Here is a 52,815-nt window from a genome sequence, read left to right as displayed (position 1 = left end):
TACTGGTTGCCGCGTTGGCGCAGCACGTCTGCGTAGAGCACGCCTCGCTGCCAGGCGTCCACGGCATATTCGTAGGCGGCCGTCCAGGGGTTGAAGGACGGGGTGGGGACGCGATCGTTGCCGGTTCCGGCCATAGCGATCTCCTGTAAGTTGCTCCCGACGGCGGAAGGCCGCCGGGCCGATCCCGAGTGGAACCGGCCGAGTTGACCTCCCCATTACACCGCATCGAATGCTGCGCCGCAACATGGAAGGGCTTGATGTCGGTCAAATTCGGGACTCGACCGTCCCTTCTTTCGGCTTTATTGCGAATATTGCAGGAAACGTTGCGTGCCGGGCGGCATGCCTGTCATGGCGCGCTGGCCATCGGGCTGGTCATGCACCTTGCATCGCGGCTGAGGATGGCTGTCAGGCCCGCGCGGCGGCGTTGTGCTCCAGCCATTTCTGGATGGAAGGCCGTTGCCATTGGAAATCGGCATAGGCGCGCAACGGATCGGGCAGGTCGTCCAGGGCCAGCCGCTTAAGCATGACCGCCAGATCCAGGTCGGCGATGCTCCATTCGTCGAACAGGGTCGGCTGGTCGACGCCGATGAGGTGGCTGGCTACCTGGATCAGCTTGGCCGAAGCGGCGTGCGCGGCGTCGGACAAGGGTTGGCCGGCGGCGTCGTAGAACACCGTTTCGGTGGGGCGTTCCTGGCGCAACGCACCCAGATCGCTGCGCAGCCAGGCCTGCAATTGTCGGGCGCGGGCCCGTTCGCGCAGTGCTTGCGGATACAGCGCGGCGTGTGCGGGCGCGGGGAACACGTCTTCAAGGTATTCGGCGATGACGCTGGATTCGGTCAGGTTGAAACCGTCGTGCGTCAGCGCGGGCACCCGCCCCGTCAGTGCACGGCACTGGTACGGCTGCATGCGTTGCTCGCCCGCTTCCAGGTCAATCGGGCGAACCTCGAAAGGCAATTTTTTTTCGGTCAGCGCCACATAGGCCGACATGGCGTAGGGGCTGAGAAACAGGGAATCGACGTATAGCGTAATCGGGGCGCCCAAAGCTAGTCTCCGGTCAGGCGGGGTCATGGTTGTCGGTGCGGAACCGGCGGATGGCGGCGCCACATGAATTGCAAAGCGTAACGCAATTGCAATTTCGCGTGTCGCGCCGGCGCGTCAGTCGACGATGAAGAGCTTGGCGCCCGTGGCCGTGGACGAGCGGTGGGGCTCGGCCTGATCGGCTACCTGATAGCTCATGCCCGGGGTCAGGACGAACTGCCGACCGTCTTCCAGCTCGGTGTGCAGTTCGCCTTCGAGACAGAACAGGATGTGGCCCTTGCTGCACCAGTGGTCGGCCAGGTAGCCGGCGGTGTATTCCACCATGCGGACCCGCAGGTCGCCGAACTGGCGGGTGCGCCAATAGGCCATGCCGGTGTCGCCGGCGTGTTCGGTGCGTTCCACCTCGGACCAGTCGGTGGTGCCGAAGGGGATGTTGCTCATTTTCATCGTGAATCCTGCTGTGAAGGCCGGGTGGCGGGTTCAGGGCGGGCCATCCGGCAAAAAACAGATACTACGCCAGTCAGACTACCAGTTTCTTTTGCCAGAACATCGCGCGGCCGGTGGTGTCGTCCAGCGCATAGCCTTCAAAGCCCAATTTGCGGTACAGCCCCTGGGCCACGGCGTTGCCTTCCAGCACTTCCAGCGTGATCTTGCAGCAGCCCATCTGGCGGGCCCGTTCTTCCAACGCGTTCAGCAGCTGCTTTCCGACTCCCTGGCCCTGGAAACGGGGCGACACCCCCAGGTCATGCAAGTTGATCAGCGGCCGGCACGCAAAGGTGGAAAAGCCTTCCAGGTAGATCGCCACGCCCGCGGGCTGCCCGTCGACGCGGGCCAGCAGGGCATGGGCGGTCGGGCGGCGGGCCAGTTCGGCGATCAGGTTCTGCTGCGCGTAGGCGGGCAGGGGCGAATTGCCGCCCATGGGACCGCTGGCGTATTCGTTCAGCATGGCCAGCGCCTGGCGGCCGTGTTCCGGGTTGGAGAAGTCGACGTCAATGATTTCCAGCACGATCGTTTTCCTGTGGATGGATCCGGGCCAGCGCGGTTGCCGGCGATGCCCCAGACAGGGGGCAACCGATCATTATGCCCGTTCGCAGGCCGCTGACATTGCGCATTGAAAAATCGGTCCGCAACCCCTATCTTCTTGATATTCAAGGCCGGATGCGGCACCGCCCGACGCGGCCGAAACCTTTAAAGTGAGCTGGAACATGGAGTTCAAGGACTACTACAGCACGCTTGGCGTGGCGCACGGCGCCTCTGAAGACGAGATCCGGCGCGCTTACCGCAAACTTGCCCGCAAATACCATCCCGACGTCAGCAAGGAAAGTGACGCCGAGGCCCGCATGCGGGACGTCAACGAGGCCTATGACGTGCTGCGCGACAAAGAAAAGCGCCAGGCCTATGACAACCTTGCAGCCGGCGTGTCGTCCGACGGCGGGTTCCAGCCACCACCGGGGTGGGACGAAGGCTTCGAATTCCACCGCGGCGCGGCCCCCGGCGACGAAGCGCAGTTCAGCGAGTTCTTTTCGTCGCTGTTCGGCGGCCGCGGCCAGCGTACCGGCGCGCGCCAGCAGGAGTTCCGCGCGCGCGGCGACGACCACCACGCCGCCATCGAAGTGGATCTGGAAGACGCGCTCAAGGGCGCGACGCGCGACATCAGCCTGAGGTCCATGGAGATGGACGGCCAGGGCCATCCCCACATGAAGACCCGCACGCTCAGCGTGCGCATTCCTCCGGGTGTGCGCGAAGGCCAATTCATCCGTCTGGCGGGGCAGGGCATGCCGGGCTACGGCGGCGGCGAAAACGGCGATTTGTACCTGGAGGTGCGCTTCAAGCCGCATCCGCGCTACCGGGCGGAAGGCCGCGACCTTTACACGACTCTGCCCATCGCCCCGTGGGAGGCCGCGCTGGGCGCGCAGGTGGATGCGCCCACGCCCGGCGGTACGGTCGAGGTGTCGATCCCGGCCGGCTCCGGCAATGGGCGCAAGCTGCGGCTGCGCGGGCGGGGCATCCCGGGCGATCCCCCGGGGGATCTTTACCTGGTGCTGGACCTGGTGCTGCCGCCGGCCGATAGCGAGGCCGCGCGCGCGGCCTACCGCAAGTTGCAGCAGGATGTGCCTTTCAACCCGCGGCGCCACTTGGGGGTCTGACCATGAAGAAGCTTGTCATCACCAGCGCCACCGTCGTGGGCAAAGCGCAGCCGCTCAGCGCGGACGACCTGGCCCGCGCGTGCGGCGCGGAAGTGGAATGGGTCGCTCAGCTGGTCGAAGTCGGCATTGTCTCGGCCAGCGGCGGTCGGCCCGACGATTGGTGCTTCTACAGCGCCGACTTGCAGCGCGCCTTGCACGCGCGTCGGCTGGAGCACGATTTTGGCGCCAGCCTGGACGCCGCGGCGCTGATCCTGGACTTGAGCCAAGAGGTGCGGCGCCTGAAAGCGCAGCTGCGGGCGCTGGGCGTGCCGGAGCCTTGAAAGCGAAAAACACCTTGGAGACGTCTTCCACCTCCGCGCACGCCCCGGCGGGCAGCGCGCGCATCGATGGCCTGAAATCCTGCCTGCCGGTCATGATCGGCTACTTCCCGGTGGCCGTGACGTTCGGGATCGCGGGCATCGCGGCAGGCTTGACGCCGCTGCAAGTGATCCTGATCTCCGTGTTCGTCTACGCGGGCGCCAGCCAGTTCCTGCTGCTGGCATCGATCAAGGCCGGCACGCCGTGGCTGTGGGTGGTGGCGCTGTGTTCGCTGTTGAACGCCCGCCACCTGCTGTACGGCCCCTTGCTGTCCCGGTTTTTACCGACGGCCCTGCATGACCGCCTGAAGGTCGCTTTTCTGTTGACGGATGAAGTCTTCGCCACTGCTTTCAACCGTCTCCAAACGGTGCCGCCGGCACGCCGCCAGGGATGGATGGTCGCGCTGGGGCTGGGCGCGTGGCTGACCTGGATTGCCGGGACCGCCGTGGGCGTCTATGCCGGCGATGGGCTGGAACGCCATTACCCGATGCTGTCGCAGGTGATGCGGTTTGCGTTGCCGGCGCTGTTCATGGCGCTGGTGTGCCAGAGCGCCAAGCGCGGGATGGGCCTGCCGGTCGCGGCCGCCGTGGCGGGGGCGGGCGTGGCCGCCGCGATGGGGCATGGCACCCTGGCCATCCTGATCGGCGCCGTCATCGGCTGCGCCGCGTATCGCTTGAAGAGGTCCGCATGAACGCCGAAGGCCTGGGTTTCTGGGGGGCGGTGATCGCGATGGCCGTGATCACCTATCTGACGCGCGCGCTGCCCTTCATGCTGTCCGAACGCAGCCGTCTGCTGCGGCGGCTGTCGCGCGAGGGCTCGGCGCTGTCGGCGCTGGGCCCTAGCCTGCTGGCGGGTATCGCGGCCGCGGTCATCGTTCCGGACGTGTTGGACGCGGGAGCCCAGGCTGCCCGCATCGCCCCCTACGTGGGCGGGCTGGTCGTCACGGGCGTCGCCGCGCGGATGGTCAGCAATACCGGCGCCGCCGTGCTGCTGGGAATGGCGGGATACGGCATGTTGCTGGCCTTGGCGGGCTGAGCCGCCGCAGGCAAAATAATCGGACTCCAAGGAGGCCGACCATGCTTACGCTCTATCATGCGCCGCGTTCGCGGTCGTTCAGGATCCTGTGGCTGCTTGAGGAACTGGGCGTGCCATACGACACCGAAATGGTGTCCATCCGCGGCAACGACAGCACGGGCCACATGCCCGCCGACTACATCGATATCCATCCGCACCGCAAAGTGCCGGCGCTGGTGCACGACGGGGTGCCGGTGTTTGAAACGCCGGCCATCGCGCTGTATCTCACGGACCTGTTCCCCGAAAAGGAGCTGGGCCCGCGGGTGGGCGACGCCGACCGCGGCCCCTACCTGACCTGGCTGTCTTACTCCACGGGCGTGTTCGAACCCGCCATGGTCGAACGCGCATTCAAGCGCCCGCACCAGGACGGCGCCCCCGGTTGGGGATCGGCCGACGAGGTCGAACAGGTACTGACCCGGGTGCTGCAGGCTCGCCCCTTCTTTTTGGGCAGCCGTTTTTCGGCGGTGGACATCGTGCTGGGCGGCACGCTGCAGTACATGATGCAGGTGAAGCTGGTTGCAGAGTCGCCGGTATTCAGCGCCTATGTCGAACGGCTGGGCAATCGTCCGGCAATGCACCGGGCGTTGCAGCGCGACGGAGACATCGAAGAGGGCTGATGCGACCGCGTGGCGTTGCGGCGGACTAGGCCTGGATGCGTTCGCTCAGGCTCGCCTGCCATTGGGCCGGGCGGCCCAGATAGCGGCTGGGCTCCAGCAGCGTATGCACGCCATTGTGCTCCAGTGCCAGCGTCGGAAAACCCGTGCCGCCGACCCGAGCCAGCAGGCGGCGGCTGGCGGCGATGTGCGCGGCCGTATCGGCGCCCGAGGCCGCCGCGTAGGCCGCGTCGAAGCCGTCGCCGTCCAGGCCGATATCTCGGGCTAGCGCCTTCAGTACGTCCGAATCGGCGATGCGCAGGCCCTGCACATAGTGCGCGCGCTGCAGGCGTTTAAGCAGGTCCAGCCCTCGGCCACCCAGGGCGTCGGCCGCCATGATGGCGGTGGTGGGCGGTTCGGAATCGAACACCGCGCCCGCGTCGCGGAGCAGGCCATCGAAATAGTCCTTGCCGAAGACCTGGCCGGTCATGCCGGCGATGCGTTCGTCATGCGGCATGACGTAGCGGCGCAGCGCGTCGGTGACGGGCTGGCGGTTGCTGCCTGTCATCATGCCGCCGCCATGCCCGACCACGGTCAGGCCGGCGACGGCGCGGGCGGCGTCCACCAGCGGCGCGGCGCCATAGCACCAGCCGCAAAGCGGGTCGAAAATGTAATGCAAGGTGGGAGTTTGCGTAGCCATGGCGTCATCGTAGACGCGGGCTGCGGCGGAAAACAGCCTGGCGCGGTAGCCAGAGTGTTGCGCGGGCCGGGCAGGTTGCCTGCACGGCCCGCGACGCAGATTCGGATTAGCCCGTGATCTGCACGCCGATCCAGAAGAGGCCGGCCGCCAGCGCCATCGAAGCGGGCAGGGTCAGTACCCAGGCCAGCAAAATGTTGCGCACCGTGTTGCCCTGCAACCCGGTCTTGTTGGCGATCATCGTGCCGGCCACGCCGGAGGACAACACGTGGGTGGTGGATACCGGCAGGCTGAACACGTTGGCCAGGCCGATGGCGGCCACCGCCGTCACCTGCGCCGACATGCCCTGGGCATACGTCATGCCCTGTTTGCCGATCTTTTCGCCCACGGTCAGCACCACGCGGCGCCAGCCCACCATGGTGCCCGCGCCCAGCGCCAGCGCTACGGCCACAATGACCCAGAACGGCGCATATTCGGTGGTGGCGGTCAGGTCCGCGCGCAGGCGTTGCAAGTCGGCGCGTTCGCGCGCGGGCAGCCCTTCGATACGCGAGACCTTCTTGGCCGTATCGTCCAGGCACAACAGGTAGCGGCGCACGTTGATGCGCTTGTCGGCGGACAGATCGGCGTAGTTGTTGACGCCGGCCAGGTCGGCTTGCAGCGCCGCGATGGTTGGCATCGTCAGTTCCGGATCGCAGCGGAAATTGCGCGGCAGTTCGGTGGTCGCGTCCGTGTGCTTGAGGGCCAGGAAATCGCCCAGCATGGCTTCGTTGCGCTGGTAGAACACGCTCAGGTGGTTCGCCGCGTCGCGGGTACGTTCGATCTGGTAGGTGGTGCTGGTTGTGTCCAGCACGAAATTGGCGGGCACGATGCCGATCAGCACCAGCATGATCAGGCCGATGCCTTTTTGCCCGTCATTGGACCCGTGCACGAAGCTCACGCCCATGGCCGACAGCACCAGCACCAGGCGGTTCCAGAACGGCGGATGCTTCTTGTTGTCGATCGCGCGGCGCTGGTCCGGCGTCTTGTGCATCTTGGACAGCGGCAGCCAGCGTTTAAGCAGCAGTAGCAAGCCGCCCGCCACCAGGAATCCCGCCACGGGCGAGGCCACGAGCGACAGGCCGATATCGATGGCCTTGCCCCAGTTGACGCCATCTGCCAGGGGCAGGTCGGTGATCAGCGCATTGGCCAGCCCAACGCCCAGGATCGAGCCGATCAGGGTGTGCGAGCTGGACGCGGGGATGCCGAAGTACCAGGTACCCAGGTTCCAGGCGATGGCGGCCGCCAGCATGGCGAACACCATGGCCAGCCCGCGGCCGGTGTCCACGTTGATCAGCAGTTCCACCGGCAGCAGGTGGACGATCGCGTAGGCCACGCCCACGCCGCCCAGCAACACGCCAAGGAAGTTGAAAACGCCCGACAGCACCACCGCCAGATGCGGCGGCATGGCTTTGGTGTAGATGACTGTCGCCACGGCGTTTGCCGTGTCGTGGAAGCCGTTGATGAATTCGAAGGCCAGGACGAATGTCAGGGCCAGCACAAGACTGAGGCCAACCCAGAGATCTAGGCCGTGGAATAGGTCGAACATGGAGGCGGGGGCGAGGTTCCGGCGAGAGGAGCCGATTATTGCAGATTTGTGACCTGACCCTGGTTGCGTCGGAAAACCACTGCCCCGTTTCCCCCCAGGCCCGGGGCGTCAGAATTTCGAGTACTGGAACTCGATTTCCATCGGTTTGCCCAGATTGGCCGCGGTATCGGCCTGGATCAGCATCACGGCCACGACGCCCAGGTATAGCAGGCAGAGCCAAAGGGTTCTTTTCATTTCGGGATGCCTTTCAGGGTCTGAAGACTTCGGCGATTTTCTGGTTGACGCGCAGCCACCCCAGTTCGCCCAGGTGCTGCACGTCGCGCAGCATGCCAACTTCGAAGGGCGCGCCGTACATGTCCATGCAGGTCATGGCGTAGCGTTGGCACAGGCGGGCAACGTCCTGCTGGATGGGCTCGAAGCGGGCCAAGTCCTTGAAGACCATCGGATGCAGCGGCTGCATCACGAACAGTGCGTTTACCCCGCGTTGGTGCAGCAAGGCCATCAGGGCGGTCAGTTCGCGCAGCTCATCGCGGCCGGTCAGCGGCTGTGGCTGGTAGGCGGTTTTTCCGCCTTCGGGGATCGCGCGCAGGTATTTATTGAAGAATTCGTCCCGCACCGCATAGCGGTTGCCGCCCATCTGGCTCTGCTCGGCGTCCTGCGCCTGACTGGCCAGCGCATCCCAGTCCACCACGCGCGCGGCGGCGGCCGGACCTTCGCGTTCCCGTTCGGGAGCCGGCGCGGCATAGGCCGGGGCCCACAGGTCGACCAGGCGCTGGCGGAACACGTAGGCCTGTTCGGCCGCCATGGACCAGAACACGCCGGCGTCGCCCTTGTCGCGCAGCCAGCGCGCCAGCTCCGCCCGGCCCTCGGGTTGCTTCAGCAGGCGGGGCAGCAGCGGGTTGGCGTGTTCCTTGAATTCATCCACGCCCAATCCGCCGTCACCGTCGAACCATCCGGGCGACAGCATCACCACCACCCGCGAGGCGGGCGACAGATCGTCTGCCAGCGCCGCCAGCACCAATTGCATTCCCAACGACTGGAACCCGGAATGGCCGTAGGCCAGCACCGGCATCTGCAACTCGTCGGCCAGATAGCGGTAGGGCACGAAGCGCAGGTCGTTGCTGGTGAGCTCGGAAGATCCCAGGATCACCAGGCGGTCGCCCGTGCGCAGCGCCTGGCTCATGGTCGACAGGTTGCGCGTTTGTTCCTGCAGGGTGTTGCCCAGGTTCGGGATGTAGAGGCCGGGGGCCGCCGTGGGCGCGGGCCCGGTTTTCAGCGCCAGCGAGTGCCAGGCCCACGCGCCGCAAGCGGCGGCGGCGGACAAGGCCAGCGCCGCAGCCAGCGCGTGCTGCCGTAGAGTGCGTGTGAACATGGATGGGGCGGACGGCGTCGCGGCGGAATACCGAAATTGATTTTGTTAGCGGATGTTATCCAGCGCGTATGACGGGAACAAGCGCGGGAAACGGGGGCCAGGGCCGATTCGCTTTTTTGCCACAGCGCGGGGCGATGCCGGCACGGCGGCTGGCGCGCTTCCTCCCGGGAAAGAATGCGATAGCATCGACATCGCGCGGATCTTCTGGATTTCCATGATTGACCGCGCCGGGCGACGCTTTTCCGCGCCGCTTCCGCTTTTTTTCCACTCTCCACGACGCTGCCGCCCATGACCGCCATGACCCGAATCGCCCGCCGCCATCCCGACGAACTGATCATCGGCCTGGTGTCCGTTTCCGACCGTGCCTCTTCCGGCACCTACCAGGACCAGGGCTTGCCCGCGCTGCGGGAATGGCTGGGGTCCGCGCTGGCCTCCCCCTGGCAGGCGGTGGACCGCCTGATTCCGGACGAGGCTGCCCGCATTTCCGAAACGCTGATCGAACTGGTGGACATCTGTGGATGCGATCTGGTGCTGACCACCGGCGGCACTGGCCCCGCCCGCCGCGATGTCACGCCCGAGGCCACGCTGGCCGTCGCCACCAAGGAAATGCCCGGCTTTGGCGAACAGATGCGCCAGATCAGCCTGCGCTTCGTTCCCACCGCGATCCTGTCGCGCCAGGTTGCCGTCATCCGCGAAACGCCGTCCCACGCGGCTTTGATCGTGAACCTTCCCGGCCAGCCGAAGTCCATACGCGAGACGCTGGAAGGTTTGAGGGGCGAAGATGGCGCCGTGCAGGTGCCGGGCATCTTCGCCGCCATTCCTTATTGCATCGACCTGATCGGCGGCCCATACGCGGAAACGCGGACGGACGTCATCGACGCATTTCGCCCTAAATCGGCGCGCCGCGCGGTGCCGTCCTGAGCCGTGGTTGCGCAAGAGCGGCCCGATGGCTGCGTTATAGTTTCTGCCGCCCCTTTCCCCCTCCTGCTTGAGAGTCTTACCGTCATGAAGGTTCGTTTCGCCCTGTCCCTTACCGTCCTGGCCGCGTTGACGGCCTGCGCCAATGTCAAAGACGTGCGCCAGCGCGATCCGGTCTTTTATGGCGCCACCCAGCGCACGGCCGAGGACTACACCCGGTGCGTGGCCGATGCCTGGAAGAACCAGGGCGTCAACTTCAAGCAGAACACCGTGCGCAATGGTTTTGAACTGGTTCAGGAAGACAGCCTGGGCGTTGAAGCCGTGCTGACGACCACGACCTGGAAGGGCAAGACCGAAACCCGCCTATCGACGCGCATCGCTCGCCGCGACCAAAGCATCATCGAACCCGCGAACCTGTGCCTGTAAGCGCCATGTTCAATCGCCGCGAAGTACTACGCGCGGGGCTGGCCGCCGCCGCCATCGGTTTCGGGCTGCCGGCGCGCGCGCAGGCGCAGCAAGGGTTCATTTCGCGCAAACTGAACGCACCCGTGCCCGGCGGCGTGGCCGTGCTGGCGCTGGGCGATGCCGATCGCGCGCCGGAAGTCAGCTTCCTGGACCGGCGCGTGCTGGTCGTGCGCGAAGAAGGTAAGCAGTGGATCGCCGTGGTCGGCATTCCGCTCAGTGTGAAGCCCGGCGAACAGCAGGTGGTGGTCAGCGACGCCCGTGGCTCGCGCAAGCTGCCGTTCAAGGTGGTCGCCAAGGAATACGTGGCGCAGCACATTACCCTGAAGAATCCGCGGCAGGTCGATCCCAATCCGGACGACATGAAACGCATCGAACGCGAGATGGCCGAGCAAAGCGCGGCCAACCGGACGTATCGGGCGGGCGTCACGCCCAGCAACCTGCTGCTTGACCGCCCGGTGAACGGCGGCCGCCTGTCCAGCCCGTTTGGCCTGCGGCGCTTTTTCAACGGAAAGGAACGCAACCCGCATTCGGGGCTGGACTTCGCCGTGCCGGCCGGAACGCCGATCAAAGCGCCCGCAGCGGGCGTGGTCGTGCTGGTGGGGGATTATTTCTTCAACGGCAAGACGGTCTTCGTCGACCATGGGCAGGGCTTTGTCAGCATGTTCTGCCACATGTCGGCCATCGATGTGAAGGTGGGCGACGAGGTGCCGCGCGGCGGCGTGGTGGGGAAGGTAGGCGCGACGGGCCGGGCAACGGGGCCGCATCTGCACTGGAACGTCAGCCTGAACGATGCGCGGGTCGATCCCGCGATCTTCATCGGGGCATTCAAGCCCTGATTGTTCAGGCCGTGGCGGTCTGCTGCGCGATCTTGTTCAGGACGAACTGGTGCATGCGCTCGGCATATTCCATCTGCTGGCGCACATGGCGTTGCTGGGCTTCCTGCTCGTCCAGGCAGTTGTCGTACTTGATCTTGGCTTCGGCGTAGGTCAGGCCGGTGTTGCGCAGGCTGTTGATGAATGCCTCGCGTGACTGGTTAAGCAGGCGCAGGCCTTCCTCCCCTTTCGCGAATTTTCTTCGCGCCCGGGAAAGCTGGTCGGCGGCGGCTTGCAACTCTTCTTTAAGTTCCATCTTGCTTCATGCGTATCCCGCCAGACATTGCGCCTGGCAAGCGCGCCATTCTTTCACGAACGGACGTCCCACGCATTACGGCATCTCGCGGTTCGGGCTTAAGCCCGCGCGAGCAGGGGCAGGGAGCCGGCCTGCGGCCGGCCCTGGCGCCCTGGCTTAACGGCGGTACTGCTGGGGACGATGCGGAGCGGGAGCGCGCTCGTCCTTGTGACGGAAGTTGATGCGGCCCTTGGTCAGGTCGTAGGGCGACATTTCCAGGGTGACGCGATCGCCTGCCAGGATGCGGATACGGTGCTTGCGGATGCGGCCGGAGGCATAGGCGCCAACTTCGATGCCGTTGTCCAGTTTGACGCGGTAGCGGCTATCGGGCAGCACTTCGTCAACGATGCCATCCAATTCGATGAGTTCTTCTTTAGCCATTCTCTACTCCTTGATCAATACGCGCAGCCAGGCCGGCGGCATGACGCGCCGCGCGAGGCGGCAAGCGCGTTGGACTCAAATAACCAGGTCCAGCGGTTTGAACGTGAAACGTTCGGGCAAGCGCGGGTAAGAGCCATGGCATCCCTAGCGGATGTCTGAAATGACGAATACTCGCGCAGCGTGGGCAATATGCGCGCAGTGCGCGGCTTGGTCGCGACACCGTGCAAGCGCACAGCGCCGGAAGAAGCGGGGTGGGACGGTTGTTGCAACGCCGGGCGGCAAAACAATGTTGCGGCGTCGTTCGCGTTATTGGCGCGCGTGTGTTTCGTGTCTTGCGTGCGTTTCGGGTGTTTCGTGTCTTTCGCAACTATCCGTTCGAGATAAATCTCAACCAAACCGGGGGCAGCCTGGGTATCTTGGGGGTCGCCCGAAGGGATACAGGTTGGCACGCAGAGTGACCGAAGCCCGGTTTTTTGCGGAAAAATCACGGACTTATGTTACTGCAAAGCGCAGCGATTAGCCAGTATTTATCTGCCGCTGCGCCGTGATAGTTGCTACAGAACGACTCTAGGCCCCGGGGATGCGCGTCTTGTAGTCGGCTTCCCAGCGGTGATGTGCGGACCAGAATGGGCCGGGCTCCCGCCCTTCCAGCCTGGCCGACAGCACGCCCAGGTGGGTGTGCCAGCCGCCCGCCACATCGACCATGTCGCCGCGGGAGTTCAGCTTGCGGTGCGTCAGCACCAGCAGCGTGCCTTCGCCTTCGGGGGACAGTTCGAACATCACTTCGGAAGGTTCGCCCTTGGAACCGCCCCAGGTAAAGGCCAGCAGCCGGGGCGGCTCGCAGCGGGTGATGACGCCGTGGGTGGTGACGCCGTTTTCGTAGGCCTGATAGGGCGCTGGCGTGGGCTCGGCCACGGAGGACAGATCGGCGTGTACGAAACGCAGGGTCACGCCACCGCCCTCGCGCAATTCCATGTCGCCGGCGGCCAGCCAGCGGCCACGTTTTTCGGATTCGGTCAGGAACGCCCATACGGTTTCCACGCTGGCGGGAAGCTGGCGGGTAAAGCGCAAGGTCGTGGGATCCAGGACGACGCCGTGATCACTCATGTTGCTCTCCTAGGGACGGGGGCGGGGGGGAATGAGCGGTCAGCGCCGAAGTCAGCGCATCCAGCTTGCCCGCCCAGAATTGTTCATAGAAACGCAGCCATTCCATGGCCTCGGCCATGGGTTCCGGATTCAGGCTGCACACATGGGTGCGGCCGTTGACGGTGCGCCGGATCAGGCCGGCGCGTTCCAGGGCCTGCACATGCTTGGAGGCGCCGGCGAAACTCATGCGCAGGGGCGCGGCCAGCTCTCCGATGGTTCTATCCCCTTGCGTCAGGCTGCGCAGCATGTCGCGGCGCGTGGGATCGGCCAGCGCGCGAAAGACGGCATCCAGGGCGGGGGCGGGAATAAGTTCAACCATAAGGTTGAATATAGATCGATGCGCGTCAACATTCAACCAACAGGTTGAGTTTTTATGTAACGACCTGGGCCCGCGATTCGTCCACGCCGTGGAATTCGCCCGGGTATTGCGGCAGGCCATCCGTGATGTCGAACCAAGGCGCCTTGGCTGCTACGTGGCAATGCGCGGTGGGCCGCACGCCGGGATCGTCGTCCAAGGCGCCTAACGGCAGGCCATAGGTATCCGGCGTTTGATCGAAGCGGCTAAGCAGCGGCGTGCCGCAGGCTTCGCAGAAGCCCCGGTAGTTGCCCGGCGACGAGGCATACCAGGTCACGTGATTCTCGCCCTTCGTCCACTGAAAGTCGGTGGCCTGGACCGATGCGCGGCTGCGAAAGGCCGCGCCGTGCGATTTGCGGCACATGACGCAATGGCAGTTCAGGGCGTTGGTGAGGGGGCCGTTGATTTCGTAAGCCACGCGGCCGCACAGGCAGGAACCTTTGATCATGATGAGCGCCAGGCAAGTGAGGGGACCCTTCAAATATACCCGCGCCGCAAGGCGGCGCAACCTGCGCGCTGGACCGTTTATGACGAAGGTCTTTCAGCCGGTTGCTGACCCCTTATTTTCCGCGAAATGAATCGATCCCCGGGTCATCGCGCTGTCATGCAGCGAAAACAGAATGCCGCAATGACCACACAAAAGGGGATCAGACGATGACTTACGCCATCGAAGTGCACAACTTGAGCAAGACCTTCCATGCCGGCGCCAAGGCGTTGGACGACGTCAGCCTTCAAGTGGCCGACGGCGAAATGGTGGCGTTGCTGGGCGCGTCGGGGTCGGGCAAGTCCACGCTGCTGCGCCATCTTGCGGGCTTTGTCGCCGGTGATGCAGGGCAAGGCAGCGTCAGGGTCAACGGCCAGCAGATCCAGCAGAATGGCCGCCTGAGCCGCAATGTGCGTGCCGCGCGCGCCGGCATCGGCTTTGTGTTCCAGCAATTCAATCTGGTCGGCCGCCTGCCGGTCATCACCAATGTCCTGACTGGCCTGCTGCCGCGTGTGCCGCTGTGGCGCAGCCTGACCCGTTGTTTCCTGCGCGGCGAAGTGCGCCAGGGGCTGGAAGCGCTTGCCCAGGTTGGTATAGACGACTATGCATTTCAACGCGCCTCCACGCTGTCCGGCGGCCAGCAGCAACGCGCCGCGATCGCACGCACGCTGGTGCAGAACGCGCGTGTGATCCTGGCCGACGAACCCATTGCGTCGCTGGACCCCGAGTCGTCGCGCCGGGTGATGGACACGCTGGCCCAGATCAACCGCAGCCGCAAAGTGGCCGTGGTGGTGTCGCTGCACCAGGTCGACGTGGCGCTGCGCTATTGCCCCCGCGTGGTCGCGCTGCGTCACGGCAAGGTGGTCTACGACGGCCGCGCGGCTGACCTGACGCCGGAAATGCTGCGTGACCTGTACGGCTCCGAGCTGAGCGAACTGCTTCCTGAATATTCCTCGCGCGCGCCGGCCCTGTCCGGTCTGGCGCCGTTGTCCCAACTGGCGCAAGCGGCCTGAAGCCCGCGTCGTCGCGCTTTTGCCCTCTTTGCCCTTACATACCCCGGAGTCCCCATGCTACGCAGAACCTTCGTCACCCTGATCGCCGCCGCCGCGCTGTCCACGCAGGCCTACGCGCAAGACGCCAAGACGTTGAACTTCGGCATTATTTCGACCGAGTCGTCGACCAACCTGAAGTCCGTGTGGCAACCCGTCATTGATGACCTCAGCCGTGCCGTCGGCGTGCCGGTCAAACCCTTCTTTGCGTCGGACTATGCCGGCATTATCGAGGGCATGCGCTTTAATAAGGTGCAATTGGGCTGGTTCGGCAACAAGTCGGCCATCGAAGCCGTGGACCGCGCCAAGGGCGAAGTGTTCGCCTCGGTCATCGACAAGGACGGCAACCCCGGCTATTGGTCGCTGCTGATCGTCAACAAGGACAGCAACCTGAAGACGCTGGACGACGTGTTGAAGAACGGCGCCAAGCTGAGCTACGGCGCGGGCGACCCCAACTCCACGTCCGGCACCGCCGTGCCCGGGTACTACCTGTGGGCGGCCAATAAGATCGAGCCCAAGACCTTTTTCAAAACGGTACGCGCCAGCAACCATGAAACCAATCTGCTGTCGGTCATCAACAAGCAGGTTGACGTGGCGGTCAACAACACCGAAGCGCTGGAGCGCTATCGCCTGAGCACCGGCAAGGACGCCAACGACAGCGTGCGCGTGTTGTGGAAGTCGCCGTTGATTCCGGCCGACCCGCTCGTCATGCGCTCGGACCTGCCTGCGGATATCAAAGCCCGCGTTCGCGACTTCTTCGTCAACTACGGCAAGGGCAAGGACGCCGAGCGTGAATTGGCGAATCTGAAGGCGCTGACCTACCAGGGCTTCCGCGCGTCGGACAACCAGCAGTTGGTGCCGATCCGCCAGATCGAACTGGCCCGCGAAAAGGCCAAGATCGAAGCCGACACCACGCTGGGCCAAGCCGAAAAACAAAAGCAGCTGAGCGAGTTGGACGGCAAGCTGGCCAGCCTGGGGCAGCCCGCCACCGCCAAGCAATAAGCCTTGCCGCAAGACGCCGGCGCGCAATCAAGTGCGCCGGCGCCTATTCCTCAAATGCTTCCAAGCGGACCGTCTTTCTCCATGAACCTAGCCACCCACCCCTCCCGCTTGCCTGCCGCGCCGCGCTCGTCGCTGCCGGTCCTTATTGTCTGGGCCGTCGTGCTGGCGCTGCTTGTCATGTCGTGGCGCGGCGCGGACATGCGGCCGCTGGACCTGCTGCGCGACTCGGGCAATATGGCCCAGTTCGCCGCCGATTTCTTCCCGCCCAATTTCCGCGATTGGCGCATGTACCTGGACGAGATGATCGTGACGGTGCAGATTGCCGTGTGGGGCACCTTTCTTGCCATCGTCGTGGCGGTGCCGCTGGGGTTGTTGTGTTCGTCGAACATGGTGCCGGCGTGGGTCTACCAGCCGATGCGCCGCTTGATGGACGCCTGCCGCGCCATCAATGAAATGGTGTTCGCAATGCTGTTCATCGTGGCGGTGGGCCTGGGTCCCTTCGCGGGGGTGCTGGCCCTGTGGGTGCACACGACCGGCGTGCTGGCCAAACTGTTCTCGGAAGCCGTCGAAGCCATCGACCCGCGCCCGGTCGAAGGCGTGCGGGCCACCGGCGCGAATGCGTTGGAAGAAATCGTCTACGGCGTGATCCCGCAGGTGCTGCCGCTGTGGATCTCTTATTCGCTGTACCGCTTTGAGTCGAACGTGCGTTCGGCGTCGGTGGTCGGCATCGTGGGCGCGGGCGGCATCGGCACGGTGTTGTGGGAAATCATCCGTAGTTTCCGTTACGCCGAAACCTGCGCGGTGATGATCATTATCGTGGCCTTCGTGATCGTGATCGACATGTTGTCGTCGAGAATCCGGCGGGCGTTGATCTAAGCGGAAAGTGGCCCGCCAGGCGCGGGCCACTTTCCCAGGCGTTGTCAGCCCGCGGCGCGTAGCGCCAGGAACGCCGGCAACGCCAGCAAACCGGCCAGCCGGGCGTGGTCGACATCCGCTTCCGACACCTTCGCGCGCGGCATCAGGAAGTTCACGGTGCCCAGGCATGCGCCGGCGTAGATCACCGGAATGTTGATCACCGATTGCAGGCCCAGGTCGCGGATCGCGTCGTGGTCGTTGAAGAACTCGCGGATCGCGGCTTCGCCTTCGCCTACGAATACCCGCTGCTCAAGCAGGACATGACGGCCCCAGGACGTGCCGCGCTTGTCCTTGCTGCCGCCTGGGGGATAGGCCTGCGGATTGGAACTGTACAGGCGCACGACGCGCATGGCGTCCGCGTCGTAGCGGTTGACGGTGCACAGGGCGTGTCCCAGCGCGGCGCGGGCGTAGGCATCGACGGCTTGCAGCGCGGCGGCCGCGTCCGAGGAGGCGTAAGCCAGGGCAACGGCCTGCACGCTGCCCGGCACGGGATGATGCGCGATAGCGTGTCCGGTCATTCCGCGGTGATCCCCAATTCCTTGATCAGCTTGCCGTACTTGTCGGCGTCGCGCACCAGGATCTGGCCGAATTGCTCTGGCGTCGTCTCGGTCAGCAGCACGCCCATGTCGCCCATTTTCTTGATGACGTCGGGGCGTTTCAGGATCAGGTTGATCTCGCGGTTCAGGCGTTCGGTTAGTTCGGGCGGCATGCCCGCCGGGCCGAACGCGCCATACCAGACCGACAGCTCGTAGCCGGGCAGCGTTTCGGCGACGGTGGGCACCTCGGGCAGCAGCGGCGAACGCTTTTCTTCGGTGACGGCCAGCAGTTTCAGCTTGCCGGTCTGCACGTGCGGCAGCGTCTGCGTGCCCGCGCTGAACAGCATCTGGGTGCGGCCGGCCACCGTGTCCAGCACGGCGGGGGCGCCGCCGCGGTAGGGGATGTGCATCATCTTCACGCCGGCGGCTTTTTCGAACAGCGCCGCGCTCAGGTGGTTGGTCGAGCCTTGGCCGGCCGACGCGTAGGCGACGGTGTCCGGGTGCGCTTTCACGTAGGCGATGAACTCCTTCAGGTTCGTCGCGGGCACCGACGGATGAACCACCATCGTGTTCGTTACCAGCGCCAGCTCGGCGATGGGCGTGAAGTCCTTCACGCCGTCGAACGGCATGTTGGAATACAGCGCCTGGTTCATGGTGTGCGTGCTCATCGAACCGACCAGCAGCGTGTAGCCGTCGGGCTTGGCGCGGGCCACGAAGGTGGTGCCGATATTGCCGGACGCGCCGGAGCGGTTCTCGACGATGACGGACTGGCCCAGTGATTTCGTCAACCCTTCCGACAGCACGCGCGCCAGGATGTCGGTGGAGCCGCCCGCCGCCCAGGGCACGATCAGCGTGATGGGTTTTTCCGGCCAGGCGGCCTGGGACAGCGCGGGCGCGGTCAGCGCCAGTCCGAACGCGCAGGCGCGTAACAATCGTTTGAATCGCAACGTCATGGTGATTACCCCTTGTGCAAGTGCCGGTCTGGACGCCGGCTGGAATGGAAATGGTTGATCAGGATCATCGGCCGACCGCATAGCCCTGCATGCCGCGCGGGTTGGCGCCGGCGCGCAGCAGCAAGCCGCCGCCCGCCGCGGGTTCGCGCGTGCAGGCGCTGATCCGGCCTTCGGACCAGGCGGGTCCCACCTTGACCTCGTGGCCGGCATCGCGCAGCGCCTGGACGGTGGCCTCGGGCAGGCGCGACTCCACCGTCAGGCGGTTCAGCGTCTGGGTGCGTGGCCAGAACGAGCCCGGGAAATGGTCGATGTGCCAGGACGGCGCGTCGATGGCTTCCTGCAGGTTCAGGCCCATCGCGTGGCGCAGGAAGAACGCCACGGTCCATTGGTCCTGTTGGTCGCCGCCCGGCGTGCCGAACGCCATATAGGGTTGCCCGTCGCGCAGCACCAGGCCGGGCGACAAGGTGGTGCAAGGGCGCTTGCCCGGCTGCAACTGGCCCGCCACGCCCTCGTCCAGCCACGTCATCTGCAGCCGGGTCGTCAACGGGAAACCCAGGCCCGGCACCACCGGGCTGGACGACAGCCAGCCGCCCGAAGGCGTGGCGGCCACCATGTTGCCGTGGCGGTCGATCACGTCGATCTGGCAGGTGTCGCCCACGAAGATCTCGCGCGCGGCCCATTCGGCCACGGGCGGCAGCGCCGCGAACGTGGGCTCGCCCACGCCGAACCGGATGTCGGAGGCGGCCAGCGTGCGGCCTGCGGCAGCCAGATCGGGCAGGCGGGGGGCCATGCCGTCGGGGCTGCCGGGTTGCAAAACGGTGGACGCTTGCGCGCCGATGCCCGCGGCTCGCTGCCGCGCATACGCGTCGCTCAGCAGCGCGGCCAGAGGCACTTGCACGAAGTCGGGGTCGCCATACCAGGCGGCACGGTCGGCGAACGCCAGTTTGGCGGCTTCGGCGATGCGATGCACGAATTGCGGCGAGGTCGGGTCCAGGCCATCCAGCCCCAAGTGCCGCAGCATCGCCAACTGCTGCAAATGCACGGGGCCTTGCGACCAGACGCCGCATTTGGCCACGGTGTAGCGGCCGTATTGCGCGGTGGCCGGTTCATCGTAGGTGGCGCGCCAGTCGGCCATGTCCGCTTTGCGCAGCAGCCCGCGGTTGCGTTGCCCGGTGGTGTCGCGCACGGCCTCATGGGTGTAGTAGGCGTCGATCGCATCGGCAACGAAACCGCGGTACCAGCTCTCCAGCGCGGCGTCGATCCGGCCGCACCGGTCGCCGCTGGCGGCATGCGCGTCGTTCAGGATGCGCGTGTAGGTCGCGGCGATGGCGGGCGTGCGGAACAGGGCGTCGGGCGCCGGTACGCGGCCATCCGGCATCCAGACATCGCGCGAAGTCGTCCATTCATCGCGGAACAGCGCTTGCACGGCCAGGATGGCCTGCGACACGCGCGGCACCAGCGGAAAGCCGTTGCGCGCATAGTCGATGGCCGGTTGCAGCACGTCGGCCAGCTCCCAGGTTCCGTAGTCGCGCAGCAAGGTCAGCCAGGCGCCGAATGCGCCGGGCACGGTGGCAGGCAGCAGGCCGATGCCGGGCACCAGTTCCACCCCCAGTTCCCGGAAATACGCAGGCGTGGCCAAGGCGGGCGCGGGCCCCTGGCCGCAGAGCGCGCGCATGCGCTGTTCGCTTTCGCTCCAGAGCAGGATGGGCACTTCGCCGCCCGGCCCGTTCAGGTGGGGTTCGACGATCTGCAACGTGAAGCCGCCTGCGACGGCGGCGTCATAGGCGTTGCCGCCTCGCTCCAGCACGCCCATCGCCACCTGCGTGGCCAGCCAGTGCGTGGAGGACACAACGCCGAAGGTGCCGCGTATTTCGGGACGGGTGGTGAAGGAATCGCGCATGGTGACGGAAAGGGCAGCGGGGAAAGTGAATGGAAGTATAGGATCGTGAAATAACTCGATTCTGCTTTGTTGGCATAATTGAATAACCATTTGGTTATAGAGAAATCCATGAGCTGGGATGCCGCCCGTCTGGCCAACCGCCTGAAACACCGCCACCTGGCGCTGCTGACCAACATCGCCAAGCATGGCTCCTTGACCCGGGTGGCCGTGGCCACCGGCATCAGCCAACCCGCGGTCACCAAGGCGCTGGCCGAGCTAGAGGACATCTTCGGCGCGCCGCTGTTCCTGCGCAGCGGTCGCGGTCTACAGGCCACGCCGCTGGGCGAACTGGCCTTGCTGCGCGCGCGCCACATGCAGAGCGATCTGGATCTGTGGGCGCGCGAGGTCGAGGCCCTGCATGCCGGCCGTTCCGCGCACTTGAACGTGGGCGTGGTGCCGTATGTGTCCAGCGCCTTGCTGACGGCGGCCATCAGCCGGCTGCATCAGCGTCACGGGGTGACGCTGACCCTGCACCGCGCCACCACGGACCATCTGGTGCCGATGTTGCGCCGGCATGAGCTGGACTGCATCGTCAGCCGCGCAACATCGACCGTGGCGCTGGACGACCTGATGCACCGGGTGCTGTACCGCCAGCGTCCACGCCTGATCGCGCACAGCCGGCTGGCGCAGCGCCTGGCCCGGCGCGCGCCGGACTGGCCAGCCGTGGCGGCCATGGATTGGGTCTTGCCGGCGGCCAACACGCCTACGCGGCAACTGATCATGGAACACTTCATCCGCGCCGGGCTGCGTCCGCCGTCGCCGGTGCTGGAAGCCTATTCCACCGACGTGATCGAAGGCATGCTGACGACGAATGAGGCGCTGATCTCGGTCGTGCCCGAGGACATCGCGCGGGAACTCTGCCAGCGGGGCAAGCTGGGCATGGTGCCTTGGGATTTCGGTTGGGAGCTGCCGCCCATCAATCTGATCCGCCGCAGGCGCGAGCAGCCGCTGGCGGCGGAAGCGCGTTTTTCAGACATCTTGCTGGACCTGTGCGCCGACCCGCCCGCCGCCTGATATCCATCAACGAGCGAGTTGTTCCCGGGCGATCGTCAGCAAGGCCGCGGCCGCGGATTCGGGCGCGCCGTCATTATTGACCTGCGCAAGGCGGCACGCGGGCGGCACGGCAAAGGCCTGCGTGGCGCGCAAGAGCCGTTGCGCGATCTGTTCGGCGCTTTCGCGCCCGCGGTCTGCCAGGCGGTGCGCGAGAAGGGCGGGGTCGACAGTGACTTCCACCGCCGTCAACGCGGGATAGCGGGCGTGCGCCGCCGGCAGATGCGCGCGCGACCCGTTGACGATGACGGCCGCGCCACAGGCCAGCCAGGTGTCGATTTCAATACCGATGCCGTAGTGCAGCCCGTGGCTGGCCCAACGCAGCGCGAAGCAACCCAGCGCGGCGCGGCGCACGAATTCTTCCGTCGACAGACGTAGCGCGTCTTCGGTGCCGCCGCTGTCGCGGGTGATGTAGCGGTGCGCGACCAAAACGGGCTCATCGTCTTGCAGATGGGCGCGCAGCAGCCGCAGCAGCGTGTCTTTGCCGCTGCCTGACGCCCCCATCAGATAGATCAGCCGGGTGCCGTCGGCGGGCAGCGCGGCCGTGCCGGGTCGGGTCATGGCGCGGGCGGCCCTTGCAGGTAGCGGGCGCCGACGGCGTCGGTATGCGTGCCATCGAATCCGTAATGCCGCGCGGCGATAAAGTCGGCGCCGGGCTCGGGCTGTACGAAGAGGCTGATGGCGGGCACTGCCATGGCCTGCCCGCGCAAGGGATCAGCGAAGGCCGCGATGCCACGCTGCGCCTGCTCTAGCGCGTCGCCCGCCAGTTTTCCGGTCAACGTGATGTGGAACGTATAGGTGTCGAAGACATAGGGGTAGCCCCAGCGCGCCAGCATGGCCTGCTGTTCGGGCGACAGCGATTGCGGCTGGCGGCGCGCGATTTCCTCGGGGGTGGGGGGGGCGCGCAAGTCGTCCAGACCGCGCACGGCGGCGTTGGCCAGGGCCTGGATGCGGGCCCGGCCCTGCGTATCGGATTCGGCGATACGCCACGCCAGAAAACCGCGCAACATTTCACATTCCAGTTCTATTCCGAAAGGAACGATGCCGCGGGCCAACAGCCGGGCGGCCGCGTCCACGGCCTGCGGCGTGACGCCGGCGCGCAGCCGGAAAGGGGGCTTCAACGTAGCATGCAGGCCGTAATGGCGCGGCGCTTCTACCCAGGCGCGAGGGGGTTCGGGCATGCCGGGCGGCGGCGCCAGCGCCGCGTCGGTGTCGGCGCAGCGGCCCAGCCAGCGGCTGCCGTAGTCACGCCACGGGCCGGTAGGCGCCAGGTATAGGGCATAGCGATAGGCAAGCGGCATGGTCAGGCGGCCATGCGCAGGCTGTTGTCGTGACCGAACACCCGTGTCGCGTAGCGCAGCTCGCCACCCACGATCGCGGCGACCACGCGCGGCAGTCCGGCCACGTGGTCGTCCACCACGATGGCGTCCGCGATCAGCCCCGGCGCCAGCATTCCCCGGTCTTTCAAGCCGGCGGCGCGCGCCGGGTTCAGCGACACCAGGTTCCAGCCCTGCTCAAGGGGCAGCACGCCGTCTTGCGCCAACCGCATGACGGCGGCCAGCGGGGCCGGGTAGTAGTAGTCGGACGTCAGAATGTCGCACAACCCCTCGCGCACCATCTCGGTGGCGCTGGGCGCGCCGGTGTGGCTGCCGCCGCGCACGACGTTGGGCGCGCCGAACACGACCGAGTTGCCCAGGTCGCGGGCGACGCCGGCGGCCTCCCGGGTCAGGGGAAATTCCGCCACGCCGCAACCCAGCTGGTGGTAGTAGCGGCGCGTGGCCGCGTCGGGATCGTCGTGTGAAGCGACCTTCAAGCCGGCCGCCTGCGCGCACGCCGTAAGTTCGCGCATGGCGTCGGCCACCGAGTCGGCGGCGGACATCGCGGCGCGGATGCGCGCCTGGAACGTGTCCAGGTCGCACTCGGCGCGGTTGGCGTATTGCATCAGCTTGCGGTCGTCGCCCAGGCGGCGCGCCATGCTGGGCAAGTGGTCGTTCAGGGCCAGGAAGCGCACGCGCCCATCGCGGATCCACTGCTGGGCCAGATCCACGCCGCTCACGTGATGGGTCTCGAAGCGCAGATGCACGTAATGCCGCGCACCCATCATGTGCCGCATGCGCGCAAGCGCGTCGAACATGCGTTCGGCATAGGCCTCGCCGCGCAACCCGCCTTCCCAGGACAAGGTCACGCCGTGAAATTCGGTGGTGATGCCGTTGGCCAGCAATTGGCGGTCGACGTCGAACAATGCGCTGTCATAGGGGAAAGTGACACTGGGGCGGGGCATGATGGCGCGTTCGAATGCGTCGCCATGCAGGTCGACGATGCCAGGCAGCACCAGCAGATCGCCGGCGTCGAACCACGGGGCGCCGCGGGCAGGCGTGACGCCGCTGTCATCGATCAAGCCTCCGTGAAAGCGCAGGCTGACGGGTTCGACGCCGCGCGGCGTCAGGATGCGTTGGCCTGTGACACCGGCCAGGGGCGAGGGGGCGTGTGAGTTCATGGCATGACGTTATCGGTATTGCATGACAACCAGATGTCTAGATGTGTGTTGTTGCTTTCCAGGCCGTTCGCGCGCGGTCGCCGCCGACGCTCCGGGCGGCGACCGCGTTGCGTCCTAGCTGTCGTCCGACACCATCAACTGCACCAGGTCGCCCACGAATCGGGTGACGCTGTATTGCAACGGCGCGCCGTCCTGGTCCACGTTCAGGGCTTCCACCTGCAGGATCGGCCGCGTCTTGGGCTGGCCCAGCATGCGCGCGACTTCGGGCGTGGGCAGGGCGGCGGTGATGCGCGACCATTTGCGCGTGTAGTCGTCGATGCCGTAATGCGCATAGACCTTGGACACCGACCGCAAGGCGGTCAGCCGGTCAGCGAATTCTGGAAAGCGTTTTTCGTCGAAGAAGTGCTCGGACGCGCTGATGGGCCGGTTTTCGGCCTTGCCGACGATCTGTACGCGAAGCAGCGGCGCGGTTCGCGGCAGCCCCAGGTGCTTGGCGATATCGGCCGCGCGCAAGGTCTGGCTGCCCACGGCTTCCACGTGGCCCAGCACGCCTTGGCTGCGCAGGTTCTCGGAGAAACGCGTGCGCTTGCCGATGGCGTAATCGATGGCGTGCTCCTGCACGAAGGTGCCGCGCCCTTGTTCGATCCGGACCAGCCCGCTTTGCTCCAATTCGCCCATGGCGCGCCGGATGGTGTGGCGGTTGACCGAGAACTTGGCGGCCAGCTCCGGCTCGGATGGCAGTTGTTCGCCTGCCATATAGAGCTTGTTGCGGATGTCGTCCGCCAGGGACTCGCCGATTTGCCGCCAGACGGCGATGCCAGAACCTCTTTCGACCATAGGGTGCGCTCGTGCTGTCACATCAGCTTCATGAAGAATGGCTGTGATTGTGCCTGATGCGGCGGCGGCCGGATAGGCAGTGCACACCTTGCGCAACTGTCATCAAAAATTCACGCCAGGCTGTTGAACTTGGAATTCGGAGCGATCATACTTCATCCAGTCGTCTAGACGTGTAGAGGAAACAATGGATCACTCATTAGCAGGACAGGACGCCGTGAATGCCCCGCGCGCCGCCTGGATGCGCGTGCTGTCGTTGGCCAGCCCGGCCGCGCTGGAAGGGGCGTTTGGCGGGTTGGCCAACTTGCCCGCCTACCAGATGCTGCGGCCGGCCCAAACGGGCATGGCCATGGTGCGGGCGCGCAGCGGCGGCACCGGGGCGCGCTTCAACCTGGGCGAAATGACCGTGACACGTTGCGCGGTCACGCTGGGCGATGGCGTGGTCGGCGTGGCTTACGTGCAGGGCCGCTCGTTGCGGCACGCCGAACAAGCGGCCGTGGCCGACGCGCTGCTGCAATTGCCGGATTGGCACGACACCGTGCAGACGCAACTGATTCAGCCGCTGGCGCGCGAGCATGCCGACCGGGCCCAGCGCCAGGCACAGGTGGCGGCAGAGACCAAGGTGGAGTTCTTCACGATGGTGCGAGGCGAAGACTGACATGCAACAACAGATACTGAATGCCCCCGTGGCCAGCCGTGGCCTGTTGCCGGGTTTTGCCGATCCCGTCAACGATGCGCAAACGACCTTCCGCGCGGCCTTGCAGGCCCTGGCGCATCCGGGGCGTATCCACGAGATCGTTGCGGAAAGCGGCGTGCCGGCAGGACTGTCGCCGGCGATGACGGCGCTGCTGCTGACTCTGGTGGACGTGGATACGCCGCTGTGGCTGCCCAACGAGGTCGGCGCCGATGTGCTGACATTCCTGCGTTTCCATTGCGCCTGCCCCATCGTGCCGTCGCCCGCGCTGGCGCGCTTTGCCGCCGTGCCGGCCGGCTTCGCGGCGCCAGCGTTGTCCAGCTGCCATCAGGGCGACCCCGCCTATCCCGATTTGTCCACCACGCTGCTGATGGACGTCGCCTCGCTGACGGGGGGCGCCACCGTCCACTTGTCCGGCCCCGGCATCCAGACGCGCCAGGCCTTGTCGGCAGAAGGCCTGGCCGACGGCTTCTGGCGCGAATGGCGGCTGAATCATCAACGGTTTCCGCTGGGCGTCGACGTATTCCTGACGCATGGCCGGCGGATGTGTGGATTGCCGCGCACGACGCGCGTGGAGAACTGACATGTATGTCGCCGTGAAAGGGGGCGAACGCGCCATCCTGAATTCCTACCGCATGCTGGATGGCTACCGGCGGGGCGACCGCGAGGTGCCCGAGCTGAGCCTGGACCAGATCCGCGAACAGATGCCGCTGGCCGTGTCGCGCGTGATGGCCGAAGGGTCGCTCTACGATCCGCAACTGGCCTCGCTGGCGCTCAAGCAGGCCGCGGGCGATGTGATCGAGGCGGTGTTCTTGTTGCGGGCCTATCGCACCACGCTCTCGCGCTACGGCTATACGCAGCCGATCGACACGGGCGCCATGCGCTTGCAGCGCCGCATATCGTCCACGTTCAAGGACGTGCCGGGCGGCCAGATCCTGGGCCCTACCTACGACTACACGCAGCGCCTGCTGGACTTTTCGCTGGAGGCGCAGCGCGAAGCCGACACGCTGCCGCCGGGTGACCAGGCGCTGGACAGCGCCATGCCTCGCGTGACGGACCTGCTGGCGCACGACGATCTGATCGATGCCGAGGCGGTGCCGGAAGGCGATCCCGAGCCCTTCGACCTGACGCGCCAGCCGCTGGATTTCCCGGCGTCGCGCGCTGCCCGGTTGCAAAACCTGGCACGCGCCGACGAAGGCTTCCTGCTGTCCATGGGCTATTCCACGCAACGCGGTTACGGCAACACCCATCCGTTCGCCGCCGAGATCCGCTACGGCACGCTGGAAGTAGAGATGCACATCGAAGAACTGGGCTTTGCCGTGACGGTCGGCGAAATCGAGATCACCGAATGCCAGATGGTCAGCCAGTTCGCTGGCAATGCGGAAGAAGGGCCGAAGTTCACGCGGGGCTACGGGCTCACGTTCGGCTACGGCGAACGCAAGGCCATGTCGATGGCGCTGGTGGACCGCGCGCTGAAAGCGAAGGACTTGGGCGAACGCGCCGATTCCCCGGCCAACGACCACGAGTTTGTGCTGTACCACAGCGACAACGTCGAGGCATCGGGCTTCGTGCAGCACTTGAAGCTGCCGCATTACGTGGACTTTCAGGCCAACCTGGAGCTGTTGCGCCGCATGCGCGCCGACCGCGCCGCGCCCCAGCCGGCTACCCATGATCTGATGGATGAGGCGATATCCCAATGAGCGCGCAACACGCAACGGTCGAACGCGACGACCACTACAACTTCGCTTACCTGGACGAATCCACCAAACGCATGCTGCGCCGCGCCTTGCTCAAGGCCGTGGCTATACCCGGCTACCAGGTGCCGTTCGGCAGCCGCGAAATGCCGCTGCCCTATGGTTGGGGCACGGGCGGCATCCAGGTCACGGCGTCGATCATCGGCAAAGACGATGTGTTGAAGGTCATCGACCAGGGGTCGGACGACACGACCAACGCTATCAATATCCGCCGCTTTTTCGGCCGGGTCACGGGCGTGGCGACGACGGAATCCACGCCGGCCGCCACTATCGTGCAGACGCGCCACCGCATCCCCGAAACGCCATTGGCCGAAGGGCAGGTGATGGTGTTCCAGGTGCCAATCCCGGAACCGCTGCGCTGGCTGGAGCCCAGCGAAACCGAGACGCGCACGATGCACGCGCTGGCCGAATACGGCGGCATGCACGTCAAGCTGTACGAAGACATCGCGCAGCACGGCCACATCGCCACCACCTACGACTATCCGGTCATCGTGAACGACCGCTACATGATGCGGCCGTCGCCGATTCCCAAATTCGACAACCCCAAGCTGGACGGCAGCCCCGCGCTGATGCTGTTTGGCGCGGGTCGTGAAAAGCGCGTGTACGCGGTGCCGCCCTACACCCGGGTAAAGAGCCTGGACTTTGAAGACCACCCGTTCACGGTAGAAAAGTGGAGCGAGTGCTGCGACCTGTGCGGTTCACGCGACAGCTTTCTGGACGAGATCATCCTTGACGATGCGGGCACGCGCCGCTTCGTCTGCTCGGACACCGAATACTGCAACCAGCGCCAGACACAGCAACGCGACAACGAGGCCGCCGCATGACACCCCAACCTTTGCTTTCCGTGCGCAACATGACGCGCACCTGGGACGGCGTACATGGCTGCCGCGACGTCAGCTTCGACCTGTATCCCGGCGAAGTGCTGTGCGTGGTGGGCGAGTCCGGCTCGGGCAAGAGCACGCTGTTGTCGGCCGTGTCGTACCAGACCCCGCCGGATGCCGGCAGCGTCTGGTACGACACGCGCGACCAGGGCTTCATCGATCTGGCGGCGCTGCAAGGCGCGCGGCTGCGGCTGTTGTCGCGCACCGATTGGGGGTTCGTGCGGCAAAACGCGCGCGACGGCCTGCGCATGCAAGTGAGCGCGGGCGCCAATATCGCTGAACGGCTGATGGCGGTGGGCGACCGCCACTACGGCGACCTGCGCGATGTCGCGGGCAACTGGCTGCAGAAGATGGAGATCGACGCGGGCCGGCTGGACGACACGCCAGTGTCTTTTTCCGGCGGCATGCAGCAGCGCCTGCAGATCGCGCGCAACCTGGTGACGCATCCGCGCCTGGTGTTCATGGACGAGCCCACCGCGTCGCTGGACGTGTCGGTGCAGGCGCGGCTGCTGGATCTATTGCGCCAGCTGGTGGCGGACCTGGGGCTGGCGGCCATCGTCGTCACGCATGACCTGGCGGTGGCGCGCCTGCTGGCGCACCGCACGCTGGTGATGCGCGGCGGCGTCGTCGTCGAAAGCGGGCTGACCGACCAGATTCTTGACGATCCCCAACACCCGTACACCCAGTTGCTGGTGTCTTCCATTCTGCAGAGCTGAACATGCGTGAAACCACTCCCATGATCATGGTGCGGGGCCTTGGAAAAAGGTTCACCCTGCACAACCAGGGCGGCATTCGCCTGCCGGTGCTGGACGCCGTGGATTTCGACGCGGCCACCGGCGACTGCCTGGTGTTGGCCGGCCCCTCGGGCACCGGAAAAAGCACGTTGCTGCGCTGCCTGTACGGCAACTACCTGGCCACCGAGGGCAGCATCCGCGTGCGGGCCCATGGCGAATGGGTGGAATTGGCCGGGGCGCCCGAGCAGCGCATCCTGGCGCTGCGCCGCGACGTGATCGGCTACGTCAGCCAATTCCTGCGGGTGATCCCGCGTGTCTCGGCGCTGGATGTCGTGGCGGAACCGCTGCGCGTGGCGGGCGTCGAGACGGAAGACGCCCGCAGCCAGGCGGGCGCGTTGCTACAGCGCTTGAACGTGCCGCCGCGGTTGTGGGGCCTGGCGCCGGCCACGTTTTCGGGCGGCGAACAGCAGCGGGTGAACATCGCGCGTGGTTTCATCGCGCGCCACCCCATCCTGCTGCTGGACGAGCCCACCGCGTCGCTGGATGCCGATAATCGCCGCGTCGTCATCGAACTGATCCACGAAGCCCTGGCTGCCGGCCGCTGCCTGCTGGGCATCTTCCACGACGAGGAAGTGCGCGACGCCGTCGCCACGAAAATCCTGGCCTTGCGCCCCGCTCAACCCATCACGGCGGATCTGGAGTAATCATGCAGAGCATCTATTTGACCCATGCCCGTGTCGTGATGCCCGACCGTGTCCTGGAAAACAGCGCCGTGCTGATCGACGATGGCCGCATCGTGGCCATCGAACCCGATGGCGCGCGGGCCGACCGCCACATCGACCTGCAAGGCCAGACCTTGATGCCTGGCCTGATCGACCTGCATTGCGACGCCATTGAAAAGGAAGCCGAGCCGCGCTCGCGGGTGCTGTTCCCGTTGGATTTCGCGGTGGCGCAGGTCGACCGCCGCAACGCCGCGGCGGGCATCACCACGCCCTATCACGCCTTGTCGTTCGCGAACAATGAATGGGGCGTGCGCAACAATAAGACGGCGGCGGAAGTGGTGCGCACCGTGCGCGCCTTCCGCCAGCACAGCCTGGTGGACAACCGCGTGCACTGCCGCTACGAAGTCACCGACGACACCTCGGTGGACGTGCTGCGCGCGTTGATGGACGAGGGCGCGGTGGACCTGCTGTCGGTGATGGACCATTCGCCCGGCCAAGGGCAGTTCAAGACGCTGGAATCCTATCTGCAGTACATGATGGGCAACCACGCGATGAGCCGCGAACAGGCGGAAGCCGCCGCCCACGCCAAGACGCACGCCAAGGATGGCGCGGTGACCCGGGTCGAGACGTTGTTGTCCCACGCGCAATCGCTGGGCATCCCCACGGCCAGCCACGATGACGATTCCATCCAGCGCATCGCCACCATGCGCAACCTGGGCGTGGCGATGAGCGAATTCCCGATCACGCTGGATACGGCGCGGGCGGCGGTGTCTTGCGGGCTGCCGACGATCCTGGGCGCGCCCAATGTGCTGCGCGGCCAGAGCCAGAGCGGATCGATGCGCGCCATCGACGCCATCCGGGCGGGCGTGGCCAGCTGCCTGTGTTCCGACTACCAGCCGTCCACGCTGATCGCCGCGGCGTTTGCGGTGGCCGCGCAGACCGACCTGACATGGCCGCAGGCCATCGCGCTGGTCACGGCCAACCCCGCGGACGCCTGCGGCTTGTCCGATCGGGGCCGTATCGCCGTGGGGCAGCGCGCCGATCTGGTGGCGGTGGCGCTGGTAGGCGGCATGCCCTTGATCAGTCATACCTGGTCGGCCGGCCGGCTGGTATTCTCAACCCACTACCTGCCGGCGCGCGCGCCGGCGGCGGCGATGCGCGACGCGCAGCGCGTGGCGGCCTGACGGCCCTTGCGGAGCTTCCCGATGAATCCGATGGTGACTGCGGTGGCGCTGAGCGCCGTGCACGCGTTCAGCAAGCCGGTCGTTCCCCGGATCGTGCTGTTGAAGGGGTTGGGCGTCGAAGGCGACGCCCATCTGGGGGTCACCGTCAAGCACCGGTCGCGGGTCAAGGCTGATCCCACGCAGCCCAACCTGCGGCAGGTCCACCTGATCCAGGGTGAGCTGCACGATGAGCTTCAATTGGCGGGTTTCAATGTGGCCGAGGGCACGATGGGCGAAAACATCACCACCCGCGGCATCGACCTGCTGGCCCTGCCGCGCGGGACCCGCCTGCACATCGGCGCCGACGCGGTCGTCGAGATTACCGGTCTGCGCAACCCCTGCTTGCAACTGGATAATTACCAGAAAGGCCTGACCGCCGCCGTGTTGGGGCGCAACCCGGACGGCAGCCTGCTGCGCCGGGCCGGCGTGATGGGGGTCGTGCTTGAGGGCGGGGCCGTCGGCGCGGGCGACCTCATCCGGATGGAATTGCCCCCGTTGCCGCATTCAGCGCTGGAACGCGTATAGGCGCAAAAACATCGCACCCGGCCACAGACGGGTCGCCCCGCATCTGGTTAAATGGCGAAAGGGCGTAACGGCCTAAGGCGGAGCCGCGTTCTTGCGGCTGGCCAAGGCGAAGCCGTTTTCCACGGTTCGTCATCCAATTTTCCGGAGCGCGCGATGGCACGATTCAATTTCACCCAAGACCCCGAAGAACCCGATCTGTGGGCGGCCGAGAACGTGCCCGCCGGTAACGGCCGTCCGCCCATCCACGTCATGATCCAGACGGACGGCGAAGAGCCCGACGGCGGCGCGTCCAAGGTGGTCAAGGCCATCATCGACAACCTGGATGACCACATCCTGGCAGCGTCCGAGTTCCTGCTGGACAACTATTCGTATGAACATTGCAAGAAACTGGGCATCGAAGACGACCAGCTGCTGAAAGAAGAAACGCCGGAAGCCATGGCCGAAAAGGCCGTGCTGCGCGCGCTGTGGCTATTCGACGAAGACGGCGACGGCTACGAACTGTGGTTCACGCTGCCCTGGGATCCCGTCCACACCTACGACGTTGAATTCGAAGACGGGACGCCGGTGTCCTGCTCGGTCAACGACTAAGCCTGAATGCCCCTCTGGCGGATGCGCGGGGGGCTAGCGGACCCGTTCGAATGTCGTCGCCAGGCTCTGGCCCAGGGATTCGTCGTAGCGGTAGCGCAATGTGATCGGCTGGCCCTTGCGGATCTGACCCGGGGGCGTGTTCTCAAGCGTGACGTCGATGTCGCGGTCAACGAATTCCGTGCAATCCGTATCTGCGCGCGCCCCATCCGGGATGTTGGCCGATTTGACCTTCAGCCGGAATGTGGTCTGCGCCAACTCCGTGCCATCGGTACGGTACTGGCGCATCTGCACGGCGGGGGTAGAGGCGATGCCGGACAAGTCGCACGAAATGCGGGTCCAGGCGTGTGCGGCGGGCGCGGCGGCCGTCAAGACGATGGCCGCCAGTATGCCGCGCAGGGGTAGGGGCGTCATGGCATGCAGGGTGCGCGTGGCGCTGGGGCGCCGCGCCAAGTGTCAGGCAGGGAGCCTTATCTTGCTCCCGCCCGCACCGACAGGTCAAGCTGACAGGTGTTAAGAAAAAAAGCCCCCTTGGGGGGCGGCGGGCACACGTTAGTGTGCGCGGCGTGGGGGCCTACCTTTTTTTAGGCTTCTTGGTTGGCGGGAACGGCCTTGCCGGCGCTGTCCTCGGCTGCCGGCGCGGCCTCGGGTTCGTCGCCCCGGTCGTCTTCCAGCTTGGCGATCACCGCGGTGGCCAGGCTGTTGCCCACCACGTTGGTCGCGGTGCGGCCCATGTCGAAGAACTGGTCGATGCCCATGATCAGCAGCAGGCCGGCCTCGGGCAGGTGGAACATCGGCAGCGTGGCGGCCACGACGACGAGCGACGCGCGGGCCACGCCCGCCATGCCCTTGCTGGTCACCATCAGCACCAGCAGCAGCGTCAGTTGCTGGGCGAAGCTCATTTCGATGTTGTAGGCCTGAGCGATGAACAGCACCGCGAAGGACTGGTACATCATCGACCCGTCCAGATTGAACGAATAGCCCAGCGGCAGCACAAAGCCCGAAATGCGCTTGGACACGCCGAAACGTTCCAGCGCCTCGATGGTCTTGGGATAGGCCGATTCACTGCTGGCGGTGGAGAAGGCCAGCAGCGTGGGCTCTTTGATCAGACCGCCCAGGCGGCGCGTGGATTTGCCCAGGAACAGATAGCCGACGCCGAACAGGATGGCCCACAACAGCGCCAGGCCCAAGTAGAACTCGCCGATCAGTTTGCCGTAGCTGACCAGCACGCCCAGGCCCTCGGTGGTGATGGCGGCGGCCATGGCGGCGAACACGCCCAGCGGCGCGAAGCGCATCACGTAGTCAGTCACGCGGAACATGATCTTGGCCAGCTCGTCGATCATGTTGTAGATCGTGTTGTGGCCCTTGCCGCGGATGAACGACAGCGCGGCGCCGAAGAACAGGGAGAACACCAGGATCTGCAGAATCTCGTTGTTCGCCATGGCTTCCGCGATGCTCTTGGGAAACACGTGCGCGATGAAGGTCTTGAGCGTGAAGTCGCCCGTCTTCAGGCCCGACGTGATGCCGCTGTCCGGGATCGCCAGGTTCATATGCGCACCCGGCTGGAAAATATTGACCAGCATCAGGCCCAGCAGCAGCGAGATCGCGGACGCCGCGATGAACCAGATCATGGCGCGCAGGCCAATGCGGCCTACCGCGTTGGCGTCGCTCATGCTGGCCAGCCCCGACACCAGGGTGGCGAACACCAGCGGGGCGATGATCATCTTGATCATGCGCAGGAAGATGTCCGTGACCAGGCTGAAGTACGACGCGATCTGCGCCGCTTCTTTCGCATCCTGCGCCGTCTTATTGCAGAGGTAGCCCACCGCGACGCCCAATACCATCGCAATGCCGATGTAACGCGTCAGCTTCTTTGTATTCATGATCAAAACGGAAACGAGGGAACTGCCGCGGAGCCCCGAAGAAAAGGGCTGGGCCAGCCGGCATAGGGCGGGCACGGCGGTCCGATGACGGATATGCCAGGGTGGGCCGAAGAATTCGGGTTTTCCCTTTGGGGCGCGATGTTAACGCCGCGAAGCTGACAGCTAGTTGTCAGGTCGGGGACGGATCAACCATGCCAGAATGAGCCGGCGCGGCGGGCCGGAAAGACCATGCCAGCCATCAAAAAGAACCGGCCCCGATCGGGGCGATAGACAGGAGACAAGGCAATGCCGAAACGCGAATTGTCCGTGCTGGCTTCCGGGTACACCTACCTGGAGGGGCTACGGTGGCACGAGGACCGTCTGTGGGCATCGGACTTCTACACCGAGCAGGTGATCGCGGTGGACCTCCAGGGCAAGGTAGAGCAGATATGTCGCGTGCCCCAGCAGCCGTCTGGCCTGGGCTGGCTACCCGATGGCCGGTTGCTGATCTCGTCCATGAAAGACCGCAAGGTGCTGCGCCGCGAGCCGGACGGCACGTTGGCGGTGCATGCCGACCTGTCCGCGCTGACGGGCGGCCCGATCAACGACATGGTGGTGGACGCGCAGGGCCGGGCCTACGTGGGTAATTTCGGGTTCGACCTGATGGCAGGCGAGCCCGTGTCCACGACCACCCTGGTGCGCGTGGACACGGACGGCGTGGCCCAGGTGGTGGCCGACGGGCTGTGTTTTCCCAATGGCTCCTTCATTACCCCGGACGGCAAGACGCTGATCGTCAACGAAACCTTTGGCAACCGCATCTCGGAATTCGACATTCAAGCCAATGGCGCGCTGGGCGCGCGGCGCGACTGGGCGGACTTTGGCGCGCTGCCCGATAGCGACGACCTGTCGGTGCTGATCGCCGCCTCGGCCATTGGCCCGGACGGCGGCGCGCTGGATGCGGATGGGGCGCTCTGGGTGGCGGACGCTATCGGCAAGCGGATTGTGCGGGTCGAACGCGGCGGCAAGATCCTGGAGCAGATCGACACCGGCGAATTCGGCATCTTCGCCGCGGCGCTGGGCGGGCCGGATGGCCGCACGCTGTTCATGGCGGCAGCGCCCGACTTCATCGAAGCCAACCGCCGCGCCAAGCCCGAAGCCCGGATCCTGACCACGCGGGTAGACGTGCCGCACGCCGGCAGGCCTTGATCGCTATCTTGGGCCGTCTGGCTTAGGGCGCTTGCGCCGGAATGGCGCAGGCGTCGACGCGATGGAACGGGCGCCTCGCCCGTTTGTCCTCGCCTGAATGGAACGGATACGGCCGGTTGCAAGACCTTTCCGCGATTCCCCCGTAAAATCACATCATTCAGCAGGACTTCAACCATCTTTCAATAGACAGTCTTAGGAGGACCACTCATGGCCCTAGTCTCCATGCGCCAGTTGCTCGACCATGCCGCCGAGCACGGCTACGGCATTCCGGCGTTCAACGTCAATAACCTGGAACAGGTCCAGGCCATCATGGAAGCCGCTGCGGAGACCGACAGCCCGGTGATCATGCAAGCCTCGGCCGGCGCGCGCAAATACGCGGGCGAAGGTTTCCTGAAGCATCTGATCCAGGCCGCGGTGGAATCCTATCCGCACATCCCCGTCGTGATGCACCAAGACCACGGCCAGTCGCCGAAGGTCTGCCAAGGCGCCATCGACCTGGGCTTCTCCAGCGTGATGATGGACGGCTCGCTGAAAGAAGACGGCAAGACCATCGCTGACTACGACTACAACGTCGACGTCACCAAGAAGGTCGTGGACATCGCCCACAAGCTGGGCGTGACGGTTGAGGGCGAACTCGGCTGCCTGGGTTCGCTGGAAACCATGGAAGGCGACAAGGAAGACGGCCACGGCGCCGACGGCAAGCTGACCATGGATCAGTTGCTGACCGACCCGGAACAAGCCGCCGACTTCGTGCGCCGCACGCAACTGGACGCGCTGGCCATCGCCATCGGCACCAGCCACGGCGCCTACAAGTTCACGCGCAAGCCCACCGGCGACATCCTGTCGATCGCCCGCATCAAGGAAATCCACGCCCGCCTGCCGAACACCCACCTGGTGATGCACGGCAGCTCCAGCGTGCCGCAGGAATTGCTGGCCGAAATCCGTGAATTCGGCGGCAACATGAAGGAAACCTACGGCGTGCCGGTCGAGGAAATCCAGGAAGCCATCAAGTACGGCGTGCGCAAGATCAATATCGACACCGATATCCGTCTGGCCATGACCGGCGCGATCCGCCGCTTCTTTGCCGAGAATCCCGAAAAGTTCGACCCGCGCGAGTACCTGAAGCCCGCGCGCGCCGCCGCCAAGGCGATCTGTGTGGCCCGCTACACGGAATTCGGCACGGCCGGCAACGCCAGCAAGATCCGCGCGCTGCCCTTGAGCGACATCGCCGCGCAATACGCGTCGGGCAAGCTGTCGCAAGTGGTGCAGTAAATCTTCCGCGCCGCCGCCTTCGGGCGGCGGTCCGGCAGCAAAAGGGGCGAGTCCGAATAGACTCGCCCCTTTCTTTTTTCCTGCGTTTTCCTGCGTTTTCCCCGGACGCTGAATGCCTAGGCGGCGGGGCCGTTTTGGGGAAAGTGCGGGATGTTGCGGTCCACGTGGTGCCACGACGGGGCCGAGCTGGTCCACAGGCTGGCCTTGGCGTGGAAGGCCTCCGGATCGTCCAGCGACCCTGCCCGCACCACTTCATAGCCCATGCCTTCGGAGCCGCCAAACAACGGCGTGCCACAGGCGGCGCAGAAGCTGCGCATGACGGTGTGGCCCGAATCGCCCTTGTAGCGGTGTTCCTTGGCCTGGCCGCGCAGCATCGTGATGGAACCGGCGGGGAAGATCAGCGCATGGGCCGGGGCGCCCCCGCTGGAATACTGGCAGTCCCGGCAATGACAGGTGGCCGCGGTGATGGGCTCGTCGGTGACGGCGTAACGGACGGCGCCGCATTGGCAGCCGCCAGTCAGGTGTACCTGCGCGTCGGCGGCGGGCGGGCGTTTGAGGGAAGCATCCTGCATACGACTTTGTCTCCGGACGTAAGGTCTGCGCCGTGACGCCCAGGGGCGGCCGGTGCGAATAGTGTGTTGGGAATCAGAGCCTAACCCGGCCCCCGCCGCCCGGCAAGACGGACATATTTGCAGTAATCTATGCGCTTTCCCGGGCTCGCGCGTCATGCGACGTGCCCGCGCAGTTTCCGATTTCGTTCTACTTCCCGCCCTGGCGCTTGCTCGAGGCGGGAATCTTCATTTTTGCCATAGGCCATTCCCGTGACTTCTGCTTTGCATCAATCCAGCATCAAGTCCTTGCCGCTGCTGGGCCGCGGTAAGGTGCGCGATATGTACGCGGTGGGCGACGACAAGTTGCTGATCGTCGCGTCGGATCGTATCTCCGCGTTCGACGTGATTCTTGACGATCCCATTCCCGGCAAGGGGCAGGTGCTGACCGAGCTGACCGAATTCTGGTTGCAGAAGCTGGCCCACATCCTGCCAAACCACTCCACGGGCGTGAAGCCCGAAGACGTGGTGGCCCCGGACGAGGTGGACCAGGTGCGCGGACGCGCCGTCGTGGTCAAGCGCCTGAAGCCGATTCTCGTGGAAGCGGTTGCCCGCGGCTATCTGATCGGATCCGGCTGGAAAGACTACCAGTCCACCGGCGCCATTTGCGGCATCAAGCTGCCCGCCGGCTTGCAGCAGGCCAGCCAATTGCCCGAACCCATCTTCACGCCCGCCGCCAAGGCCGAATTCGGCATGCACGACGAAAACGTGGACTTTGCGCACGTGGTCAAGGAAGTGGGCCAGGAATTGGCGGAGCGCATCCGCGACGTCACGCTCAAGCTGTATGCCGAAGCCGCCAAGTTCGCCGCGACCAAGGGCATCATCATCGCCGACACCAAGTTCGAATTTGGCTTGGACGACAACGGCACGCTGCACCTGATGGACGAAGTGCTGACGCCGGATTCGTCGCGCTTCTGGCCGGCCGACGGCTACCGTGTCGGCATCAGCCCGCCGTCGTTCGACAAGCAATTCGTGCGCGATTGGCTGGAAACGCAAACCTGGGACAAGACGCCGCCCGCCCCGCGCCTGCCGCAGGACGTGTTGGAAAAAACGGCCGCCAAGTACCGCGAAGCGCTGGACCGGCTGATCGCCTGATCTTCCCCGCGCTGAAGGAAACCCGCTCATCGAGCGGGTTTTTTTTACGCCTGGCTCAAGGTATCGATAACAATTATTTCGTATTGTTACGTTATACTCGTCGGCTGTCTTAGCAGGACGTCCGTCGACAGGAGTCTTCCGCATGATCATGATGTTGCCCTTTCTGACCGGATCGGTCGCGGTGTGGTTCGGGGTGCTGGGAAAGCGCCGGCCGTGCGTGACGTTCTGGCTGCTCACGCTGGCGATCTTCGCGGCCTGGTGCCACTACCACATGACCAGTCCGCTGGCGCTGTCTTGGTAAGGGCGGCGCGATGATCTTCTCCCGCAACCCCGCGCGTGGTTCGCGCGTGCTGAATGGCCTGGCGCTGCTGGGCGTTACCGGCGTGCTGGGCATGGCGTTCGCCTGGCAATTCATTTATGACGAGCTGCCGTGCCCGCTGTGCCTGCTACAGCGCGTGGCGTTCATGCTGGCCGGGGTGGGTTTTTTGCTGAACATGCGGGTGGGGCCGTCGCCCATGCACTACGGCATGAGCATCGCGGCGTCGCTGGGCGGCATGGTGGCCTCCGGCCGACAAGTACTGCTGCATATCGCGCCGGAAGATCCCGGCTACGGCACGCCGTTCATGGGGCTGCACTTCTACACCTGGGCGTTCATCGCGTTTATCGCCATCATCGTCTTCTGCGTCGTGATGCAGTCCGCCGACCGCAAATGGGGCGACAGCATGCTGAAGAAACCGGTCTCGGCGCTGGGCATCGTGGTCATGGCCCTGTTTTTCATCATGGCGTTGGCCAACGTCGGCAGCACCACCCTGGAATGCGGTTTCGGGCCTTGCCCGGACAATCCCGACAGCTATCTGTGGCTGCCGTCCAGGGCCGCGCCATAGGCTGTTGCGCGCGCCGGGTAAAATACCGGGTTTCGCGGACCGAATCCGCGGCCCTTTGACATTCCGCGGGCAGGTTTCCGCGGTCTTACCTCTTTGACACCGGTTATGACAGCCAAGACTTCCGCAGCGGCAGAGGCCACCCCCGTGGTGGGCGTGATTATGGGTTCTTCCAGTGATTGGGAGGTCATGAAGCACGCGGTCACCATGCTGGAGGACTTCGGCGTGGCCTACGAGGCGCGCGTGATTTCCGCGCACCGCATGCCGCAGGACATGGCCGAATACGGCGCGGCCGCGCATGGCCGCGGCTTGCGCGGCATCATCGCCGGCGCTGGCGGCGCGGCCCACTTGCCGGGCATGATGGCGGCGCTGACCGAAGTGCCGGTGTTTGGCGTGCCGGTCCCGTCCAAGTACCTGCGTGGCGAAGACTCGCTGCTGTCCATCGTGCAGATGCCCAAGGGCGTGCCGGTGGCCACTTTCGCTATCGGCGAGGCGGGCGCGGCCAATGCGGCGCTGCATGTAATTGCCACGCTGGCGGGCACCGATGCCGGCCTGCACAAGAAGCTGGTGGCGTTCCGCGCGCGGCAGACGCAAGCCGCCCGCGACATGAAGGTTCCGCCCGAGGCCTGATCCGTATGACTCAATCGACTCCTTTCCTGATTGCCCCCGGCGGCTGGCTGGGCCTCTTGGGCGGCGGCCAACTGGGCCGCATGTTCTGCCACGCCGCGCAAAGCCTGGGCTACAAGGTCGCGGTGCTGGATCCGGCCGACGAATGCCCCGCCGGCATGGTGGCCGACCTGCATATCCAGGCCGCCTACGATGACGAAGCCGGCCTGGCCCGGCTGGCCCAGACCTGTCAGGCCGTCACCACCGAATTCGAAAACGTCCCCGCCGAGAGCCTGCGCACGTTGGCCACGCGCTGCCGCGTGAGCCCGGCGGCCGATGCCGTGGCCATCGTGCAGGACCGAATCACTGAAAAGACGTTCATCGCCTCGCAGGGCATTCCGGTTGCCCCGCACGCCGCGATTCGCGCCGAAGCCGACTTGCGCGCGGCGCCGGATGCCTTGTTCCCCGGCATCCTGAAGGTTGCCCGCCTGGGCTATGACGGCAAGGGCCAGGCCCGCATCAACACGCGCGAAGAAGCGCTGGCCGCCTTCGCCGAATTCGGCGGCGTGGCTTGCGTGCTGGAAGCGCTGATGCCGCTGGACTACGAAATCTCCGTCGTGATCGCACGCGGTTTCGACGGCGCCGCCGTGGTGTTCCCGGTGGCGCGCAACGTGCACCGCGATGGCATCCTGGCGGTATCCACCGCGGCGCCGGTGCAGCTGGACGCGGCCCACGCCGAACGGCAGGCCCGCGCCACCGAGGCGGCGCAGTCGATCGCGCAGGGCCTGGGCTACCACGGCGTGCTGTGCGTGGAGTTCTTCGTCTTGCAGGACGGCAGCCTGATCGTCAACGAGATCGCCCCGCGCCCGCACAACAGCGGCCATTACACGATGAACGCTTGCGTCACGAGCCAATTCGAACAGCAGGCGCGCGCCATGGCCGGCTTGCCGCTGGGCAGCGCCGCGTTGCTGGCGCCCGCCGTCATGCTGAATATCCTGGGCGACATCTGGTATGCGTCTTCGATGGCGACAACGCAGCGCGAACCCGATTGGGCCGCCGCGTTGTCGGTGCCCACCGCCAAGCTGCATCTGTACGGTAAGCGGGAAGCCCGCCGTGGCCGCAAGATGGGCCACATCACCATCGTGGCGCCCACCCTGGAACAGGCTCGTGCCGACGCCGCCCGCGTGGCCGCCGCGCTGGGCATGGAAGCCCCCGAGTAAGCCGCGACGATCCGATGCCTTCCTTGCCCCCGCATGATTCCGCCAGCGCCGCGGAGATCGCCCACGCCGCGCAACGCCTGCTGGATGGCGAGCTGGCCGCTTTCCCCACCGAGACCGTCTACGGCCTGGGCGCGGATGCGGAAAGCCCGCAAGCGGTAGCGAAGATCTATGCAGCCAAGGGCCGGCCATCGAACCATCCTGTCATCGTGCACATCGCGCCGCAAGGCGACGTGTCGTACTGGGCGGCGCAGGTGCCGCCCGAGGCGCGTTTGCTGATCGGCGCATTCTGGCCCGGGCCGCTGACCTTGATCCTGAAGCGCGCGCCCCACATCGTGGATACGGTCAGCGGCGGACAAGACAGCATCGGCATCCGCTGCCCTTCGCATCCGGTGGCACAAGCGCTGTTGACGGCCTTTGCCGCAGGCAAGCCGAACGGGCAGGGCGGCGTGGCTGCGCCGTCGGCCAACAAGTTCGGCCAGGTATCGCCCACGCGTGCCGAGCATGTGCGCCATGAATTTCCCGAAGAAGTCGCCGCCGGCATGCCCGTGCTGGAAGGCGGCGCATCGGAAGTCGGCATTGAATCCACCATCCTGGACCTGTCCCGGCTGGACCGCGGCGCCGGCCCCGTGCTGCTGCGTCCCGGCCATATCAGCGCCGCGCAGATCGAAGCGGTGCTGGGCGTGCAGGTGTTCGCGCCAGACGCCGCGGCGCCGCGCGCCTCGGGCACGTTGAAAGCGCACTACGCGCCGCGAACGCCGTTGGAACTGGCGACGGATGCGCGCTTGCAGGACGTGGCGCTGGGCCGCAACTTGCCGCAAGGCAAGGTCGTGGTGGTGGCCTATGGCGATGCGCCCAAGGCGCTGGACGCGCGCTTGCAGTGGCATCCCGTACCCGCGGATCCGGCGCGGTATGCGCAGGCCCTGTATGGCTTGCTGCGCGATCTGGACAAACAGGGTTACGCGCGCATCATCGTGCAGGCGCCGCCCGCCACGGATGAATGGCACGCGGTCAATGACCGCATCGGCCGCGCGGCCGCGGCGTTCACGCTGGACACGACGGACCTCTAAACGCGCAAGCCTGGCGGCAAGGAACGCCGTAGGATGGGTGGAGCGCGAAAATGCGCAAGCAAGCATGCTGCTGTCCAGCGCGTGGAACCCATCAAGCAACGGTGAGTCCGCAGCGGGGGTAGCCGGCACTCGGCGGCGGCCTGATGGGTTGCGCGCGCTGGACATTCGCGTCCCTGTCTAGAATTCTTCGCGCTCCACCCATCCTACGATCGATCGAACATCGTCTCTAACCCCAGGGATAACGATTGATCGAACATCGTCTCTAACCGGCCAGAAATAACGGTCGATCGAACATCGTCTCCGACCGCCTAGAAATAACGATCGATCGAGCCTCGTCTCCAATCTCAGGAATACGATCGATCGCGCGCGGCGTTCAGGCGACCAGGAATTCCCCGATTCTTTCGACCGCCTGCCGCAAGGGCGGCAGGAATTCTTCCGTCAGCCGGTTCAGCGGCACCCGCGCGGCCTTGACGCTGACGTTCACGGCGCCGCAAGCCTTGCCGCTGGCCGAGCGCACGGGCACCGAAATCGCGCGCACGTTCAATTCCAGTTCCTGGTCCACCACCGCGTAGCCTTGTTCGCGGATGCGGACCAGTTCGGCGCGCAGCTTCGCTTCGGTGGTCAGCGTGAATTCCGTGTAGGGCTGCAAGTCCACCGTGGCGAAATAGCGCGCCAACGCGGGCTCGGGCAATTGCGCCAGCAGCACGCGGCCGATCGACGTGCAATACGCGGGCAAGCGGCTGCCCAGCCCCATCGACGTAGCCAGCAGGCGATTCACTTCGGACCGCGCCAGATACAGCATTTCGTGGCCTTCCATGATGGCCAGCGCGCAGGTTTCGTTGACGGTGGCGCTTAGTTCTTCCAGCACCGGTTGCGCCAGCGAGACAAACGGCGTGGACGAAAAGTAGGCGTAGCCCAGGCCCAGGATGCGCGGCGTGAGCACATACAGACGGCCATGCTGTTCGGCAATGCCCAACAGAATCAGCGTGTGCAGGCAGCGTTGCACGACGGCGCGCGGGAGCGCGGCGCGGCGGCTGAGTTCTGCCGCGGTCTGCGGATGACGGCGCGTGCCGAATGCACGGATCACATGCAGCCCGCGCGCAAGCGTCAGCATGTAGTCCGGATCGCCGCGCAGTTGGTCGGGATGGTCTTCCGCCGCAAGCGGGGCGGCGTAGCCGGGCGGGGGAAGATTGGGCGGCATCAGCCAGCGCGCAGCGGCGCGCCCGTGCGCGTTTGCAGTTCGTTCAGAGTCATGCCGTCGATCATATCCCGAACCACCAGGCCGTCCGGCGTGACGTCAATGACGGCAAGGTCCGTGTAGATGCGGTCGACCACGCCGGCGCCCGTCAGCGGATACGTGCAGCGTTCGACGATTTTCGGGTCTCCGTTCTTGCTGTTGTGCTCCATCATGATGAACACGCTGCGCGCGCCGACCGCCAGGTCCATCGCGCCGCCCACGGCCGGCGCTTCACCGGGCTTGGCCAACGACCAGTTGGCCAGGTCGCCGTTGGCGGCGACCTGCATGCCGCCCATCACGCAGATGTCCAGGTGTCCGCCGCGCATCATCGCGAACGAATCCGCGTGGTGGAAATACGAGCCGCCGGTGAGCAGCGTCACGGGCTGCTTGCCCGCGTTGATCAGGTCCAGATTGATGGCGTCTTCGGCGGGCGGCGGGCCCATGCCCAGGATGCCGTTTTCACTGTGCAGCACGATCTCGCGGCCGGGCGGAAGATGGGCGGCCACCAGCACCGGCATGCCGATGCCCAGGTTGACGTAGCTGCCGTCGGGGATGTCCAGGGCCAGGCGGCGCGCCATGGCCTCGCGGGTCAGGGGACGATGCATGTGGATTCCTTCAGCTGGAAAAGGCGGCGTTGGCCACCTCGGTGACACGCGCGACGAAGATGCCTGGCGTCACGATGGCTTCGGGCGGCAGGTTGCCCAGTTCGGCCTTGGCGCGCACCTGCACGATCGTGGTCTTGGCCGCCATGCACATGATGGGCCCGAAATTGCGCGCGCTTTTGTGATAGGTCAGGTTGCCCCAGCGGTCGCCCCGGTCGGCCTTGACCAGCGCGAAGTCGCCATGCAGCGGCGTCTCGAACACATGGCCGCGGCCGTCGATGATGCGGGTTTCTTTGCCCTGGGCCAGCTCGGTGCCGTAGGCGGTGGGGGTGAAAAAGCCGCCCAGGCCGGCACCCGCCGCGCGCAGCCGTTCGGCGATGGTGCCTTGCGGCACGCATTCCAGTTCGATGCCGCCGCGGCGGTACAGGTCGTCGAAGACCCAGGAATGCGACGCCTTGGGAAACGAGCAGATGACTTTGCGCACGCGGCCGGCCTTGATCAGCGCGGCCAGGCCGGTTTCATGGTTGCCGGCGTTATTGCTGACGACCGTGAGCTCGCGCGCGCCTTGGTCGATCAGGGCATGGATCAGTTCGGTGGGCATGCCCGCGCCGCCGAAGCCGCTGATCAGCACCGTGGCGCCGTCGTGGATGTCCGAGACCGCGGCCTCGGGGGTGTCGATGAACTTGTTGATCATGGGGGACTCCGATCGGGCCGGGCGCTGGCGCGCCCGGTCCGCGTTCAATTCACGGTGATGCCTGCCTGCTTGATGATTTCGGCATAGCGCGCCGAATCGGTCTTCATCAGTTCCGTGAATTGCGCCGTGGTGCCGCTGACGGGCAGGAACCCCGCGTCCACGAATTTCTGCTTCACGTCGGGTTCCTTGACGATCTCCGCGATCTCGCGCGCCATGCGTTCGATGATCGGTTTGGGCGTGCCGGCCGGCGCCATCAGGCCGGCCCAGGAACCGGTCACGAAGCCGGGCATGCCCGCTTCTTCCATGGTGGGAATGCCCGGCTCGGTGGGCCAGCGTTCCTTGCCCGTGAAGGCCAGCGCTTTCAGCCGGTTCTGCTTCACGTACTGCATCGGCACCAGGATCGGGTCGAACACCATGGACACGCGGCCGCCCAGCAGGTCGGTCAGGATGGGGGCGCTGCCCTTGTACGCCACGTGCGTCATCGTGAGCTTGTTCTGCAACGCGAAGTCGGCGCCCGTCAGGTGCGCGCTGGAGCCGTTGCCGCTGGAGGCGTAGGTCAGCTTGTCGGGATTCTTGCGGCCGTAGGCGACCAGGTCGGCCACGGTCTTGACCGGCAGGTCTTGCGAGACGAACAGGAACAGCGGCAGGTCGGCCATCTGCACGACCGGCGTCAGGTCGGTGGGCTGGTAGGTCAGCTTGTACAGATGGAAATTGATGATGTAGGCGGGCAGGATCGACAGGAACGTATAGCCGTCGGGGTCGGCCTTGGCCGCGATGGCCGAGCCCACGCTGCTGTTGGCGCCTGGCCGGTTTTCGACGATGATCGTCTGCTTCAGGCGCGGCCCCAGCTTTTCCATGACGATGCGGGTCACGATGTCGGTGGACCCGCCCGGCGTATAGGGCACGATGATCTTGATGGGCTTGCTGGGCCAGTCGTCCGCCGCCTGGGCCAGGCTGGTACTCAGGCCCGTTGCGGCTAGCGCGGACAACAACAGGGTCTTCAGGGCGGTACGGCGAAGCGTTGCCGCGTGGCGATGCGTCGCGGCGTGACGGGGCTGCGATTTTCTTGCTTGTGCCATGGATTGGTCTCCTCCATGAATCGGCCGAGTATCGATGCGCGCCCCGGGATTTTTGTTGTGGCGCGATCGGCTTTTCTGTTGCGTCACCGATGCCGCTGAGCGGACATCGGCACAAAAAAAGTATGGCATGCAAGCCCCGTGCGAATGGCCTGGGCTGCCGGGAAAAAGTTCGATCACCGGACAAATCTGATAGGGGCCCAGGTGGGCAGCCACTCGGGTTTCCTCTAGGCCCGATCGCGTTGTTCACGCAGTGGACATGTCGTAATCTGGCGGCCGGCCCGACAACGCTGGGCTTGGTTTCAATCGGACGGCTTACAAGGCTGCCCGGGCATCTATCTCAGGAGAGGCAACAATGAAGCGGTCCATCTTGTTTGCAGCCGGCGCGCTTGCCCTGGCTTGCGCGTCCCAGGCGGCGGTCGCCGGCCCCACGCTGGATGCGGTAAAGAAAAAAGGGTTCGTGCAGTGCGGCCTGACCGACGGCGTCTCCGGCTTTTCCGCCACCAATAGCAAGGGGGAATGGGAAGGCATGGATGTGGATATCTGCCGCGCGGTGGCGGCGGCCGTCTTCGGCGATTCGACGAAATTCAAGGGCACGGCGCTGTCGACCCAGCAACGCTTCACCGCGCTGCAATCGGGCGAAGTCGACGTGCTGCTGCGCACGGTCACGCTGACCCAGACGCGGGATACGTCGCTGGGCCTGTCTGCCGTGGCCGCCAGTTTCTATGACGGCCAGGGCATCCTGGTGAACAAGAAGCTGGGCGTCAAGAGCGCCAAGGAACTGAACGGCGCGACCGTTTGCGTGCAGCCGGGCACCACCACCGAGCTGAATCTGGCCGACTGGTTCCGCGCGAACAAGATCGAGTTCAAGCCGGTCGTGATCGACAAGGTGACCGAAGTCGTGCGCGCTTTTGAATCCGGCCGTTGCGACGCCTTCACCGACGATGCCTCGCAATTGGCAGCCGTGCGCGCCACGCAAGTCGCCAATCCGAACGACTACGAAATCCTGCCCGAACGCTTCTCGAAAGAACCGCTGGGGCCGATGGTGCGCCAGGGCGACGAGAACTGGCTGGGTATCGTGCGCTGGACCTTGTTCGCGCTGCTTGAAGCCGAGGAGTACGGCATCACGCAGAAGAACGTGGACGAGATGTTGAAGAGCAGCAACCCCAATGTGTTGCGCATCCTGGGCGTGACGCCCGGCGCCGGCAAGAACATGGGGTTGGACGAAAAGTGGGCCTACAACGCCATCAAGGCCGTGGGCAACTACAGCGAAGTGTTCGAGCGCAACGTCGGCAAGGACAGCAAACTGGGCCTGCAGCGCGGCACGAATGCGTTGTGGAGCAATGGCGGCGCCATGTATCCATGGCCGATCCGCTGATGCGTGGGAAATAACCCGGGCAATAACCCCGGGCAGTAACCCTGGGCAGTAACCCCGGGCAATAACGAAAGGCGGCCCGCTGCGCGGGGCGCCTTTTTTTCGTCGCGGGCATTCTCAATCGCTCTGCGATATAAGGGAACCGTTATGCGGTACGCTATGCGCTTTCCTTTTGCACGCCGCGTGACATGACCCAGACTCGAAGCCCCGAGGATTCCCCGTTGTTCGTTGCCGCGCTGGCGCGTGGCATTTCGCTGCTGCGGGCATTCAGCGAAGGGCAGCCAGCCATGACGCTGCCAGAGCTTGCCGATGCCACCGGCTTGAGCAAAAGCGCGGTGCAGCGCTTCACGCATACGCTGTGGACGCTGGGTTATCTGCGCAAAGATCCCGTCAGCAAAAAGTTCTCGCTGGCGCCCTGGTCGCTGGAGCTGGGTATGAACTATGTGCAGACCAGTCCGCTGGTGCTGGGCGGCAACCCGTTCCTGCACACGCTGAACCGCAACTGCCAGGAAACCTGCAGCCTGGCGGAACCGGATGGGCTGGACATGGTGTACGTGGCGCGTTTCGCTACCCACAAAGAAATGTTCGTCAACATGCCGGTAGGCATGCGCTTGCCCCTGTATTGCACGGCGGCCGGGCGTGCCGTGTTGGCCAAGCTGGACCCGGGCATCGCACGGGATCTGCTGGAACGGGGCGACCGCAAGCCCTATACGGCGAACACGATCACCGCCATGGACGCCTTGCTGGCTGAACTGGACTTTGCCCGCCGCCACGGTTATGCGCGCTCGAACGGCGAGTTCTATCCCGGCGACATCACCGTTAGCGCCGCGGTGCTGGACGCTGGCGGCACGCCGTTGGGCGCTGTTAACGTCTCCGTTCCGTCAAGCCGATGGTCGTTTGAACAGGCGCAAGCCGTCTTCGGTCCGCAGGTGGTGGAAACCGCGCACGCGATCAGTGCATCGCGCACGTTGGGCCGTTCGCATCCGTTCTATCTGATGGAGCCACCGGGTGGCGCCTTGCGCGGCGCGATGCCGCCGCTCGACGACGAAGCCTGACCGGACACGCCTGCTGCATTGCGGTGCGGCGCCGCACTGCGGTGGGGCGTTTGCTTTCCTATTGCCGACTAAATTAATCAACTAATTTTCTGACCTTAGGGGAAACTCCCTAATTGGCTGGCTGGGTTTTTACTTGCTAATCTATTTACGACACGAACGTATCGCACAGCGATTCGTTTGAATCTAAATAGAGTTCATGCCGGACATCGCCGGCCAAGCATCCAGGAGCCGCGCTGTGCCGCAGTCATCTGAAGTGAGTTTCAACGCCGTTGCCGGATTCATGGGCCTGCCGGCCATGCGCGAAGCGGGGACGGGCAAGGCGCGCGCCTGCGTGGTCGGCATTCCGTTCGACTGCGGTACCCACCCGTTCCGCGTCGGGTCGCGGCAGGGCCCCGACGCCATCCGCGAGCAATCCCGGCTGCTGCGTCCCGTTGATATCTTCCGGCGCAACGGCATCGACAACCCGCCCGAATTCCTGCGCGCCATCGATGTGGGCAACGTGGCCTGCCATCCTGGCGACCCCGACGCGTCCTACCCGCTGATCGAAGCCGGCATTGGCGCCATCCTTGACGCGGGCGCCATCCCGATCTCGATGGGGGGCGATGGCGCGGTGACGTTGCCGCAATTGCGCGCCGTGGCGCGCCGCCATCCCGATTTCGTCGTACTGCATTTCGATTCGCATACCGACACCTATCCCATCCCCGGCTACAACACGGCCACCACCTTCACGCGGGCCGCGGAAGAGGGGCTGCTGGACGTGGCGTCCAGCTTCCACGTCGGGACGCGCGGCAGTTCCTTCATGCCCGGGGTGCTGGAATTCGGGCGCGAGGTCGGCTACACGATCGTGCCCTACGACGACTTCGACCAGGACCAGAAGGCGACGCTGGCCGACATCAAGCAGCGCATCGGCCAGCGTCCGGTCTATCTGTGCTTCGACATGGATATCTTCGACCCCTCTTGCGCGCCGGGCGTCTGCACGCCCGAGTGGGGCGGGCTGTCGGCCAAGGAAGGGCTGGCGTTGCTGCGCCAGCTGGCCGGCCTGAACTTCGTGGCGTTCGACGTCAATACCGTGTCGCCGCCGCAAGACGTGCAGGGGGCCACGGCCTTCCTGGCCGCCACCGTGATGCAGGAATTCTGCGCGTTGGCGGCGGTAGCAGTGCAGCAGTACCCAGAAGGGCGTCCGGCCTGAGCCGGCCACGTCCGCGGCATTCATTCATCCAAGGGGAAAACGATGAAACTCAAATCCATCCTGCTGGGCGCAGCCGTGGCCAGCCTGCTGATGCAGTTCGGCGCACAGGCGCGCACGCTTGACGAAGTGCGCGCCGAGAAAAGCCTGGCGGTCGTCACCACCGCTTCGGCGCCGCCGCATGGGTTCAAGAACCCAAAATCGAACCAGCTGGAAGGCATCATGGTCGATGTGGCGGCCGGCGTGGCCAAGCACCTTAAGGTGTCGGACAAGCTGACCGACGTGCCGTTCTCCGGCTTGATCCCCACGTTGACGTCCGGGCGCGCCGACGTCATGTCCGCGCCGCTTTTCATTACCGAAGAACGCGCGCGCGCCATCGATTTCTCGGCGCCGGTCTACGAGTGGGGCGAGGGCGTCGTCGTCAGCGACAAGGCGGCCCGGAAGTACGCCAAGTTCGAAGACATGCAGGGGCAGCGCGTGGGCGTGCTGGTGGATTCCGTCCAGTTCAACATGATCAAGGACATGCCGGGCACCAAGGTCACAACGTATCAGGATTACTCGACCTTACTGGCCGACGTGCGCGCCGGGCGCATTGACCTGGGCATCGTGGACCCGCCCAGCATCATCTACCAGATCCAGACCAAGAACATTCCGGGCGTGAAGCTGGACACCGGCTATCAGCCGCAACGCAAGTGGCAGGTCGGCATGGCGGTGCAGAAGGGCAACGCCGCGCTCCTGGAAGCGGTCAACGCCGCGTTGGCCGAGATGCGGAAAAACGGGGAAATGGCGGCGATCGGGAAGAAGTGGGGCGTGTCCGAGCTGATCAGCAAGTAAGCGCCGCAACGGCACGGATAAGGAGCACGACTTGGATCTCGCTACGCTGCGTATGTACCTGACCCCTTTGGCCCAGGGCACGGTCTGGACTTTGGCGCTGTTTTTCTGTTCGGCTTTCCTGGCGGTGGCGTTGGGCCTGGTCGTCTGCTTGTGCCGCTTGTCGCCTTCGCGGCTGTTGAGCCGCGGGGCGCGCTTCTATATTGAAGTGATACGGGGCACGCCGCTGCTGCTGCAATTGTTCTACATCTACTACGGCCTGCCCGAGATGGGGGTGGTGATCAACGGTTTCGTGGCCGGCGTGCTGGGCCTGACGTTGAACTTCGGCGCCTATCTGGCCGAGCTGTTCAGAAGCGGCATCCAGTCGGTGGATACCGGCCAGTACGAAGCGGCCCGCGCGCTGGGCTTGCGCAAGGTGCAGCGGCTGCGCCGCATCGTGCTGCCGCAGGCGTTGCGAACGGTGTTTCCCGCGCTGGGAAATTATGCGCTGGTGCTGATCAAGGAAACGTCGCTGGTCGCCGTCATCAGCGTGTACGAACTGATGCGGGCGGGCGAGATGCTGGCCGGCGCGACGTTCCAGGCGCTGACGGTCTACACGATGGTGGGCGTTATCTACTTCGCTATGTGCAGCGTGCTGTCGTATCTGTTCCGGCGTTCCGAGAAGCGTCTGACCGTGCCGGGCTACTGGAGCGGCGCCGGCGAGAACCACGATATTTCCAAGGCCTGACACGATGAACGCAATGAATGCCGTAGCTCCCATCATCACCATGCAGGGTGTCAGCAAATGGTATGGCGACTTCCAGGTGCTGGACAATCTGGCGCTGGAAGTGTCGCCCGGAGAAAAGCTGATCCTCTGCGGCCCGTCCGGTTCGGGCAAGTCCACGACGATTCGCCTGCTGAACCGGCTGGAAGAGCACCAGAAGGGCCGCATCGTGGTCGATGGGATTGAACTCAACGAAGACGTGAAGAACATCGAGCGCATCCGCGCGGAAGTGGGCATGGTGTTCCAGCACTTCAACCTGTTCCCGCACCTGACGGTGCTGGAGAACTGCACGCTGGCGCCCTTGCTGGTCAAGGGCGTGCCGGCGGACGAGGCCCGGTCACGCGCGATGGACTATCTGGAACGGGTGCGGATTCCGCAGCACGCGGACAAGTATCCCGGCCAGTTGTCCGGCGGCCAGAAGCAGCGGGTGGCGATCGCACGGGCCTTGTGCATGCAGCCCAAGATCATGCTGTTCGACGAGCCGACGTCCGCCCTGGACCCCGAGATGGTCAAAGAGGTGCTGGACACGATGGTCGCGTTGGCCAGGGACGGCATGACCATGGTTTGCGTGACCCATGAAATGGGGTTTGCGCGGGAAGTAGGCGACCGGGTCGTGTTCATGGACCAGGGCGCCATCGTCGAGGCCGATACGCCCCAGAATTTCTTCAGCGCGCCCCGTTCAGAGCGGGCGCAGGCGTTTCTGGGGCAGATCCTGGGCTGAGCGCGCCCAGGCGGTTCCGCTAATTCCGGCTGGCGGAACACCAAAGCGCGGGCGCGGGAATGGTTCCATCCCCGCAAGCGGAACTGGCTCTATCGTGTTTTTGATACGCTACCTATCATGCATATCAGGCGGGCGCGCATGCGCCCGCATCGCCATTTGAAAACGACTAGGGAAAATCATGAACGGCGCTGACAGTCTTTGCGACACCTTGCTGGCCAACGATGTGGACGTTTGCTTCGCCAACCCGGGCACGTCCGAAATGCACTTTGTGGCGGCGTTGGATCGCAAGCCCAAGATGCGCTGCGTGCTGGGCCTGTTCGAAGGCGTGGTGACGGGGGCGGCGGACGGCTATGCGCGCATGGCCGACAAGCCGGCCGCCACCTTGCTGCACCTGGGCCCGGGCCTGGGCAACGGCCTGGCCAACCTGCACAACGCCAAACGCGCCCGCACGCCCATGGTCAACATCGTGGGTGACCATGCCACGTATCACGTGCAGTACGACGCACCGCTGACCAGCGACGTTGAAGGCGTGGCGCGCCCGATGTCGCACTGGGTCAAGCGCACGATGGCCGCCGCCGAGGTGTCCGGGGACGCCGCCGAAGCGATCGGCGTGGCGCGCCGGTCGCCGGGCAATATCGCGACCTTGATTCTTCCCGCCGACGCGGCCTGGACGGACTTGCCGGACAATGCGCCGGCACCGGTGCAAGTGAAGGACGCGGCCCTGGCCCTGACGTCGCACGACGCCGTGCGCGCCGCTGCCGCCGCGATCCGCTCGGGCGAGACCACCGTGCTGATGCTGGGCGGGGCCGCGCTGCGAGAGCGCGCGCTGGAGGCCGCCGGCCGCATCGCGCGCGCCACCGGTGTACGCCTGATGTCGGAAACGTCCAACCGCCGTATCGAACGTGGCGGCGCCCGCACGCCGGTTGATCGCCTGCCGTATCCGATCGACCTGGCGGTGGCCAAGCTGAAGGACGTCAAGCACCTGGTGCTGGCGGGCGCCAAGGCGCCGGTGGGCTTCTTCGCGTATCCGGGCAAGCCCAGCCTGCTGGCGCCACCCGACAGCAACCAGGTCGTGCTGGCGACCGCCGAACAGGATCTGGCGCAGGCGCTGGAATGGCTGGCCGACGAACTGGGCATTGCCGCGGATGCGCCGCGCTTGGCCACGCCGGCCGCCAATTACGAAGTGCCGTCGTCGGGCAAGCTGACGGGCGCCGCCGTGAACATCCTGGTCGCGCACACCTTGCCCGAACAAGCCATCGTGTGCGATGAGTCCATCACGCAGGGCCGCGAGTTCCCCATCTACAGCGCCAGCAGCGCGCCGCACGACTGGCTGATGCTGACCGGTGGCGCGATCGGCATTGGCCTGCCGTTGGCAACCGGCGCCGCCGTGGCGTGCCCGGACCGCAAGGTCATCACGCTGCAAGCCGACGGCAGCGGCATGTACACGCTGCAGGCGCTGTGGACGCAAGCGCGCGAGAACCTGAACTGCCTGACGGTGATCTTGGCCAACCGCTCCTACGCCACGCTGCATGGCGAAATGAAGAACGTGGGCGTGAAGGAACCGGGCCGCAACGCGCGCCGCATGCTGGACCTGGAAGAACCCTTCCTGGACTGGACGCACCTGGCGCGCGGCATGGGCGTGGAGGCGATCAGCGTCGATACGGTGGAAGGGTTTGCCCGCGCGCTGGCCGACGGCCTCAAGCGCCGCGGCCCATTCCTGATCGAAGCGATCATCTAAAGGCGATTCACGCTGGGCCGGGTCGTGTCGACACGGCCTAGACGCCCA

The 52,815-nt window shown here is 65.5% G+C and carries 64 protein-coding genes (2 of these 64 running past the window's edge); 36 read left to right on the top strand and 28 right to left on the bottom strand.

The window, feature by feature from the left end:
- The 4 genes from ACI0FO_RS25390 to ACI0FO_RS25375 form a co-directional block, all read right to left on the bottom strand.
- On the bottom strand, positions 1–134 hold the beginning of the coding sequence (locus ACI0FO_RS25390; protein WP_416031303.1) for a DUF3141 domain-containing protein. The gene continues 2,404 nt to the left of window position 1, outside the view; the window shows 134 of its 2,538 coding nt (coding positions 1–134); it begins with the start codon at positions 132–134; its stop codon lies beyond the left edge, outside the window.
- Positions 135–405: 271 nt separating this feature from the next.
- The gene (gene yfcF, locus ACI0FO_RS25385; protein WP_416031301.1) at positions 406–1,041 is read right to left on the bottom strand and encodes a glutathione transferase; all 636 of its coding nucleotides are present in this window, start codon (positions 1,039–1,041) and stop codon (positions 406–408) included.
- Between the two features lie 114 nt (positions 1,042–1,155).
- Entirely contained in the window at positions 1,156–1,485 is a 330-nt protein-coding gene (locus tag ACI0FO_RS25380; RefSeq protein ID WP_006222750.1) for a DHCW motif cupin fold protein, read from the bottom strand.
- A 73-nt stretch (positions 1,486–1,558) separates the two neighbouring features.
- Positions 1,559–2,044: a GNAT family N-acetyltransferase gene (locus tag ACI0FO_RS25375; protein ID WP_416031299.1), complete on the bottom strand. Its 486-nt coding sequence runs from the start codon at positions 2,042–2,044 to the stop codon at positions 1,559–1,561.
- 199 nt (positions 2,045–2,243) lie between these two features.
- Between ACI0FO_RS25375 and ACI0FO_RS25370 the strand changes: the two genes are divergently transcribed.
- The 5 genes from ACI0FO_RS25370 to ACI0FO_RS25350 are packed head-to-tail and all read left to right on the top strand — an operon-like array spanning position 2,244 to position 5,233.
- Positions 2,244–3,185: a DnaJ C-terminal domain-containing protein gene (locus ACI0FO_RS25370; protein ID WP_416031335.1), complete on the top strand. Its 942-nt coding sequence runs from the start codon at positions 2,244–2,246 to the stop codon at positions 3,183–3,185.
- Between the two features lie 2 nt (positions 3,186–3,187).
- Positions 3,188–3,505 carry a chaperone modulator CbpM gene (locus tag ACI0FO_RS25365; protein WP_416031297.1) on the top strand — a complete coding sequence of 106 codons (318 nt, stop codon included), beginning with the start codon at positions 3,188–3,190 and terminating at the stop codon, positions 3,503–3,505.
- Between the two features lie 14 nt (positions 3,506–3,519).
- Positions 3,520–4,233: an AzlC family ABC transporter permease gene (locus ACI0FO_RS25360; RefSeq protein ID WP_416031295.1), complete on the top strand. Its 714-nt coding sequence runs from the start codon at positions 3,520–3,522 to the stop codon at positions 4,231–4,233.
- Positions 4,230–4,577, top strand: a complete 348-nt coding sequence (locus ACI0FO_RS25355; RefSeq protein WP_416031293.1) for an AzlD domain-containing protein — start codon at positions 4,230–4,232, stop codon at positions 4,575–4,577. Before ACI0FO_RS25360 ends, ACI0FO_RS25355 begins: the two co-directional genes overlap by 4 nt.
- Before the next feature lie 41 nt (positions 4,578–4,618).
- The gene (locus ACI0FO_RS25350) at positions 4,619–5,233 is read left to right on the top strand and encodes a glutathione S-transferase family protein (RefSeq protein WP_416031291.1); all 615 of its coding nucleotides are present in this window, start codon (positions 4,619–4,621) and stop codon (positions 5,231–5,233) included.
- Positions 5,234–5,258: 25 nt separating this feature from the next.
- Here the strand turns inward: ACI0FO_RS25350 and ACI0FO_RS25345 are convergent, their stop codons facing one another.
- The 4 genes from ACI0FO_RS25345 to ACI0FO_RS25330 form a co-directional block, all read right to left on the bottom strand.
- Positions 5,259–5,909 carry a DsbA family protein gene (locus ACI0FO_RS25345; RefSeq protein WP_416031289.1) on the bottom strand — a complete coding sequence of 217 codons (651 nt, stop codon included), beginning with the start codon at positions 5,907–5,909 and terminating at the stop codon, positions 5,259–5,261.
- A 106-nt stretch (positions 5,910–6,015) separates the two neighbouring features.
- Entirely contained in the window at positions 6,016–7,491 is a 1,476-nt protein-coding gene (locus ACI0FO_RS25340; RefSeq protein ID WP_416031287.1) for an inorganic phosphate transporter, read from the bottom strand.
- A 108-nt stretch (positions 7,492–7,599) separates the two neighbouring features.
- Positions 7,600–7,725, bottom strand: coding sequence for a hypothetical protein (locus ACI0FO_RS25335; RefSeq protein ID WP_255410200.1), 126 nt, complete (start codon positions 7,723–7,725; stop codon positions 7,600–7,602).
- 13 nt (positions 7,726–7,738) lie between these two features.
- Positions 7,739–8,863, bottom strand: coding sequence for a D-alanyl-lipoteichoic acid biosynthesis protein DltD (locus ACI0FO_RS25330; protein WP_416031285.1), 1,125 nt, complete (start codon positions 8,861–8,863; stop codon positions 7,739–7,741).
- 288 nt (positions 8,864–9,151) lie between these two features.
- On the opposite strand from ACI0FO_RS25330, the gene mog reads away from it, so the two are divergent.
- The 3 genes from mog to ACI0FO_RS25315 all read left to right on the top strand — a co-directional run bounded on the left by mog (position 9,152) and on the right by ACI0FO_RS25315 (position 11,082).
- The gene (mog, locus tag ACI0FO_RS25325; RefSeq protein WP_416031283.1) at positions 9,152–9,784 is read left to right on the top strand and encodes a molybdopterin adenylyltransferase; all 633 of its coding nucleotides are present in this window, start codon (positions 9,152–9,154) and stop codon (positions 9,782–9,784) included.
- 84 nt (positions 9,785–9,868) lie between these two features.
- Positions 9,869–10,207, top strand: a complete 339-nt coding sequence (locus ACI0FO_RS25320; RefSeq protein WP_105559127.1) for a hypothetical protein — start codon at positions 9,869–9,871, stop codon at positions 10,205–10,207.
- A gap of 5 nt (positions 10,208–10,212) precedes the next feature.
- Positions 10,213–11,082, top strand: coding sequence for a peptidoglycan DD-metalloendopeptidase family protein (locus tag ACI0FO_RS25315; protein ID WP_416031281.1), 870 nt, complete (start codon positions 10,213–10,215; stop codon positions 11,080–11,082).
- Positions 11,083–11,086: 4 nt separating this feature from the next.
- Here ACI0FO_RS25315 and ACI0FO_RS25310 read toward each other — a convergent pair whose 3' ends face one another.
- The 5 genes from ACI0FO_RS25310 to ACI0FO_RS25290 form a co-directional block, all read right to left on the bottom strand.
- Positions 11,087–11,374 carry a hypothetical protein gene (locus tag ACI0FO_RS25310; protein ID WP_416031279.1) on the bottom strand — a complete coding sequence of 96 codons (288 nt, stop codon included), beginning with the start codon at positions 11,372–11,374 and terminating at the stop codon, positions 11,087–11,089.
- A 156-nt stretch (positions 11,375–11,530) separates the two neighbouring features.
- Positions 11,531–11,794, bottom strand: coding sequence for a translation initiation factor IF-1 (gene infA, locus ACI0FO_RS25305; RefSeq protein ID WP_006221179.1), 264 nt, complete (start codon positions 11,792–11,794; stop codon positions 11,531–11,533).
- A gap of 567 nt (positions 11,795–12,361) precedes the next feature.
- Positions 12,362–12,901 carry an SRPBCC family protein gene (locus tag ACI0FO_RS25300; protein WP_416031276.1) on the bottom strand — a complete coding sequence of 180 codons (540 nt, stop codon included), beginning with the start codon at positions 12,899–12,901 and terminating at the stop codon, positions 12,362–12,364.
- Positions 12,894–13,259 carry an ArsR/SmtB family transcription factor gene (locus ACI0FO_RS25295; RefSeq protein WP_416031274.1) on the bottom strand — a complete coding sequence of 122 codons (366 nt, stop codon included), beginning with the start codon at positions 13,257–13,259 and terminating at the stop codon, positions 12,894–12,896. Before ACI0FO_RS25295 ends, ACI0FO_RS25300 begins: the two co-directional genes overlap by 8 nt.
- Positions 13,260–13,311: 52 nt before the next feature.
- A complete protein-coding gene (locus ACI0FO_RS25290) occupies positions 13,312–13,743 on the bottom strand; it encodes a GFA family protein (RefSeq protein ID WP_416031272.1) in 432 nt (143 codons plus the stop codon).
- 206 nt (positions 13,744–13,949) lie between these two features.
- Here ACI0FO_RS25290 and phnC point away from each other — a divergent pair, with 206 nt between their 5' ends.
- The 3 genes from phnC to phnE all read left to right on the top strand — a co-directional run bounded on the left by phnC (position 13,950) and on the right by phnE (position 16,706).
- Positions 13,950–14,792, top strand: a complete 843-nt coding sequence (gene phnC / locus ACI0FO_RS25285; protein WP_416031270.1) for a phosphonate ABC transporter ATP-binding protein — start codon at positions 13,950–13,952, stop codon at positions 14,790–14,792.
- A 54-nt stretch (positions 14,793–14,846) separates the two neighbouring features.
- Positions 14,847–15,830 carry a phosphonate ABC transporter substrate-binding protein gene (gene phnD / locus ACI0FO_RS25280; protein ID WP_416031268.1) on the top strand — a complete coding sequence of 328 codons (984 nt, stop codon included), beginning with the start codon at positions 14,847–14,849 and terminating at the stop codon, positions 15,828–15,830.
- A gap of 81 nt (positions 15,831–15,911) precedes the next feature.
- Positions 15,912–16,706, top strand: coding sequence for a phosphonate ABC transporter, permease protein PhnE (phnE, locus tag ACI0FO_RS25275; RefSeq protein ID WP_105559119.1), 795 nt, complete (start codon positions 15,912–15,914; stop codon positions 16,704–16,706).
- Positions 16,707–16,750: 44 nt separating this feature from the next.
- On the opposite strand, the gene ACI0FO_RS25270 is transcribed toward phnE, so the two are convergent.
- From ACI0FO_RS25270 to ACI0FO_RS25260, 3 genes are all read right to left on the bottom strand, one after another.
- Complete coding sequence (locus ACI0FO_RS25270) at positions 16,751–17,263, bottom strand: GAF domain-containing protein (RefSeq protein ID WP_416031265.1); 513 nt, start codon at positions 17,261–17,263, stop codon at positions 16,751–16,753.
- Positions 17,260–18,234 carry a Bug family tripartite tricarboxylate transporter substrate binding protein gene (locus tag ACI0FO_RS25265; RefSeq protein ID WP_416031263.1) on the bottom strand — a complete coding sequence of 325 codons (975 nt, stop codon included), beginning with the start codon at positions 18,232–18,234 and terminating at the stop codon, positions 17,260–17,262. Before ACI0FO_RS25265 ends, ACI0FO_RS25270 begins: the two co-directional genes overlap by 4 nt.
- Before the next feature lie 64 nt (positions 18,235–18,298).
- The gene (locus ACI0FO_RS25260) at positions 18,299–20,134 is read right to left on the bottom strand and encodes a gamma-glutamyltransferase family protein (RefSeq protein ID WP_416031261.1); all 1,836 of its coding nucleotides are present in this window, start codon (positions 20,132–20,134) and stop codon (positions 18,299–18,301) included.
- 108 nt (positions 20,135–20,242) lie between these two features.
- On the opposite strand from ACI0FO_RS25260, the gene ACI0FO_RS25255 reads away from it, so the two are divergent.
- Positions 20,243–21,187: a LysR family transcriptional regulator gene (locus ACI0FO_RS25255; RefSeq protein WP_416031259.1), complete on the top strand. Its 945-nt coding sequence runs from the start codon at positions 20,243–20,245 to the stop codon at positions 21,185–21,187.
- A 6-nt stretch (positions 21,188–21,193) separates the two neighbouring features.
- Here the strand turns inward: ACI0FO_RS25255 and phnN are convergent, their stop codons facing one another.
- The 4 genes from phnN to phnF form a co-directional block, all read right to left on the bottom strand.
- Entirely contained in the window at positions 21,194–21,784 is a 591-nt protein-coding gene (phnN, locus tag ACI0FO_RS25250; RefSeq protein WP_416031257.1) for a phosphonate metabolism protein/1,5-bisphosphokinase (PRPP-forming) PhnN, read from the bottom strand.
- Positions 21,781–22,524 carry a DUF1045 domain-containing protein gene (locus ACI0FO_RS25245; protein WP_416031255.1) on the bottom strand — a complete coding sequence of 248 codons (744 nt, stop codon included), beginning with the start codon at positions 22,522–22,524 and terminating at the stop codon, positions 21,781–21,783. Before ACI0FO_RS25245 ends, phnN begins: the two co-directional genes overlap by 4 nt.
- Before the next feature lie 2 nt (positions 22,525–22,526).
- On the bottom strand, positions 22,527–23,720 hold the full coding sequence (locus tag ACI0FO_RS25240) for an alpha-D-ribose 1-methylphosphonate 5-triphosphate diphosphatase (RefSeq protein WP_416031254.1): 1,194 nt from the start codon (positions 23,718–23,720) through the stop codon (positions 22,527–22,529).
- Positions 23,721–23,834: 114 nt separating this feature from the next.
- A complete protein-coding gene (phnF, locus tag ACI0FO_RS25235; protein ID WP_105559111.1) occupies positions 23,835–24,557 on the bottom strand; it encodes a phosphonate metabolism transcriptional regulator PhnF in 723 nt (240 codons plus the stop codon).
- A gap of 184 nt (positions 24,558–24,741) precedes the next feature.
- Here phnF and phnG point away from each other — a divergent pair, with 184 nt between their 5' ends.
- The 9 genes from phnG (at position 24,742) to ACI0FO_RS25190 (ending at position 31,675) form a co-directional block, all read left to right on the top strand.
- Entirely contained in the window at positions 24,742–25,212 is a 471-nt protein-coding gene (gene phnG, locus ACI0FO_RS25230; protein ID WP_416031251.1) for a phosphonate C-P lyase system protein PhnG, read from the top strand.
- Between the two features lies 1 nt (position 25,213).
- Complete coding sequence (gene phnH / locus ACI0FO_RS25225; protein ID WP_416031249.1) at positions 25,214–25,831, top strand: phosphonate C-P lyase system protein PhnH; 618 nt, start codon at positions 25,214–25,216, stop codon at positions 25,829–25,831.
- Position 25,832: 1 nt separating this feature from the next.
- Positions 25,833–26,948, top strand: a complete 1,116-nt coding sequence (locus ACI0FO_RS25220; RefSeq protein ID WP_416031247.1) for a carbon-phosphorus lyase complex subunit PhnI — start codon at positions 25,833–25,835, stop codon at positions 26,946–26,948.
- Positions 26,945–27,826: an alpha-D-ribose 1-methylphosphonate 5-phosphate C-P-lyase PhnJ gene (locus ACI0FO_RS25215; protein WP_416031245.1), complete on the top strand. Its 882-nt coding sequence runs from the start codon at positions 26,945–26,947 to the stop codon at positions 27,824–27,826. The genes ACI0FO_RS25220 and ACI0FO_RS25215 overlap by 4 nt, the downstream gene beginning before the upstream one ends.
- Positions 27,823–28,599: a phosphonate C-P lyase system protein PhnK gene (gene phnK, locus ACI0FO_RS25210; RefSeq protein ID WP_416031243.1), complete on the top strand. Its 777-nt coding sequence runs from the start codon at positions 27,823–27,825 to the stop codon at positions 28,597–28,599. The genes ACI0FO_RS25215 and phnK overlap by 4 nt, the downstream gene beginning before the upstream one ends.
- Positions 28,600–28,601: 2 nt before the next feature.
- Positions 28,602–29,321 carry a phosphonate C-P lyase system protein PhnL gene (gene phnL / locus ACI0FO_RS25205; RefSeq protein ID WP_416031242.1) on the top strand — a complete coding sequence of 240 codons (720 nt, stop codon included), beginning with the start codon at positions 28,602–28,604 and terminating at the stop codon, positions 29,319–29,321.
- Between the two features lie 2 nt (positions 29,322–29,323).
- Entirely contained in the window at positions 29,324–30,523 is a 1,200-nt protein-coding gene (locus ACI0FO_RS25200; protein ID WP_416031240.1) for an alpha-D-ribose 1-methylphosphonate 5-triphosphate diphosphatase, read from the top strand.
- Positions 30,524–30,544: 21 nt separating this feature from the next.
- Entirely contained in the window at positions 30,545–31,087 is a 543-nt protein-coding gene (locus ACI0FO_RS25195) for an MOSC domain-containing protein (protein ID WP_416031238.1), read from the top strand.
- 153 nt (positions 31,088–31,240) lie between these two features.
- Positions 31,241–31,675 carry a hypothetical protein gene (locus ACI0FO_RS25190; RefSeq protein WP_105559102.1) on the top strand — a complete coding sequence of 145 codons (435 nt, stop codon included), beginning with the start codon at positions 31,241–31,243 and terminating at the stop codon, positions 31,673–31,675.
- 33 nt (positions 31,676–31,708) lie between these two features.
- Here the strand turns inward: ACI0FO_RS25190 and ACI0FO_RS25185 are convergent, their stop codons facing one another.
- Both ACI0FO_RS25185 and ACI0FO_RS25180 read right to left on the bottom strand, forming a co-directional pair.
- Positions 31,709–32,086 carry a hypothetical protein gene (locus tag ACI0FO_RS25185; RefSeq protein ID WP_416031236.1) on the bottom strand — a complete coding sequence of 126 codons (378 nt, stop codon included), beginning with the start codon at positions 32,084–32,086 and terminating at the stop codon, positions 31,709–31,711.
- A 170-nt stretch (positions 32,087–32,256) separates the two neighbouring features.
- Positions 32,257–33,555, bottom strand: coding sequence for a dicarboxylate/amino acid:cation symporter (locus tag ACI0FO_RS25180; RefSeq protein WP_416031234.1), 1,299 nt, complete (start codon positions 33,553–33,555; stop codon positions 32,257–32,259).
- Between the two features lie 285 nt (positions 33,556–33,840).
- Here ACI0FO_RS25180 and ACI0FO_RS25175 point away from each other — a divergent pair, with 285 nt between their 5' ends.
- Positions 33,841–34,740, top strand: a complete 900-nt coding sequence (locus ACI0FO_RS25175; protein WP_416031232.1) for an SMP-30/gluconolactonase/LRE family protein — start codon at positions 33,841–33,843, stop codon at positions 34,738–34,740.
- Positions 34,741–34,947: 207 nt separating this feature from the next.
- Positions 34,948–36,012 carry a class II fructose-bisphosphate aldolase gene (fba, locus tag ACI0FO_RS25170; RefSeq protein WP_105559099.1) on the top strand — a complete coding sequence of 355 codons (1,065 nt, stop codon included), beginning with the start codon at positions 34,948–34,950 and terminating at the stop codon, positions 36,010–36,012.
- Positions 36,013–36,128: 116 nt separating this feature from the next.
- Here fba and ACI0FO_RS25165 read toward each other — a convergent pair whose 3' ends face one another.
- Positions 36,129–36,584: a GFA family protein gene (locus ACI0FO_RS25165; protein WP_416031229.1), complete on the bottom strand. Its 456-nt coding sequence runs from the start codon at positions 36,582–36,584 to the stop codon at positions 36,129–36,131.
- Between the two features lie 249 nt (positions 36,585–36,833).
- On the opposite strand from ACI0FO_RS25165, the gene ACI0FO_RS25160 reads away from it, so the two are divergent.
- The 6 genes from ACI0FO_RS25160 to ACI0FO_RS25135 all read left to right on the top strand — a co-directional run bounded on the left by ACI0FO_RS25160 (position 36,834) and on the right by ACI0FO_RS25135 (position 41,489).
- Positions 36,834–37,715 (top strand): phosphoribosylaminoimidazolesuccinocarboxamide synthase, encoded by an 882-nt coding sequence (locus tag ACI0FO_RS25160; protein WP_006222795.1) that lies wholly within the window; start codon positions 36,834–36,836, stop codon positions 37,713–37,715.
- A 142-nt stretch (positions 37,716–37,857) separates the two neighbouring features.
- Positions 37,858–38,016 (top strand): DUF5993 family protein, encoded by a 159-nt coding sequence (locus ACI0FO_RS25155; protein WP_169272715.1) that lies wholly within the window; start codon positions 37,858–37,860, stop codon positions 38,014–38,016.
- 10 nt (positions 38,017–38,026) lie between these two features.
- Complete coding sequence (locus tag ACI0FO_RS25150; protein WP_416031227.1) at positions 38,027–38,599, top strand: disulfide bond formation protein B; 573 nt, start codon at positions 38,027–38,029, stop codon at positions 38,597–38,599.
- Positions 38,600–38,704: 105 nt separating this feature from the next.
- On the top strand, positions 38,705–39,226 hold the full coding sequence (gene purE, locus ACI0FO_RS25145; RefSeq protein WP_199196903.1) for a 5-(carboxyamino)imidazole ribonucleotide mutase: 522 nt from the start codon (positions 38,705–38,707) through the stop codon (positions 39,224–39,226).
- A gap of 5 nt (positions 39,227–39,231) precedes the next feature.
- Positions 39,232–40,422, top strand: a complete 1,191-nt coding sequence (locus ACI0FO_RS25140; protein ID WP_416031225.1) for a 5-(carboxyamino)imidazole ribonucleotide synthase — start codon at positions 39,232–39,234, stop codon at positions 40,420–40,422.
- Positions 40,423–40,436: 14 nt separating this feature from the next.
- Complete coding sequence (locus ACI0FO_RS25135) at positions 40,437–41,489, top strand: L-threonylcarbamoyladenylate synthase (RefSeq protein ID WP_416031223.1); 1,053 nt, start codon at positions 40,437–40,439, stop codon at positions 41,487–41,489.
- Between the two features lie 373 nt (positions 41,490–41,862).
- Here the strand turns inward: ACI0FO_RS25135 and ACI0FO_RS25130 are convergent, their stop codons facing one another.
- From ACI0FO_RS25130 to ACI0FO_RS25115, 4 genes are read right to left on the bottom strand one after another with little or no spacing between them, the layout of a single operon-like run.
- A complete protein-coding gene (locus ACI0FO_RS25130; protein ID WP_416031221.1) occupies positions 41,863–42,690 on the bottom strand; it encodes an IclR family transcriptional regulator domain-containing protein in 828 nt (275 codons plus the stop codon).
- Positions 42,690–43,331, bottom strand: coding sequence for a 3-oxoacid CoA-transferase subunit B (locus tag ACI0FO_RS25125; protein ID WP_416031219.1), 642 nt, complete (start codon positions 43,329–43,331; stop codon positions 42,690–42,692). The genes ACI0FO_RS25130 and ACI0FO_RS25125 overlap by 1 nt, the downstream gene beginning before the upstream one ends.
- Before the next feature lie 10 nt (positions 43,332–43,341).
- Positions 43,342–44,022: a 3-oxoacid CoA-transferase subunit A gene (locus tag ACI0FO_RS25120; RefSeq protein WP_416031217.1), complete on the bottom strand. Its 681-nt coding sequence runs from the start codon at positions 44,020–44,022 to the stop codon at positions 43,342–43,344.
- 44 nt (positions 44,023–44,066) lie between these two features.
- Positions 44,067–45,101, bottom strand: a complete 1,035-nt coding sequence (locus ACI0FO_RS25115; RefSeq protein ID WP_416031215.1) for a Bug family tripartite tricarboxylate transporter substrate binding protein — start codon at positions 45,099–45,101, stop codon at positions 44,067–44,069.
- Between the two features lie 352 nt (positions 45,102–45,453).
- Between ACI0FO_RS25115 and ACI0FO_RS25110 the strand changes: the two genes are divergently transcribed.
- The 7 genes from ACI0FO_RS25110 (at position 45,454) to ACI0FO_RS25080 (ending at position 52,767) form a co-directional block, all read left to right on the top strand.
- Positions 45,454–46,476, top strand: a complete 1,023-nt coding sequence (locus tag ACI0FO_RS25110) for an amino acid ABC transporter substrate-binding protein (RefSeq protein WP_416031213.1) — start codon at positions 45,454–45,456, stop codon at positions 46,474–46,476.
- A gap of 185 nt (positions 46,477–46,661) precedes the next feature.
- A complete protein-coding gene (locus ACI0FO_RS25105) occupies positions 46,662–47,528 on the top strand; it encodes an IclR family transcriptional regulator (protein ID WP_416031211.1) in 867 nt (288 codons plus the stop codon).
- Between the two features lie 280 nt (positions 47,529–47,808).
- On the top strand, positions 47,809–48,717 hold the full coding sequence (locus tag ACI0FO_RS25100; RefSeq protein WP_416031333.1) for an arginase family protein: 909 nt from the start codon (positions 47,809–47,811) through the stop codon (positions 48,715–48,717).
- A 42-nt stretch (positions 48,718–48,759) separates the two neighbouring features.
- Positions 48,760–49,548, top strand: coding sequence for an ABC transporter substrate-binding protein (locus ACI0FO_RS25095; protein ID WP_416031209.1), 789 nt, complete (start codon positions 48,760–48,762; stop codon positions 49,546–49,548).
- 31 nt (positions 49,549–49,579) lie between these two features.
- A complete protein-coding gene (locus ACI0FO_RS25090) occupies positions 49,580–50,272 on the top strand; it encodes an amino acid ABC transporter permease (RefSeq protein WP_416031207.1) in 693 nt (230 codons plus the stop codon).
- A 4-nt stretch (positions 50,273–50,276) separates the two neighbouring features.
- Positions 50,277–51,029, top strand: a complete 753-nt coding sequence (locus tag ACI0FO_RS25085) for an amino acid ABC transporter ATP-binding protein (protein ID WP_416031205.1) — start codon at positions 50,277–50,279, stop codon at positions 51,027–51,029.
- A gap of 178 nt (positions 51,030–51,207) precedes the next feature.
- Positions 51,208–52,767, top strand: a complete 1,560-nt coding sequence (locus ACI0FO_RS25080; RefSeq protein WP_416031203.1) for an acetolactate synthase large subunit — start codon at positions 51,208–51,210, stop codon at positions 52,765–52,767.
- A gap of 37 nt (positions 52,768–52,804) precedes the next feature.
- Here the strand turns inward: ACI0FO_RS25080 and ACI0FO_RS25075 are convergent, their stop codons facing one another.
- On the bottom strand, positions 52,805–52,815 hold the 3' portion of the coding sequence (locus ACI0FO_RS25075; RefSeq protein WP_416031201.1) for an ABC transporter ATP-binding protein. 700 nt of this gene lie beyond the right edge of the window; the window shows 11 of its 711 coding nt (coding positions 701–711); the start codon falls outside the window, past its right edge; the stop codon is at positions 52,805–52,807.

Source organism: Achromobacter marplatensis, assembly GCF_049060505.1.
In the GTDB taxonomy this organism is placed as follows: Bacteria; Pseudomonadota; Gammaproteobacteria; order Burkholderiales; family Burkholderiaceae_B; genus Achromobacter; species Achromobacter marplatensis_A.
Note: the sequence above shows the minus strand (reverse complement) of the source record. Positions and strands in the feature narration are given on the sequence as shown.

Coding starts and splice junctions, on each gene's coding strand:
- ACI0FO_RS25380 (WP_006222750.1), bottom strand. CDS start 1,485: ATGAAAATGAGCAACATCCCCTTCGGCACCACCGACTGGTCCGAGGTG.
- ACI0FO_RS25370 (WP_416031335.1), top strand. CDS start 2,244: ATGGAGTTCAAGGACTACTACAGCACGCTTGGCGTGGCGCACGGCGCC.
- ACI0FO_RS25365 (WP_416031297.1), top strand. CDS start 3,188: ATGAAGAAGCTTGTCATCACCAGCGCCACCGTCGTGGGCAAAGCGCAG.
- ACI0FO_RS25355 (WP_416031293.1), top strand. CDS start 4,230: ATGAACGCCGAAGGCCTGGGTTTCTGGGGGGCGGTGATCGCGATGGCC.
- ACI0FO_RS25350 (WP_416031291.1), top strand. CDS start 4,619: ATGCTTACGCTCTATCATGCGCCGCGTTCGCGGTCGTTCAGGATCCTG.
- ACI0FO_RS25345 (WP_416031289.1), bottom strand. CDS start 5,909: ATGGCTACGCAAACTCCCACCTTGCATTACATTTTCGACCCGCTTTGC.
- ACI0FO_RS25340 (WP_416031287.1), bottom strand. CDS start 7,491: ATGTTCGACCTATTCCACGGCCTAGATCTCTGGGTTGGCCTCAGTCTT.
- ACI0FO_RS25335 (WP_255410200.1), bottom strand. CDS start 7,725: ATGAAAAGAACCCTTTGGCTCTGCCTGCTATACCTGGGCGTCGTGGCC.
- ACI0FO_RS25330 (WP_416031285.1), bottom strand. CDS start 8,863: ATGTTCACACGCACTCTACGGCAGCACGCGCTGGCTGCGGCGCTGGCC.
- mog (WP_416031283.1), top strand. CDS start 9,152: ATGACCGCCATGACCCGAATCGCCCGCCGCCATCCCGACGAACTGATC.
- ACI0FO_RS25320 (WP_105559127.1), top strand. CDS start 9,869: ATGAAGGTTCGTTTCGCCCTGTCCCTTACCGTCCTGGCCGCGTTGACG.
- ACI0FO_RS25315 (WP_416031281.1), top strand. CDS start 10,213: ATGTTCAATCGCCGCGAAGTACTACGCGCGGGGCTGGCCGCCGCCGCC.
- ACI0FO_RS25310 (WP_416031279.1), bottom strand. CDS start 11,374: ATGGAACTTAAAGAAGAGTTGCAAGCCGCCGCCGACCAGCTTTCCCGG.
- infA (WP_006221179.1), bottom strand. CDS start 11,794: ATGGCTAAAGAAGAACTCATCGAATTGGATGGCATCGTTGACGAAGTG.
- ACI0FO_RS25300 (WP_416031276.1), bottom strand. CDS start 12,901: ATGAGTGATCACGGCGTCGTCCTGGATCCCACGACCTTGCGCTTTACC.
- ACI0FO_RS25295 (WP_416031274.1), bottom strand. CDS start 13,259: ATGGTTGAACTTATTCCCGCCCCCGCCCTGGATGCCGTCTTTCGCGCG.
- ACI0FO_RS25290 (WP_416031272.1), bottom strand. CDS start 13,743: ATGATCAAAGGTTCCTGCCTGTGCGGCCGCGTGGCTTACGAAATCAAC.
- phnC (WP_416031270.1), top strand. CDS start 13,950: ATGACTTACGCCATCGAAGTGCACAACTTGAGCAAGACCTTCCATGCC.
- phnD (WP_416031268.1), top strand. CDS start 14,847: ATGCTACGCAGAACCTTCGTCACCCTGATCGCCGCCGCCGCGCTGTCC.
- phnE (WP_105559119.1), top strand. CDS start 15,912: ATGAACCTAGCCACCCACCCCTCCCGCTTGCCTGCCGCGCCGCGCTCG.
- ACI0FO_RS25270 (WP_416031265.1), bottom strand. CDS start 17,263: ATGACCGGACACGCTATCGCGCATCATCCCGTGCCGGGCAGCGTGCAG.
- ACI0FO_RS25265 (WP_416031263.1), bottom strand. CDS start 18,234: ATGACGTTGCGATTCAAACGATTGTTACGCGCCTGCGCGTTCGGACTG.
- ACI0FO_RS25260 (WP_416031261.1), bottom strand. CDS start 20,134: ATGCGCGATTCCTTCACCACCCGTCCCGAAATACGCGGCACCTTCGGC.
- ACI0FO_RS25255 (WP_416031259.1), top strand. CDS start 20,243: ATGAGCTGGGATGCCGCCCGTCTGGCCAACCGCCTGAAACACCGCCAC.
- phnN (WP_416031257.1), bottom strand. CDS start 21,784: ATGACCCGACCCGGCACGGCCGCGCTGCCCGCCGACGGCACCCGGCTG.
- ACI0FO_RS25245 (WP_416031255.1), bottom strand. CDS start 22,524: ATGCCGCTTGCCTATCGCTATGCCCTATACCTGGCGCCTACCGGCCCG.
- ACI0FO_RS25240 (WP_416031254.1), bottom strand. CDS start 23,720: ATGAACTCACACGCCCCCTCGCCCCTGGCCGGTGTCACAGGCCAACGC.
- phnF (WP_105559111.1), bottom strand. CDS start 24,557: ATGGTCGAAAGAGGTTCTGGCATCGCCGTCTGGCGGCAAATCGGCGAG.
- phnG (WP_416031251.1), top strand. CDS start 24,742: ATGGATCACTCATTAGCAGGACAGGACGCCGTGAATGCCCCGCGCGCC.
- phnH (WP_416031249.1), top strand. CDS start 25,214: ATGCAACAACAGATACTGAATGCCCCCGTGGCCAGCCGTGGCCTGTTG.
- ACI0FO_RS25220 (WP_416031247.1), top strand. CDS start 25,833: ATGTATGTCGCCGTGAAAGGGGGCGAACGCGCCATCCTGAATTCCTAC.
- ACI0FO_RS25215 (WP_416031245.1), top strand. CDS start 26,945: ATGAGCGCGCAACACGCAACGGTCGAACGCGACGACCACTACAACTTC.
- phnK (WP_416031243.1), top strand. CDS start 27,823: ATGACACCCCAACCTTTGCTTTCCGTGCGCAACATGACGCGCACCTGG.
- phnL (WP_416031242.1), top strand. CDS start 28,602: ATGCGTGAAACCACTCCCATGATCATGGTGCGGGGCCTTGGAAAAAGG.
- ACI0FO_RS25200 (WP_416031240.1), top strand. CDS start 29,324: ATGCAGAGCATCTATTTGACCCATGCCCGTGTCGTGATGCCCGACCGT.
- ACI0FO_RS25195 (WP_416031238.1), top strand. CDS start 30,545: ATGAATCCGATGGTGACTGCGGTGGCGCTGAGCGCCGTGCACGCGTTC.
- ACI0FO_RS25190 (WP_105559102.1), top strand. CDS start 31,241: ATGGCACGATTCAATTTCACCCAAGACCCCGAAGAACCCGATCTGTGG.
- ACI0FO_RS25185 (WP_416031236.1), bottom strand. CDS start 32,086: ATGACGCCCCTACCCCTGCGCGGCATACTGGCGGCCATCGTCTTGACG.
- ACI0FO_RS25180 (WP_416031234.1), bottom strand. CDS start 33,555: ATGAATACAAAGAAGCTGACGCGTTACATCGGCATTGCGATGGTATTG.
- ACI0FO_RS25175 (WP_416031232.1), top strand. CDS start 33,841: ATGCCGAAACGCGAATTGTCCGTGCTGGCTTCCGGGTACACCTACCTG.
- fba (WP_105559099.1), top strand. CDS start 34,948: ATGGCCCTAGTCTCCATGCGCCAGTTGCTCGACCATGCCGCCGAGCAC.
- ACI0FO_RS25165 (WP_416031229.1), bottom strand. CDS start 36,584: ATGCAGGATGCTTCCCTCAAACGCCCGCCCGCCGCCGACGCGCAGGTA.
- ACI0FO_RS25155 (WP_169272715.1), top strand. CDS start 37,858: ATGATCATGATGTTGCCCTTTCTGACCGGATCGGTCGCGGTGTGGTTC.
- ACI0FO_RS25150 (WP_416031227.1), top strand. CDS start 38,027: ATGATCTTCTCCCGCAACCCCGCGCGTGGTTCGCGCGTGCTGAATGGC.
- purE (WP_199196903.1), top strand. CDS start 38,705: ATGACAGCCAAGACTTCCGCAGCGGCAGAGGCCACCCCCGTGGTGGGC.
- ACI0FO_RS25140 (WP_416031225.1), top strand. CDS start 39,232: ATGACTCAATCGACTCCTTTCCTGATTGCCCCCGGCGGCTGGCTGGGC.
- ACI0FO_RS25135 (WP_416031223.1), top strand. CDS start 40,437: ATGCCTTCCTTGCCCCCGCATGATTCCGCCAGCGCCGCGGAGATCGCC.
- ACI0FO_RS25130 (WP_416031221.1), bottom strand. CDS start 42,690: ATGCCGCCCAATCTTCCCCCGCCCGGCTACGCCGCCCCGCTTGCGGCG.
- ACI0FO_RS25125 (WP_416031219.1), bottom strand. CDS start 43,331: ATGCATCGTCCCCTGACCCGCGAGGCCATGGCGCGCCGCCTGGCCCTG.
- ACI0FO_RS25120 (WP_416031217.1), bottom strand. CDS start 44,022: ATGATCAACAAGTTCATCGACACCCCCGAGGCCGCGGTCTCGGACATC.
- ACI0FO_RS25115 (WP_416031215.1), bottom strand. CDS start 45,101: ATGGCACAAGCAAGAAAATCGCAGCCCCGTCACGCCGCGACGCATCGC.
- ACI0FO_RS25110 (WP_416031213.1), top strand. CDS start 45,454: ATGAAGCGGTCCATCTTGTTTGCAGCCGGCGCGCTTGCCCTGGCTTGC.
- ACI0FO_RS25105 (WP_416031211.1), top strand. CDS start 46,662: ATGACCCAGACTCGAAGCCCCGAGGATTCCCCGTTGTTCGTTGCCGCG.
- ACI0FO_RS25100 (WP_416031333.1), top strand. CDS start 47,809: ATGGGCCTGCCGGCCATGCGCGAAGCGGGGACGGGCAAGGCGCGCGCC.
- ACI0FO_RS25095 (WP_416031209.1), top strand. CDS start 48,760: ATGAAACTCAAATCCATCCTGCTGGGCGCAGCCGTGGCCAGCCTGCTG.
- ACI0FO_RS25085 (WP_416031205.1), top strand. CDS start 50,277: ATGAACGCAATGAATGCCGTAGCTCCCATCATCACCATGCAGGGTGTC.
- ACI0FO_RS25080 (WP_416031203.1), top strand. CDS start 51,208: ATGAACGGCGCTGACAGTCTTTGCGACACCTTGCTGGCCAACGATGTG.